The 45,343-nt window shown below is 70.8% G+C and carries 64 protein-coding genes; 2 read left to right on the top strand and 62 right to left on the bottom strand.

Annotated features, from left to right (window positions below):
• Positions 1–680: 680 nt before the first annotated feature.
• From FHX32_RS34330 to FHX32_RS34295, 9 genes are all read right to left on the bottom strand, one after another.
• Entirely contained in the window at positions 681–893 is a 213-nt protein-coding gene (locus tag FHX32_RS34330; protein WP_167189046.1) for an Acb2/Tad1 domain-containing protein, read from the bottom strand.
• A 282-nt stretch (positions 894–1,175) separates the two neighbouring features.
• On the bottom strand, positions 1,176–1,499 hold the full coding sequence (locus tag FHX32_RS34325) for a hypothetical protein (RefSeq protein ID WP_167189043.1): 324 nt from the start codon (positions 1,497–1,499) through the stop codon (positions 1,176–1,178).
• A 172-nt stretch (positions 1,500–1,671) separates the two neighbouring features.
• Positions 1,672–1,890, bottom strand: a complete 219-nt coding sequence (locus tag FHX32_RS35635; protein ID WP_486481336.1) for an FDXHR family putative zinc-binding protein — start codon at positions 1,888–1,890, stop codon at positions 1,672–1,674.
• A complete protein-coding gene (locus tag FHX32_RS34320) occupies positions 1,890–2,126 on the bottom strand; it encodes a hypothetical protein (protein ID WP_167189040.1) in 237 nt (78 codons plus the stop codon). Before FHX32_RS34320 ends, FHX32_RS35635 begins: the two co-directional genes overlap by 1 nt.
• Positions 2,123–2,596: a hypothetical protein gene (locus FHX32_RS34315; RefSeq protein WP_167189037.1), complete on the bottom strand. Its 474-nt coding sequence runs from the start codon at positions 2,594–2,596 to the stop codon at positions 2,123–2,125. The genes FHX32_RS34320 and FHX32_RS34315 overlap by 4 nt, the downstream gene beginning before the upstream one ends.
• A complete protein-coding gene (locus FHX32_RS34310; RefSeq protein WP_167189034.1) occupies positions 2,593–3,171 on the bottom strand; it encodes a hypothetical protein in 579 nt (192 codons plus the stop codon). Before FHX32_RS34310 ends, FHX32_RS34315 begins: the two co-directional genes overlap by 4 nt.
• Positions 3,171–3,482: a hypothetical protein gene (locus FHX32_RS34305; protein ID WP_167189031.1), complete on the bottom strand. Its 312-nt coding sequence runs from the start codon at positions 3,480–3,482 to the stop codon at positions 3,171–3,173. The genes FHX32_RS34310 and FHX32_RS34305 overlap by 1 nt, the downstream gene beginning before the upstream one ends.
• A complete protein-coding gene (locus FHX32_RS34300; protein WP_167189028.1) occupies positions 3,482–4,612 on the bottom strand; it encodes a hypothetical protein in 1,131 nt (376 codons plus the stop codon). Before FHX32_RS34300 ends, FHX32_RS34305 begins: the two co-directional genes overlap by 1 nt.
• A gap of 260 nt (positions 4,613–4,872) precedes the next feature.
• Positions 4,873–5,133, bottom strand: coding sequence for a hypothetical protein (locus FHX32_RS34295; RefSeq protein WP_167189025.1), 261 nt, complete (start codon positions 5,131–5,133; stop codon positions 4,873–4,875).
• Between the two features lie 123 nt (positions 5,134–5,256).
• On the opposite strand from FHX32_RS34295, the gene FHX32_RS34290 reads away from it, so the two are divergent.
• Positions 5,257–5,460 (top strand): helix-turn-helix transcriptional regulator, encoded by a 204-nt coding sequence (locus tag FHX32_RS34290; protein ID WP_486481335.1) that lies wholly within the window; start codon positions 5,257–5,259, stop codon positions 5,458–5,460.
• 4 nt (positions 5,461–5,464) lie between these two features.
• Here the strand turns inward: FHX32_RS34290 and FHX32_RS34285 are convergent, their stop codons facing one another.
• The 34 genes from FHX32_RS34285 to FHX32_RS34115 all read right to left on the bottom strand — a co-directional run bounded on the left by FHX32_RS34285 (position 5,465) and on the right by FHX32_RS34115 (position 27,946).
• Positions 5,465–6,964 (bottom strand): recombinase family protein, encoded by a 1,500-nt coding sequence (locus FHX32_RS34285; RefSeq protein WP_167189022.1) that lies wholly within the window; start codon positions 6,962–6,964, stop codon positions 5,465–5,467.
• Between the two features lie 105 nt (positions 6,965–7,069).
• Positions 7,070–7,651 carry a hypothetical protein gene (locus tag FHX32_RS34280; RefSeq protein ID WP_167181967.1) on the bottom strand — a complete coding sequence of 194 codons (582 nt, stop codon included), beginning with the start codon at positions 7,649–7,651 and terminating at the stop codon, positions 7,070–7,072.
• Positions 7,652–7,728: 77 nt separating this feature from the next.
• On the bottom strand, positions 7,729–8,670 hold the full coding sequence (locus FHX32_RS34275; protein ID WP_167181969.1) for a helix-turn-helix domain-containing protein: 942 nt from the start codon (positions 8,668–8,670) through the stop codon (positions 7,729–7,731).
• Entirely contained in the window at positions 8,667–8,930 is a 264-nt protein-coding gene (locus FHX32_RS34270) for a hypothetical protein (RefSeq protein ID WP_167181971.1), read from the bottom strand. Before FHX32_RS34270 ends, FHX32_RS34275 begins: the two co-directional genes overlap by 4 nt.
• Complete coding sequence (locus FHX32_RS34265; RefSeq protein ID WP_167181973.1) at positions 8,927–9,124, bottom strand: hypothetical protein; 198 nt, start codon at positions 9,122–9,124, stop codon at positions 8,927–8,929. Before FHX32_RS34265 ends, FHX32_RS34270 begins: the two co-directional genes overlap by 4 nt.
• 158 nt (positions 9,125–9,282) lie before the next feature.
• A complete protein-coding gene (locus FHX32_RS34260) occupies positions 9,283–9,465 on the bottom strand; it encodes a hypothetical protein (protein ID WP_167181975.1) in 183 nt (60 codons plus the stop codon).
• Between the two features lie 128 nt (positions 9,466–9,593).
• Positions 9,594–10,019 (bottom strand): hypothetical protein, encoded by a 426-nt coding sequence (locus tag FHX32_RS34255; RefSeq protein WP_167181977.1) that lies wholly within the window; start codon positions 10,017–10,019, stop codon positions 9,594–9,596.
• Positions 10,020–10,148: 129 nt separating this feature from the next.
• Positions 10,149–11,204, bottom strand: a complete 1,056-nt coding sequence (locus FHX32_RS34250; protein ID WP_208418096.1) for a DNA cytosine methyltransferase — start codon at positions 11,202–11,204, stop codon at positions 10,149–10,151.
• On the bottom strand, positions 11,201–11,716 hold the full coding sequence (locus FHX32_RS34245; RefSeq protein WP_167181979.1) for a hypothetical protein: 516 nt from the start codon (positions 11,714–11,716) through the stop codon (positions 11,201–11,203). The genes FHX32_RS34250 and FHX32_RS34245 overlap by 4 nt, the downstream gene beginning before the upstream one ends.
• A complete protein-coding gene (locus tag FHX32_RS34240) occupies positions 11,713–12,303 on the bottom strand; it encodes a sigma-70 family RNA polymerase sigma factor (protein ID WP_167181981.1) in 591 nt (196 codons plus the stop codon). The genes FHX32_RS34245 and FHX32_RS34240 overlap by 4 nt, the downstream gene beginning before the upstream one ends.
• A complete protein-coding gene (locus FHX32_RS34235) occupies positions 12,300–12,941 on the bottom strand; it encodes a hypothetical protein (RefSeq protein WP_167181983.1) in 642 nt (213 codons plus the stop codon). The genes FHX32_RS34240 and FHX32_RS34235 overlap by 4 nt, the downstream gene beginning before the upstream one ends.
• Before the next feature lie 2 nt (positions 12,942–12,943).
• The gene (locus FHX32_RS34230) at positions 12,944–13,084 is read right to left on the bottom strand and encodes a hypothetical protein (RefSeq protein ID WP_167181984.1); all 141 of its coding nucleotides are present in this window, start codon (positions 13,082–13,084) and stop codon (positions 12,944–12,946) included.
• Positions 13,085–13,191: 107 nt separating this feature from the next.
• The gene (locus tag FHX32_RS34225; protein WP_167181986.1) at positions 13,192–13,968 is read right to left on the bottom strand and encodes a sigma-70 family RNA polymerase sigma factor; all 777 of its coding nucleotides are present in this window, start codon (positions 13,966–13,968) and stop codon (positions 13,192–13,194) included.
• Between the two features lie 226 nt (positions 13,969–14,194).
• Positions 14,195–14,539 carry a hypothetical protein gene (locus FHX32_RS34220; protein WP_167181988.1) on the bottom strand — a complete coding sequence of 115 codons (345 nt, stop codon included), beginning with the start codon at positions 14,537–14,539 and terminating at the stop codon, positions 14,195–14,197.
• On the bottom strand, positions 14,536–14,883 hold the full coding sequence (locus FHX32_RS34215) for a DUF7169 domain-containing protein (RefSeq protein ID WP_167181990.1): 348 nt from the start codon (positions 14,881–14,883) through the stop codon (positions 14,536–14,538). The genes FHX32_RS34220 and FHX32_RS34215 overlap by 4 nt, the downstream gene beginning before the upstream one ends.
• Before the next feature lie 43 nt (positions 14,884–14,926).
• The gene (locus FHX32_RS34210; RefSeq protein ID WP_167181992.1) at positions 14,927–16,756 is read right to left on the bottom strand and encodes a DNA polymerase; all 1,830 of its coding nucleotides are present in this window, start codon (positions 16,754–16,756) and stop codon (positions 14,927–14,929) included.
• 22 nt (positions 16,757–16,778) lie between these two features.
• Positions 16,779–17,036, bottom strand: coding sequence for a thioredoxin family protein (locus FHX32_RS34205; protein ID WP_167181995.1), 258 nt, complete (start codon positions 17,034–17,036; stop codon positions 16,779–16,781).
• A 72-nt stretch (positions 17,037–17,108) separates the two neighbouring features.
• On the bottom strand, positions 17,109–17,414 hold the full coding sequence (locus tag FHX32_RS34200) for a hypothetical protein (RefSeq protein WP_167181998.1): 306 nt from the start codon (positions 17,412–17,414) through the stop codon (positions 17,109–17,111).
• Positions 17,411–17,557 (bottom strand): hypothetical protein, encoded by a 147-nt coding sequence (locus FHX32_RS34195; protein WP_167182001.1) that lies wholly within the window; start codon positions 17,555–17,557, stop codon positions 17,411–17,413. The genes FHX32_RS34200 and FHX32_RS34195 overlap by 4 nt, the downstream gene beginning before the upstream one ends.
• Positions 17,554–20,055 (bottom strand): phage/plasmid primase, P4 family, encoded by a 2,502-nt coding sequence (locus FHX32_RS34190; RefSeq protein ID WP_167182004.1) that lies wholly within the window; start codon positions 20,053–20,055, stop codon positions 17,554–17,556. Before FHX32_RS34190 ends, FHX32_RS34195 begins: the two co-directional genes overlap by 4 nt.
• A gap of 57 nt (positions 20,056–20,112) precedes the next feature.
• Entirely contained in the window at positions 20,113–20,568 is a 456-nt protein-coding gene (locus FHX32_RS34185; protein WP_167182007.1) for a hypothetical protein, read from the bottom strand.
• On the bottom strand, positions 20,565–20,786 hold the full coding sequence (locus tag FHX32_RS34180; RefSeq protein ID WP_167192356.1) for a hypothetical protein: 222 nt from the start codon (positions 20,784–20,786) through the stop codon (positions 20,565–20,567). Before FHX32_RS34180 ends, FHX32_RS34185 begins: the two co-directional genes overlap by 4 nt.
• Positions 20,787–21,082: 296 nt before the next feature.
• Positions 21,083–21,817 carry a recombination directionality factor gene (locus FHX32_RS34170; protein ID WP_167192352.1) on the bottom strand — a complete coding sequence of 245 codons (735 nt, stop codon included), beginning with the start codon at positions 21,815–21,817 and terminating at the stop codon, positions 21,083–21,085.
• A gap of 79 nt (positions 21,818–21,896) precedes the next feature.
• The gene (locus FHX32_RS34165) at positions 21,897–22,238 is read right to left on the bottom strand and encodes a hypothetical protein (protein WP_167192350.1); all 342 of its coding nucleotides are present in this window, start codon (positions 22,236–22,238) and stop codon (positions 21,897–21,899) included.
• Positions 22,235–22,600: a hypothetical protein gene (locus FHX32_RS34160; RefSeq protein ID WP_167192349.1), complete on the bottom strand. Its 366-nt coding sequence runs from the start codon at positions 22,598–22,600 to the stop codon at positions 22,235–22,237. The genes FHX32_RS34165 and FHX32_RS34160 overlap by 4 nt, the downstream gene beginning before the upstream one ends.
• A complete protein-coding gene (locus tag FHX32_RS34155; RefSeq protein ID WP_167192347.1) occupies positions 22,597–23,415 on the bottom strand; it encodes a PD-(D/E)XK nuclease family protein in 819 nt (272 codons plus the stop codon). The genes FHX32_RS34160 and FHX32_RS34155 overlap by 4 nt, the downstream gene beginning before the upstream one ends.
• A gap of 239 nt (positions 23,416–23,654) precedes the next feature.
• The gene (locus tag FHX32_RS34150) at positions 23,655–24,272 is read right to left on the bottom strand and encodes a hypothetical protein (protein ID WP_167192345.1); all 618 of its coding nucleotides are present in this window, start codon (positions 24,270–24,272) and stop codon (positions 23,655–23,657) included.
• A 196-nt stretch (positions 24,273–24,468) separates the two neighbouring features.
• The gene (locus tag FHX32_RS34145; RefSeq protein ID WP_208419812.1) at positions 24,469–25,107 is read right to left on the bottom strand and encodes a deoxynucleotide monophosphate kinase family protein; all 639 of its coding nucleotides are present in this window, start codon (positions 25,105–25,107) and stop codon (positions 24,469–24,471) included.
• The gene (locus tag FHX32_RS34140) at positions 25,104–25,385 is read right to left on the bottom strand and encodes a hypothetical protein (RefSeq protein ID WP_167192343.1); all 282 of its coding nucleotides are present in this window, start codon (positions 25,383–25,385) and stop codon (positions 25,104–25,106) included. Before FHX32_RS34140 ends, FHX32_RS34145 begins: the two co-directional genes overlap by 4 nt.
• Complete coding sequence (locus FHX32_RS34135) at positions 25,385–25,804, bottom strand: hypothetical protein (RefSeq protein ID WP_167192341.1); 420 nt, start codon at positions 25,802–25,804, stop codon at positions 25,385–25,387. The genes FHX32_RS34140 and FHX32_RS34135 overlap by 1 nt, the downstream gene beginning before the upstream one ends.
• A gap of 145 nt (positions 25,805–25,949) precedes the next feature.
• Positions 25,950–26,282: a hypothetical protein gene (locus FHX32_RS34130; RefSeq protein WP_167192339.1), complete on the bottom strand. Its 333-nt coding sequence runs from the start codon at positions 26,280–26,282 to the stop codon at positions 25,950–25,952.
• Positions 26,283–26,295: 13 nt separating this feature from the next.
• The gene (locus FHX32_RS34125; RefSeq protein WP_167192337.1) at positions 26,296–26,604 is read right to left on the bottom strand and encodes a hypothetical protein; all 309 of its coding nucleotides are present in this window, start codon (positions 26,602–26,604) and stop codon (positions 26,296–26,298) included.
• Positions 26,601–27,425 carry a hypothetical protein gene (locus tag FHX32_RS34120; protein WP_167192335.1) on the bottom strand — a complete coding sequence of 275 codons (825 nt, stop codon included), beginning with the start codon at positions 27,423–27,425 and terminating at the stop codon, positions 26,601–26,603. The genes FHX32_RS34125 and FHX32_RS34120 overlap by 4 nt, the downstream gene beginning before the upstream one ends.
• A gap of 2 nt (positions 27,426–27,427) precedes the next feature.
• Positions 27,428–27,946: a hypothetical protein gene (locus FHX32_RS34115; RefSeq protein ID WP_167192333.1), complete on the bottom strand. Its 519-nt coding sequence runs from the start codon at positions 27,944–27,946 to the stop codon at positions 27,428–27,430.
• A gap of 61 nt (positions 27,947–28,007) precedes the next feature.
• On the opposite strand from FHX32_RS34115, the gene FHX32_RS34110 reads away from it, so the two are divergent.
• On the top strand, positions 28,008–28,565 hold the full coding sequence (locus FHX32_RS34110; RefSeq protein ID WP_167192331.1) for a DUF3152 domain-containing protein: 558 nt from the start codon (positions 28,008–28,010) through the stop codon (positions 28,563–28,565).
• Here the strand turns inward: FHX32_RS34110 and FHX32_RS34105 are convergent.
• The 19 genes from FHX32_RS34105 to FHX32_RS34015 all read right to left on the bottom strand — a co-directional run bounded on the left by FHX32_RS34105 (position 28,558) and on the right by FHX32_RS34015 (position 45,234).
• On the bottom strand, positions 28,558–29,289 hold the full coding sequence (locus tag FHX32_RS34105) for a hypothetical protein (RefSeq protein WP_167192329.1): 732 nt from the start codon (positions 29,287–29,289) through the stop codon (positions 28,558–28,560). The genes FHX32_RS34110 and FHX32_RS34105 overlap by 8 nt on opposite strands.
• A gap of 1 nt (position 29,290) precedes the next feature.
• Positions 29,291–30,355: a DUF5047 domain-containing protein gene (locus FHX32_RS34100; RefSeq protein ID WP_486481480.1), complete on the bottom strand. Its 1,065-nt coding sequence runs from the start codon at positions 30,353–30,355 to the stop codon at positions 29,291–29,293.
• 47 nt (positions 30,356–30,402) lie between these two features.
• Positions 30,403–31,638 carry a carbohydrate binding domain-containing protein gene (locus FHX32_RS34095; RefSeq protein ID WP_167192325.1) on the bottom strand — a complete coding sequence of 412 codons (1,236 nt, stop codon included), beginning with the start codon at positions 31,636–31,638 and terminating at the stop codon, positions 30,403–30,405.
• An 81-nt stretch (positions 31,639–31,719) separates the two neighbouring features.
• Positions 31,720–33,090 carry a GDSL-type esterase/lipase family protein gene (locus FHX32_RS34090; protein ID WP_167192323.1) on the bottom strand — a complete coding sequence of 457 codons (1,371 nt, stop codon included), beginning with the start codon at positions 33,088–33,090 and terminating at the stop codon, positions 31,720–31,722.
• 3 nt (positions 33,091–33,093) lie between these two features.
• On the bottom strand, positions 33,094–35,244 hold the full coding sequence (locus FHX32_RS34085; RefSeq protein WP_167192321.1) for a phage tail tape measure protein: 2,151 nt from the start codon (positions 35,242–35,244) through the stop codon (positions 33,094–33,096).
• Between the two features lie 3 nt (positions 35,245–35,247).
• On the bottom strand, positions 35,248–35,502 hold the full coding sequence (locus FHX32_RS34080; protein WP_167192319.1) for a hypothetical protein: 255 nt from the start codon (positions 35,500–35,502) through the stop codon (positions 35,248–35,250).
• A 104-nt stretch (positions 35,503–35,606) separates the two neighbouring features.
• Entirely contained in the window at positions 35,607–36,155 is a 549-nt protein-coding gene (locus tag FHX32_RS34075) for a hypothetical protein (RefSeq protein ID WP_167192317.1), read from the bottom strand.
• A gap of 107 nt (positions 36,156–36,262) precedes the next feature.
• Positions 36,263–36,754, bottom strand: coding sequence for a phage tail tube protein (locus tag FHX32_RS34070; protein WP_167192315.1), 492 nt, complete (start codon positions 36,752–36,754; stop codon positions 36,263–36,265).
• A 28-nt stretch (positions 36,755–36,782) separates the two neighbouring features.
• Positions 36,783–37,193, bottom strand: coding sequence for a tail completion protein gp17 (gene gp17, locus FHX32_RS34065; protein ID WP_167192313.1), 411 nt, complete (start codon positions 37,191–37,193; stop codon positions 36,783–36,785).
• Complete coding sequence (locus FHX32_RS34060; protein ID WP_167192311.1) at positions 37,190–37,582, bottom strand: hypothetical protein; 393 nt, start codon at positions 37,580–37,582, stop codon at positions 37,190–37,192. The genes gp17 and FHX32_RS34060 overlap by 4 nt, the downstream gene beginning before the upstream one ends.
• Positions 37,579–37,971: a DUF6093 family protein gene (locus tag FHX32_RS34055; protein WP_167192309.1), complete on the bottom strand. Its 393-nt coding sequence runs from the start codon at positions 37,969–37,971 to the stop codon at positions 37,579–37,581. The genes FHX32_RS34060 and FHX32_RS34055 overlap by 4 nt, the downstream gene beginning before the upstream one ends.
• On the bottom strand, positions 37,968–38,534 hold the full coding sequence (locus FHX32_RS34050) for a hypothetical protein (protein ID WP_167192307.1): 567 nt from the start codon (positions 38,532–38,534) through the stop codon (positions 37,968–37,970). The genes FHX32_RS34055 and FHX32_RS34050 overlap by 4 nt, the downstream gene beginning before the upstream one ends.
• Before the next feature lie 9 nt (positions 38,535–38,543).
• The gene (locus FHX32_RS34750) at positions 38,544–38,951 is read right to left on the bottom strand and encodes a hypothetical protein (RefSeq protein WP_208419811.1); all 408 of its coding nucleotides are present in this window, start codon (positions 38,949–38,951) and stop codon (positions 38,544–38,546) included.
• Positions 38,952–39,011: 60 nt separating this feature from the next.
• A complete protein-coding gene (locus tag FHX32_RS34040) occupies positions 39,012–39,968 on the bottom strand; it encodes an SU10 major capsid protein (protein WP_167192305.1) in 957 nt (318 codons plus the stop codon).
• A gap of 39 nt (positions 39,969–40,007) precedes the next feature.
• On the bottom strand, positions 40,008–40,625 hold the full coding sequence (locus tag FHX32_RS34035; protein ID WP_167192303.1) for a hypothetical protein: 618 nt from the start codon (positions 40,623–40,625) through the stop codon (positions 40,008–40,010).
• A 47-nt stretch (positions 40,626–40,672) separates the two neighbouring features.
• A complete protein-coding gene (locus tag FHX32_RS34030; RefSeq protein ID WP_167192301.1) occupies positions 40,673–41,737 on the bottom strand; it encodes a VG15 protein in 1,065 nt (354 codons plus the stop codon).
• Positions 41,737–43,128, bottom strand: a complete 1,392-nt coding sequence (locus FHX32_RS34025; protein WP_167192299.1) for a phage portal protein — start codon at positions 43,126–43,128, stop codon at positions 41,737–41,739. Before FHX32_RS34025 ends, FHX32_RS34030 begins: the two co-directional genes overlap by 1 nt.
• Before the next feature lie 11 nt (positions 43,129–43,139).
• Positions 43,140–44,777 carry a hypothetical protein gene (locus FHX32_RS34020; RefSeq protein WP_167192297.1) on the bottom strand — a complete coding sequence of 546 codons (1,638 nt, stop codon included), beginning with the start codon at positions 44,775–44,777 and terminating at the stop codon, positions 43,140–43,142.
• Positions 44,767–45,234 carry a hypothetical protein gene (locus FHX32_RS34015; protein WP_208419810.1) on the bottom strand — a complete coding sequence of 156 codons (468 nt, stop codon included), beginning with the start codon at positions 45,232–45,234 and terminating at the stop codon, positions 44,767–44,769. The genes FHX32_RS34020 and FHX32_RS34015 overlap by 11 nt, the downstream gene beginning before the upstream one ends.
• Between the last annotated feature and the right edge of the window lie 109 nt (positions 45,235–45,343).

Genomic DNA, 45,343 nt, shown 5'->3' with positions numbered 1-45,343 from the left:
TGGGGCCGGAGGGGGGTCACTCCCCAGGGGTCGGGCGGTCGGGCGTCACACAGAGTGAGCAGTCACGGAGCGTGCCAGCCTCCGGGTTGGTGCTGCGCCGTCTCCGCCGAGTGACACGAGACGCACAGCGCACGTAGGTAGCCGTCGGCGTCCGGGTCAGGCACACCCACGGCTACGAGCTCGCGCCTGCTGTGCGGGTAGTGGTCTGCCACCCGAGACGGTGCGCTGCACAGCACGCAGAAGAGATGACGCGCGAGGAAGGCCGCACGCCTGCGTGCCCACCGTGCGTCGTAGCCACGCTCGGCCGCGGTGCCTCGGGCACGGTCAGCCGCACGCTTGCAGTCGTCGCAGCGTCGGTCCTTCTGCGCTGCGTCGACGAGCTCCGGGCAGCCGGGGCGTGAGCAGGGCCTTAGTCGGCGTGGGCGAGACATGCGGCGAGCAGCTCGTCAGGTCGGGCCGGATCGGCGACGGTGCGCGAGGCAGGCGCGCCGCACGGGCGACCGCCTCGGCGTACCTGGCAGCGATAGCACGCGGAGCGGATCGCGCGCAGTCGGAGCAGGGCGCTAGGCATTGGTCACCTCCGGCGGATACGAAGATGCCCCCGAGGGCGCTCGACCCGCGCTCGCCGTGAGGCAGCAGCAGGGGAGCGCACGCTCGGGGGCGTGCAGGGTGAGACAGGATCAGGAGTTGCGGGCGAGGGCAGCGTTCGCCCAAAACATGACCTCTTCGAGCTTCGTGATCGCCGTCGACTTCTCGCGACCCTCGGGGAGGCGCTCGTTCAGGTCGTCGGCGAGCCGGCGGCACGCCTGCCGCACGCTCGTGTGCGCGTCGCGCTTCTCCTCGGTCGTCGCCGCGTGGAAGGCGAAGCGGTGGGCGATGTCCTCGGGTGCCATAGGGCCTCCTGCTCGTCGGTCGGGGGAGCGTGGAGCGGTCGGGAATCGAACCCGGAGTCCGTCGACGGTCCGCGTGCGGCTTTCGTCGACGTCGAGACCTACCCGCCCCGAGGGGCGGCCGACCCTGCGGCCCGGTTCTCACGGCCCGAGGCAGGCCAGCCTTCGCAAGGGTCGGCCGCAGGCGCGACCCTACCGTTCGGTCCGTCCCATCGGGCTCACGGATCGCGCACGGCAGGGCCTCGTCGCGGTGCAGGGCGCAGCATGCTTCGCCCCGCTACTTTCCTAGTCGGCCGGGCCTTCGCCAGAAGATCGACTCGCGTAGCGTGCCCGCTCCTGCGCCGCCTTGCACACCTTGCACCTCGAGTCGAGGCCGTCGGCGGTGCGGGCGTCCTCGGCGAAGTCGCGCCCCGGCTTGCGCACGTCGCAGGCCGAGCACCGCTTCACCGGCTGCGCCGCCCGTAGCAGCCGACGGTCTCTCGCGGCGAGGGTGCGCCGCGCGAGCTCCTCGGGGTCGAGGCCGTAGCGCGGTGCCACCTCGCGGGCGGCCTGGGCGATGCGCTCGTCAGGGTCGATCTGCTCTTCGGTCTCTTCGAGCTCGTCGGTCATGGCACCGCCACGCCCAGGCCGACGAGGACGAGCACGACCGAGATACAGACCGCGCGCAGCCGGCGACGGATGGAACGGATCATGTGTGCTCCTTCAGACGGCACGGCTACGCCTCGCCCTCCTCGACGAGACGTAGCCGTGCAGGGGCCAGGACAGGACTTCTCGCGGGCTTTCAGGCGTCCGGGGTAGTACGGGGTACCCCCGGAGCGTCAGGCGTCCTGAAGACGCCGTGAGCGTTCTTCTCGAGTCCGACCGTCGCCGGGTCGAGGCACTGCCCCTTCGAGCGGTGCCGGTCGAAGGTCGAGACCGCCGAGAAGGTGTGGTGACACGCGCCGCAGTGCGACACGTTCGCCCCCGTCCATCGCGCCGGGCACCGGCCGCAGCGGTGCACTAACTCACCTCCTCGACCGTGACCGTGATCCGGTACTCGCGTCGGGCCTCCGGGTCGCGGGCCTCGTAGTAGTTGCGCCCGTAGGCGACGTGCAGGGTGCCGTCCTCGGTGCCCAGGAGCACGACGTAGAACTGCTCGCCGTCCTCGTTCGGATCGGTGTATCCGCCGAGCCAGCACTCGAGGGTGCCGACCGTGTCGTTGAGCACCTCCGGCGCGATCTCCGGCTGCCCCATCACGCCCCCGGCTTGATGAAGTGCAGGAGCGGCGAGCCGCCCTCCGCCTCGTCGCAGGCGTCGAGGATGCCCGCGGCGTACTTCCGGGCCTCGGCGACCGAGAGGAAGACCGAGGCGGAGTCGCCGTCGGCGTTGACCTCGACGTGCACGAAGGGCTTCCCGTCGGTCTTGCCCGTGCCGGGGCGCACGTAGGCGTAGTCGCCGGGCGAGACGGAGCACTGCACCTTGCGCGCCGGGCCGACGGTGACGGACTCGGCGATGTCGATCCGGCCCTCGGCCGGCGTCGAGCTCTCCGGCTCCTCCTCGGTCGCCTCCTCCTCGACGTACTCCTCGCCGAGGATGAAGCGGGCGATCTCGAGCGTCGCCTCGGCGCGCTCGATGGCCGACCCGCGCATCCTCGGGCCGACGCCCTCGGTCGCGTCGGTGAGGACGTCCATCGCGACGGAGAGGGCGTGCACACGGGCCTCGGTCACTTGCTGCTCCCTTCGAGCTTCTCGGCGAAGCGCCGGAAGGCGTGCTCGATCGCGTCGTGCGTGTCGGTGCCGGAGAGGCCGAACCAATCCGAGACCTCGCGCGCCGCCTGGGCGACGTCGGCGGCCGACGCCTTGCCCGTGAGCACCTCGGCGAGCGGCCGGGCGAGCGGGTCGAGCGGGGCGAGGTAGCACCGGTCGACGTGCGCGACGAGGCCGCTTTCGGTGCCGTCGAGCGCCGCACACATCACGTCGCCATCGGCGCGGACCTTCATCAGGCGCACGCGGGTCGTGCCCGCCTCGGTGAACATCGACTCGGGGCCGGCGACGTACTTCGAGTCGGGCAGCAGCCGGTACTCGCGGCCGACGACGAGCTCGACCGGCCGGTCGCCCGACGGCTGCGCGCCGTCGCCGAGGAGCGCGGTCAGGTGATCGCGCAGGCGCTCGACCTCCGACCGGCTCAGCCACGCGCGCTCGGTCTTCCGGCGGAAGCGCAGCTTCAACTCGTCGTCGCCGTCGAAGCGCTCCGCGACCTCGAGGTCGCCGCCGAGGAGCTCGAGCGGGAAGTCTTCGTCCATCAGAAAAGCCCTCCAGTCAGGAAGTGCGCGACGAGCCACGCGAGGCCCGCGAGCAGAAGGAAGCGGCGGAGTCGGACGGTGCCGGTCACCTCGCGGTGAGGCCGGCCGGGCAGGTTGATCGCGAAGAGCGCCCAGACGTGCTCGGAGAGCGTGTCGCCGGAGCGCGAGCGGAAGAGCGCGATGCCCTCCGCGATGACGAAGTAGAGCGCCCAGGCGGCCCAGACGAGCCACCAGAGGCCGAGGGCGAGGGCGACGCCCCCGACGGTGCCGATCAGGGCACCGCCGAGGGCGTACGGGGCGAGGCGCTCCATCAGGCGTCGGCCTCGTCGGCGTCGATCTCACCGGCGATGTAGGCGGCGACGGCGATGATCTCGCTCGCCGAGACGTCGTCGAAGTCGCTCGCGCCGAGCAGCTCGAGCGCCTTCTCGACCGCCCGCACGCGGAGGTCGTCGAGCTCCTCGGGCTCGGCGGCGTCGCTCGCCGCGAAGGCGTGCGTCTCGTCGACGATCGAGAAGGTCGGCGTCGCGCCCATGCGCGGGGCCGGCTCCGGGTCGCCCAGGTAGGCGCGGCCGACGTACTGCTTCTCGCCGAGCCGGCCGGTCGCCTTGCCGTGGCCGAGGTCGAGGCCCGAGCCGTCGACGTTGCTCACGCGGTAGTCGCCGCCGGGCTCCGGGTTGGTCTCGACCTTGACGCGGGTCACGTCGGCGGCGAAGTAGACGCCGCCCCCGAGGGCCGTCTTCGCGTTGGGCAGGATGGCGACGACGTCGCCGACCTTCAAGTCGGGGATCGGCGCGAGGTGCTCCGGGTGCACGTAGCGCCCGTTGCCCGGCTTGCCGGCCGTCCGGCCGTCGAGCGGCTCGACGAAGACGTCGCCGTCGATGTCCGGCTTCGCGCGCAGCACGCGGACGCGGGTCGTGCCCTCCTTGGGCATGTCCGAGCGCGTGCCGCCGCAGTAGGTCGCCGACGGCAGCAGGCGGTACTCCTTGTCGGCCTCGACCTCGGGCTTCGCCGGCAGCGGCGCGAGGAAGCTCCGGGCGACGATGTAGCGGCCGGGGTCGTGCGCGTTCCGACCGTCGAGGCCGGTCACGGAGCAGGTGTCGTCGCCGTGCACCGACTCGACGCGGACGCGGGTCACACGGTCGTGCACCGCCTCGGAGTGCGGCGCGGTCGGGTCGGCCTCGATCCGGGCACCGGGCAGCAGCCGGTACTCGAGGCCCGACACGATGACCGGCGTCGCCTCGGCCTTCTTCGCGGTCGGGTCGAGCGGCTCGAGGGCCGACCGCAGCTCGGTGATCTGCGCCGGGGCGAGGCGGACGTTCCCGAGGTCGCCGTCGGAGTTGTCGTACGCCTCGACGATGACCGCGCCAGGCACGACGTGATCGGACTTGCGGACGGTCAGGCGGTCGCCCTCGCGGTCGATGTGCTCGAAGATGCTCGTCACTGTGAAGCGCTCCTCGCGTGAGGTGGGGTGTTGCTCGGTCGAGGAGCAAGTCGGCCGGAGGCGCGCGAGGTGTTCACGGAAACTTCGAGGCGGTCGCAGACACGGGTCGGGGCCTCCCAGCGGAGCCGGCGGCGGGGAGCCGGCTCGGCCAGAAGGCCCCGAGCGTGACGAAGTGACGGAAAGAGCGTCACTCTATATAGAAGCTTTAAGGAGGAGGAGGAGGAGACATAGAAGCAGGATAGGGAGTGACGTAAGTACCGTCACTTCGTCACGGTCGCTCCCTCCGCGCTCCGCTCCTCGGCGACGACCCGCACGCGCTGCACGCGCACGCTCGCGTAGCGCTCCCTCGCGTCGAGCTTGCCGTCGTGGCGCACGTCGTGTCCCTTCAGCTCGGCCCAGCGGTCGCCGCCGAAGGTGTACTCGCCGAGGTGCTCGGTGATCTTCATCTTCAGCGTGCCGGTGCCGAAGGCGTAGTGCGGCTCGGCTACGTGAATGATCTGACCGGGCGCGAGCTCGATCATGTCGTCTCCTTGCGTGAGGCGGTCATCACTCGATGCTCACGTCGGGGCCGGCCCTTGTCAAGGTACAGGGTGCAATGCGACGGGCTGCGGTTTGACAAGGTCAACTCCGGCTAGCCTGCGGCCGTGCCGAGGCATCTCTACGGGCGAGGCGAGATCGCGCGTCGGCTCGGAGTGTCCCGGCAGAGGGCGGCCGAGATCATCGACCGGGCCGACTTCCCTGCGCCCTACGACGTGCTCGGCATGGGCGCGGTATGGCGGATCGCCGACGTCGAAGCGTGGATACGCGAGCACCGGCCGCACCTGGGCGAGGCGGACGAGGGCGTGTAAACGCTCAGTCGAAGGCGTGCGCCGGGTCGTGCGTCGGCTCCTCGATGATCACGCGGGCAGGGTCGAAGCGCCCGCTCTTGGCGGTCGCGCGCCGGATGCGGACGGCCGGGATCAGGTCGACGACGAGGGCGCGCCGGGCGTCGAGGTCGTCGCCGGCTTCGTCGAGGGCCTCGGCGTACGTCTGCCCGGTCTCGACGACGACGACGCGCCTCGACGGCCCCGCGTCGCGCAGCTCGGAGCGCCGGGCCTTCAGGCCCTCGAGCCGGGCGAGCAGCTTCGGCACGTCGGCGTCGTCGTGGCCGAGCGCGGCGGTCGTGTCCCGGATCGCCTGCTCTACCTCCGCGAGCGAGCTCTCGCCGGCTCCGGTCACCTGCACTTCCTCGCGGGTCACCGGCCAGTCGCCGAAGTAGCGCAGGAGATACCCGACGACGTGCTCCTCGAGGCTGCCCGCGGCGATGCGGACGTCAGGGCAGGCGTGCCCTCGAGACTTCGCCGGGCAGCGGTACATCGCGCCGCCCCGGCTCAGGCGGTCGGTCCGTACGTACATCTTGTGATCGCACTCGGCGCAGTAGACAAGGCCGGAGAGCAGCCGGGCGGCGCGGCGTCGCTGCGGCTTCGGCGTGCCGTCGGCCTGCGGCGCGAAGAGGTCGCGGAGCTGCGCGGCCTGGGCGTCGGTCAGGATCGGCTCCCAGACGCGGAGCGGCAGGCCGTCGTCGGTGCGCAGGAGGTCGCCTGCGTGCCGGTAGTAGCCGAGCACCGAGTCGCCCGCGAGCACCTTCTTCAGGCTCGTCACGTTCCATCGGCCGGGGTCGCCGCCCTCCTTGCCGAGGCGGGCGAGCCGGCGACGCTCCGACCTGCCCGTCGGCACGCCCCGCTCGTTGAGCTCGAGGGCGAGCCGCCACGCGCTCTCGCCGTCGATCACGCGCTCGGCCATCTCGCGGACGATGGCGGCCTCGGCCGGGTCGATGATGAGCACGCGGCCGGGGCCGTCGGGGCGCTCGGCCGGCACGTAGCCGTACGGCACCGCCCCGCCGGAGTAGCGCCGGGCGGAGCGGAGGGCGGCGATCGACGAGCGGACGCGGGCGGCGGTGTTCTCGCTCTCCATCCGGGCGACCTCGGCGAGCACTGCGGCGATGATGCGCCATGCGGGCTGCTCCGAGGAGAGGCCGTCGCGGTCGGCGATGAAGCGGGCGTAGCGCCGGTCGTCGAGCACCTCGATCAGGTCGGCGAGCGCCGAGAGGCCCTGCCTACTCCATCGGTCAAACTTCCACACGGCGAGCGTGTCGGCCTCGCCCCGGACGAGCATCGCGAGGGCCTCGTCGCCCTTCGCTCGGCGGCGTCGACCGGAGAGGCCGTCGTCGACGAGCACCGCGACGATGACGGCTCCTTCGCGCTCAGCTCGGGCGCGTAGGTCGGCCTCCTGCCGGCCGATGCCGGTCGAGGCGTCGTCCTGCTCGGACAGGCGGAGGTACAGTACCCATCGATTGCGCGTGTGAGACGTCATGCGCGAGAGCGTACACGGAACTAGCTCGACTCCGGCGGGCCGTAGGAGACCTAGTTACGACCGAGGCCCGCCCCTGAGCAGGGAGCGGGCCTCGGTCGTGGGCGGTCAGAACTCGTGGGGCGAGTGTCCCTTCGCGAGGTACGCGCCCACCTCGGCTTCCTCGCGGGCGGCCTCGACGCGAGGGTCGGTCGCGTCGTGGGTACGCACCGTCCGAGCCTTCCGCGCGAGCTTCCGCGCGGCCTGCATAGCCTCCTCGACGGCGTAGTGCGCGACGTTGTCGGGGACGACACGGCGCAGCGTCTCGAGCAGCGCCTCGGCGGCGTCGCGGATCGCCTCTTGATCGGGGGTCAGCTCGCGCGAGTACTCGGCCTGCTCGGCAATCTTCTGCTCGGCGACCTGCTTCGCGAGCGGGTAGTTCCCGGCGTTGAACGCCTGCCAGAGCTCCTCGCCCGCGTTGCCGGCCCAGACCTTGCCGATCGTCGCGAGGGCCTCCTCGCGGGTCACCTCCGGCACCTGCTCGACGGCGGGCCGGCGGACCTGCGCGGGGTGACCCTGCCAGCCGCCAGCGATCAGGCGATCCGGCCCGACGTAGGTAACCTTCTCGGTCCGCCATCCGCCGAAGGTCGGCACCTCGACGGTCTCGCCGACGGCGAAGGGGGCGTCGGGGGTCTTCGGGGTCTCGGTCATCTCTCGGTCTCCTTCATGAGGTCTTCAGGGTAGAGGGAAGAGGCCGGCCCCGGATCGCCCCGAGGCAGGCCGGAAGGTCACGCGACGAGCGCCGGGGCGACGTCGAGGTCGAGGGCGAGCGCGTCGCGCAGCGTCCATCGCGAGATGCCGAGCTCGGCGGCGAGCTCCTTCTGCGTCGGCTTCGGCCGGCCGGCGTCGACCGCCTCGCGGATGAGCTGCTCGGCGAGGCGCTTCGTCTCCGCGAGCGGGCGCTTGCCGGCGACCGGGCGGCGACCGCGAGCCGGGGCGGGCGTCGGGGCGGCCTTCGGGACGATCGCGAGCACCGTCGCGCCGGTCGCCGGGCGGACCCATCCGGCCGGGCGAGCCGGAGCGGGGCGGGCAGTCATCTTCGCCACGATCGGCAGGCGACGAGCTCCTCGCGGGGCGCTGACCCAACCCGAGACGTGCGGCTTGCGCGCCGGGCGGGCCGGAGCCGGGGCGGCCTTCGGGACGATCGGCAGGAGCCGGGCACCGGCCGGCACCGCCCAGGCGTACGGGCGGCGAGCGGCCGGGCGAGCCGGGGCGACGGTCGCCGGGCGCTTCGCGGTCGCGGTCAGCATGGCCGAGCACATGAGCATGAGGCCGTCGACGCCGAGCGGGCCGAGGTAGACGATCGCGTCGACCTCGCCGAGGTGTCGCAGCAGGCCGGACAGGTGCAGGTAGCTCGCGATGCCGGCGACGAGCGTCACCGGGCCGACGCCGAGGGCACGCAGGGCGACGCCCTTCCATCCGGCGGCGAAGTTGCTTCGCGCCATGACTTCGAGGCCGACGAAGAGCGCGATCGGCCAGAAGACGGCCGCGGCGAGGGCGTCGGCACCGGGTGCCCAGTCGGCCGGAGCGCCCTCGGGCGCGAGGTAGGTGTGCCGGACGTTCGCGGCGAGCGAGCCGGCCGCACCGAGCACGAGGCCGACGTAGGCCCAGAAGCGGCCGGTCGTGCCGTAGCGGGCGAGGCGGGCGGCGAGGGCGAAGGCGGTCTTCACTTCGAGGTCTCCTTCTCGATCTCGGTCAGGCGGGCGAAGAGGGCGGCGTCGGCGAGCTCACGCTCGAGCTCGCCGAAGGTGAAGCGGAGGGCGGCAACGCCCGCGGTCGAGAGCTCGCGGACGAGGCCGCGCGTGACGGCCTCGGCGAGGTAGACCCCGGCGCGGAGCTCGACGAGCGCGTCGGCCGCACGCTCCGGGGCGCGGTGCTCGAGCAGGGCGGCAGCGTGCCGCACCTGGGCGGCGAGCTCGCGGGCGCTCACCGGGCACCGCCCGCCCGCCGGGCGGCAGCGCGACCGGCGTCCGTCAGGGTGGCTACGGTGCCCGCCCCGGAGAGCGTCACGAGACCGCGCCGGGCGAGCGCGGCGAGGGTGGCCGGCCGGATGCTGCCGGCGTAGACAACGCCGCGCGGGTCGTACGACGCGGCGAGCAGCGCGTCACGCTGCGGGCGGCTCACCGGGCACCGCCCAGGCTGCGCAGGTAGGCGGCGAGGCCGGACGCGGGGCCGACGTAGGCGGCGATCAGGCGGGGCGAGGTCTGGGCGGTCATCGGAGCTCCTCTCACGGGTGAGTCGCCACACGGGGCCGGCCGGAGTGACCGGCCCCGTCGGGCGGGTCAGCCCTCGAAGGGCTCGACGAAGGACTCGCCGAACCAGCGCGGGCCGTAGCCCGGCAGGGCGACGAGGTAGCGCCAGCCGAGCACCTCGCCGAACTCGGCAGCCTTGACCTCGCCGGTCATGCCGGCGGCGAAGCCAGCAACGACGATGGCGGTCTTGCCGGTGGCGATCTTGGCGGTCATCTCGGCTCCTTCGTCGGTTGGGCGGTGCAAGGAGATTTAAACACGCGAGACGCCTCACGCGCAAGGCGACGCGCGTGCATCGCTGCGGAAAGGCCCCGCCCGCACTGTGCCGGACGGGGCCTAGCGAGCTACCAAGGGCCGTCACCGAAGGCGTCGCCGCAGGCGTCGAGCACCTCGAGCTGCGCTCGGTGAATGGCGATGTTGTCGTCGACCTCATCGCCGGAGACCTCGGCCTCTTCGGCGGCAGCTTGCAAACGGAGGCCGGCAGCCGAGATGGCGGGCTCTGCCGCGTCCGCGACATCCTGAGCAGTGACGATGTTGGCGACCGGGTCGAGATTCATACCCTCGGCGAGCTGCAACACGCCGTTGCACAAGACGCGCGAACTGATGACCGACGGCGTCGGCGACGGCAGGAAGGCCGGCGTCGAGACGGCAGCAGCCGGCGCGGGGGCGGCGGTATCGCCGCCGGGCCGAGCGATGAGCACGCCCAGCGCGACCCCTGCGACGAGAATTACAGCGCCGGCCACGTAGGCGACGAGGCGGGTGATCTTCACGGGTAAGACTCTCCTTCTGAGGCACACGCAAGACAGAGCTCAGGATGCACGAGGCGGGCAAGGGTCGGTGTCATGTGTACGACGAAGGCCCCGCCCCGGTCTCCCAGGTCGGGGCCTTCGTCTCATGCGTCAGGCGACACACGCGGCGAGCACCGCGCGAGCGAGCAGGGGCGGCACGGCGTTACCGACCTGCAAGAACTGCTTCGACCGCGACCCTTGGAACGGGTAGCCCTCCGGGAAGGTCTGAAGCGTCGCGGCCTCCGCGAGTGTGACCGGCCTCGTCTCACCCTCCGGCAAGTCCCACTCCGGACGCGCCTTGCCGAAGGCGAGGGTCGGAGCCGGCGCGCTCGCCGGCCGGTGAGCGGTGTTCGGCCGGGCGTTCGTCGTCCGCAGCACCCACGACCGCGCTTTGCTCGTGACCGTCGGCGCGGGCTGCCCGGCCTCCTTCCATACCGACGCCTCGCGTCCGGGGTAGTCGTACCGCGGCTTACCGAACGTGCGGCGCACCTCGGTCCCGCGCTCCCACCCGAGCGCCTCGGCCATGCTGACCCACGGGCGCACGCCCTCGTCGAGCCGCTCAGGCGTGCGCGGGTAGTACCGCGAGTGCGCCGGCGTCGGCAGCTCGACCGTCGCGCCGTCGCGCCGCGCGACCAGGAGAGCACGCTTCCGGGTCTGCGGCACGCCGTACTGCTCGGCGTTCAGGTTGCCCGTTGCGACGGAGTAGCCGACCTGCCGCAGCACGTCGGCGCATGCTTCCCAGACCGGCAGGACGGTCGGCACCTGCTCCCATGCGATGAACGTCGGCCGGGCGGCGAGAGCCACGCGGAGCGGCTCGAGGACGAGGGCCGTCCGGTCGTCGCCGGTCAGCGCCGCGAGGTCGGCGAAGCGCGGAGTCGCTCCGTTGCGGTACGCCGCGACGCCGAGCAGCACCGCGTCGAGCGCCGCGCGACCCGCGCCGTTGCCGGCAGGGCTGAAGGTTTGGCAGGGCGGCGAGGCGATCTCGGCGTCGTACTCGCCCGGCACCGGGTCGACGTCGCGCACGTCGTCGGCAACGGTCTTCAGGCCGGCGGCCGAGCGCGTGAGCTTCGCCTCCGGCATGATCTCGACGCCGTCGACGTCCCAGCCGAGCTCGGTCGCGGCGACGTCCCAGCCACCAGCGCCCGAGAAGAGGTCGAGGGCCTTCACTTCGTCTCCTTCCACGCTCGGCCGTGCGCGTCGAGCGTCTTCTTCGCCGCCCGCTTCAGGTCGGTGACGGTGACCTTCGCGTCGCTGCGGAGCTCCTCGAGGGCGTGTGGTAGGGCGAGCAGTGCGACGCGCCCGCGGTCGTTGCGCTCGGCGCGCCGGTCGGCGTGGTCGAGCTGCTTCTCGAGCTCGGCGATCTGCTCGCCGTGTGCCGTGCAGTCGAGCGCCCGACGCGACGCCTCGCGCACCTGCCGGTCGGCGTCGACGCGGACGGCCGCGACCTGCTCGCGGAGCCGCAGGATCTCGCGGGCGAGCTCGACGATCTCGGGCACCGGAGCGCCCGCCTCCTTCAGGGCGTACGCGGCTCGCCGGCAGTTGTGCGGCAGAGCGCCGAAGGTGAGGGCGGGGCCGTCGTAGCGGGGCGAGCGCGGGTCGATGTGCTCGCCGCCCTTGTGTGCAGGCTCGTCGGCGCACGCCGTACGGGCGCAGGGCTGCTCGGGGCCGTAGGCCGTCACGCCGCCTCCTTCAGGTGCCCGAGCTGCTCGCGCAGCCGGCCGTGCGCCCGCGTCCGCAGCGCCCGCACGCGGGACGCCGTGACGCCGAGGGAGGGCGCGGCCTCGTAGCTCGAGAGGCCGCAGAGGTCGACGGCCACGACGGCGCGCCGCTCCTTCTCCGGCAGGGCGTCGATCGCCGCGCGGACGGTCGCGACGACCTCGGCGGCCGAGATGTCGGCCGGCTCCTCCGTGAGCTCGCGCGGCATCCGGCGAAGGCCCATGTCGACGAGCTCGAGCTCGCGCTCGACGCTGCGGTGCCAGGCTCCGGCGTCGCGACTGCCGTGCGCCCGCGTGCGGTCGCCCTCGCCCAGGGCCGGCCGGCCCCGGTAGACGAGCTCGGCCATGCGCCGACGGGCGGCAGCCGTGACGTAGGTCGCGTGCGAGGCGCGGCCGTCGTTCGCCCATTTCGGCGCGGCCTGCCAGATCGCGACGAGCGCCTCTTGCACGAGGTCGTCGATCTCCCAGCGCGAAGCCGGGGCTGAGGCGAGCATGTCGCGGGCGACGCCGTACGCCCAGCGCCGGAAGTTGTTCGGGTTGATGGCGGTCACCGGAGGATGCCTTCCTGCATGAAAGCCATCGGCACGGCGACGTAGCCACGCTCGACGGCGTCGATCTCGGTCTGCGGTGCGCCGGTCGCGCGGAGGGCGGCGAGGCGCTCGGCCTTCTCCTCGCGGGCCTGGGCGGCACGCTCGGCGAGGGTCATCGGCTTGTGCGTGCCGGCGCGGAGCTCAGCGAGCAGGGCGCGGCAGGCAGCGAGGCTCCGGGCGGAGCCGGGGCCGTCGAGTACGGAGCTCGAGGCGTAGGCGATCTCGCGGCAGGTCAGGCAGTGGCAGTCGGCGATCTCGGCCCGGTACGGCGCGAAGTCGGCCGGGCCGATCTCCTCGACGAGCCGCGCGGGCACCGCGAGGCCCTTCGCTCTGATGAGCTTCCGGGCGATACGCCGGACGTCCGGCGAGTCAGGCAGCGTCACGCGCTCCGGGTCGCCGGTCGGCGAGAGCATCGCCCAGGCGAGCGAGTAGCCCTCGAAGGCGTCCTGCGTGGCGCGGCCGGTCTGATAGAGGAGGCCGACCTCGCCGAGGCTCAGCCGGGCGAGCCGGGCGACGTCGCAGTCTTCACAGCGCCGCGCCTCGAGGTGGAAGTCGCCCGCGAGCCGGATCGGGCAGGTCGTCGTCTCCTCGGTGTGCACGGTCACCGCCGCGTGCCCGGACGGGCCGGCAGGTCGTAGACGAGCTCGCGCAGGCCCTCGGCGGCAGCCTCGTCGCGGGCGTCGCGCTCCTCGAAGTCGACGAGGTCGTAGTCGCGACGGGTGATCAGGTCGGCGTCGTACATGGTCGGAGCTCCTCGGCTGTCTCGGTTGTGGGAGGTGTTGTTTGTTGGCGATGAGCAAGTCGGCCGGTCGGGGCGAAGGTGTTCACGCCCCGACCGACGGAGATCGGTCAGCCGTCGAGAGCGCCGATGGCGGCGCGCATCTTCGAGAGGGCGCGCTCGCGGGTGCGGAGGGTCTTGATCCGGCCCAGGCCGAGGCGGTGACCGACCTCGCCGTCGGGCACCTCGTCGTAGTCGTCGAAGCCGTAGCGGATGCGGCAGACCTTCTCCTCGAGGTCGTCGACGGCCTCGAAGGCGACCGTGCAGAGGAGGGCGTCCTCTACGTGGGACGTCTCACGCGACGACCGCGGATCGTCGAGCAGGGCGACGCCCGTGTCGCCGTTCGTCTCGAGCTCGACGTCGAGCGAGCCGACCTTCAGGCGGGCGGCGATGGCGCGGAAGGTCTCCTCGGACATCTCGCGCGAGTCCGACGCGGCCGCGAGGAGAGCGCCCGCCTCGATGTTGCCGTCGGCCTTCCGAAGCAGCGCGTAAAACTTGCGCAGCGTCCGGGCGGGCACGGTGAAGCCGTCGGAGCCGTCGGAGGCGGCCTCGGAGAGAGCATCCTGCACCTTCGAGCGGAGCTTGCCGGCGAGGCGCGACGCCCGGTGCGGGTCGTGGTCGCGGATCGCCTGAAGGAAGCCGAGGTAGGCGGTCTGCCGGGCGTCGTCGAGCGGCAGCGTCGCGGCGTACTGCCTGACGACGTCGAGCAGCGCGGGCACGTACGCGGCGAAGAGCCGCGCGAGGGCCTTCTCGTCGCCGGTCTTCGCCCTGATGATGAGCGCGGTCTCCTCGTCGGCGTCGACGATCGGCTGCTTCGGAACGGACCAAAGGATGTCAAAGGTGGACATAGCAGGGCCTCCTCGGGCGTAGGGGGTCCGGCCGGCGCGACCGGCCCCTTCGTACGGGCGTTTCAATCCGCAGGCCAGACGGCGTGCGTGCGATCAACTATCCACGCGTAAGGCGACACACGCAAGTACCGCGATCATGTGTGGCCTAGATCACTATGTCGAGGTATAGACATACGACTACGGCCCTCGGGTTGTAGTCCCGAGGGCCGTAGCGAGGAGGGCCGATCTAGGCGGCGATGAGCTCCGCGAAGTCGGCGAGGTGCAGCACCGGCAGGCCGAGAGCCGGGGCGAGGAGGGTCTCGAGGAGGTGCTCGCCGCCGGGGGCGACGACGACGTAGTCGCTATGCCGGAGCGTGTCGAGGTCGAGGTCGACGGCCGCGAGGAGGTCGTCGACACATCCGGTGTTCTCGTGCACGGCCGCAGTCACGACGACGTCGTAGCCGAGCTCGACGAGCGCGTCGAAGGTCGGCCCGTGCGTCGCGACCCTGATGCACTGCTCGCCGGTCGAGGGCGCGACGAGGTAGACGCGCGCCCTCCGCTTCAGTCCCGCAAGCGGGACTCCTTTCGTCATGCCCCCGTCACTCCTTGCCACGGTTCCAGTGATTGTGCAAGGCCCGATCGCGCGTCTCGGAGGGCAACTCCGGCGGCCCTGACCACGCGCACAGTGTGAAGTATGTGAGTACGCAACGACAAGCGATCCGGGTCGGTAACGATGTCTGCGGTCGGATCGGACCGCAGGCCCTTCGCCCGTTCGGAGGTATCTTCCCTCGGACGGGCGACCGGCGCAGCCGACCATTGCGCATCGATGGCCGCAGGGATGAGCTCCGCGACGCCGTCGACGGCCTGCCGCAGCTCGTCGAGCAGGTCGCGGAGTCGGAGCTCGTCGGGGTCGACGTCGAGGTCGGCCGGCTTCACAGTGCCTCCTTCGTACAGGTGTTCGATAGTAGCGGAGGGGCGCTCACTCGGTCGCCCCGTAGCCGTGTCCCCAGCTCGGCCCGTACACCTCGGGGTCGCTCTCGATGCGGACGCCGTAGAAGGTGCTCTCCATCAGGCGGCCGATCTCGCGGATCACCTCCTCGGCGTCGCCGGCCGGGGCCTGGGCGATGAGCTCGTCGTGCACTGGCAAGAGCAGGTGATCGCCGAGGCCGGCGTCGAAGATGTCGACGATTGCCTGCGCGAGCAGGTCGCGCGAGGTGCTCTGTACGACGTAGTTAGTCGCCGCGTAGAGCCGGTCGCGGTCGAGCGGCAGGTGCCGGCCGGAGGCGGTGACGACCTCCTTCTTGCCGTACTCGGCCCGGTTCATCAGGCGGCGCGAGTAGCGCTTGATGCCCGGGAAGGTCGAGTCGTACGCGGCGAGCGCGCTCTTCACGCTCTCGAGGTCGGCCCCGGTCTGCCGCGTGATCGTCGCCGCGCCGCCCCCGTACACCTTGCCGAAGCCGACCGCCTTCGCGATCTTCCGGTGCTGCTTCGTGAAGTCAGGGCCGAAGACCCGCTCGGCCGTGAAGCTGTGCAGGTCGACGCCGTCGGCGATGGCCTTCTTCATCGTCTCGTCGCCGGAGAGCGCCGCGAGCACGCGCATCTCGACCGCCTGATAGTCCGCGGCGATGACGACCTGCCCCGGGTCGGCGATGAACGACCGGCGGATCGTCCAGTCCGAGGAGGGTAGCTGCTGAAGCGGCGGGCGCGAGACGCTCATCCGCGCCGTGCGGGCCTGCAAGCCGCCGATCATCGGGTGCAGGCGGTCGCCCGCGTCCTTCAGGTCGAGGAAGGCGTCGGCGTAGGACGTCGCCCACTTCTCCGAGCGCTTCGACCGCAGCGCCGCGTCGGCGAGCGGGTTCGGCGTCCGGGCCTCGATCCGCTCCCACTGAAGGTTGAGATCGGCGAGCGGTAGGAGCACGTTCTTGTCGACCTTCAGCGCGCCCGACGGCGTGCGCTCGGTGAGCTTCTCGCCCATCGCTTCGAGCGCCTCGGCGAGCTGGGCGGTCGAGTTGACGTTGCTCACGCCGTACCGGGCGGCGACGGCCCGGTAGTGCTCGGCCTCCTCGCGGAGTCGCGTGCTGAGCTTCTCGACGTAGGGGACGTCGAGGAGCATTCCCTTGCGCTGAAGCAGGCAGAGCAGCACTTGCAGGTGATGCTCGAATTTGCTCAGCCGGTCGAGGCCGACCTCGTGCACGATCGCGCCGATCTCGTCGAACAGCCGGCGAGTCAGGAGCACGTCGAGGCCGGCATAGCGCACGTAGGTCTCGTGATCGATCGGGATTCCGCGCCAGCCGGTCTCCTTCGTGAAGCCGAGCGACCGGAAGACCGACGTCAGGCCGGCTTGCGTGTCCGGGGCGTCCGGGTCGACGTAGACCGCCGAGAGCGGCTTCAGGCCCAGGCCGATGCCACCCTCGCTCTCGGCGCGCGGGTCGAGCAGGTGAGCCAAGATGCGCGTGTCGAAGACGCGACCGCCGAGCTCTTCGACAGTGACGCCGAGGTGCCGGTCGGCGACGAGCAGGTCATAGGCGGCGTTGTGGACTACGAAGGCGCGCGGCTGCCGCAGGGCGCGGGCGACCGCGTCGCCGAAGAGATCGGTGCGCAGTACCCACGCTTCGTGCGCGTTGCCGAACTGCGCGAGCCGCAGCCCGTGGCGGGGCGTGTAAACGTCGAGGCCGGTCGTCTCCGTGTCGAAGGCGAGCACCTTGTCGCCCTGGGCGAGGAACGCCTCGAAGTGCCGCAGCTCCTCGCGGCGCTCGAGGAAGTGAATCGCGCAGGGCGTGCCGGCGACGGCGTGTGTCAGGGTCAGCACCGCGAGGCGCTCCTCTCTCAGGTCAGGCGGTCAGGGCGTCGAGGCGCTCGCGTAGCTGCGGCGCGGAGAGCGCGGCGAAGCGGTCGACGATCTCTCCGTCGCGGAGGGCGATCACGGTCGGTACCGACTGCACGCCGTACGCCTGCGCGGTGCTCGCCGAGTCGTCGACGTCGAGGCGCTGCACGCGCAGCCCTCGGGCTTCGGCCTCCGCCTTCAGGAGCGGACCGAAGCGTCGGCAGGGCGCACACCAATCGGCGGTGAAGTAGACGAGGCGGGTCAAGATGAGCTCCTTCGGACAGAGGAAGGGCCGACCCTCCTCGCGGGAGAGCCGGCCCTTCGCGGGTCGGGTCGCTCAGTTGGTGAGCACCGGGTCGCCCTCGTCGGTGATGACAACCTCGAGGCCGGAGCCGCAGCGACCGCCGCAGCAGCCAGCACCCTCGGGCGTCGGCTCGGCCGGGTCGACGTCCGGCATGTCGGCGACCTCGCGACCGATCCGGGCGAGCGCCTCGTCGACGTACGCGTCGGCTGCCTCGGCGAGCGCGCCCTCGATGGTGAGCTGTACGCCGCCGGGCACCGGGTCGCCGCAGACGCCCGCCCGCCCGAGCGGGCACGCGCCGCAGCCGGCGGCGACGCCGCAGTCGTCGGCCGGGGCGGTCACGGGGCCTCCTCGATCGAGGCGACCGGCAGGCCGTCGTTCGCCTCCTCGAGCACCTCGAAGAGGTAGCGGTAGTTGTCGGCCTGCTCGGCGGTCAGCGTCAGGCGCGCCCCGACGTCTCCGATCTCGATCAGGTAGTGCTTCACTGTGCCTCCTCGAAGATGCTCTCGAGCGACGGTCCGCTCGTCGGGGTCTCGCTCTCCCTCTTCAAGTCGGCCGGAGCGCGCTCGGGTGTACGGTCGCCGGCCGGGGCGTCGTCGCCCTGGGCGTCGCTCTGCTTCGCCCGCCGGATGCCGAGGAAGTAGACGCCCGTGTTGCTCTTCTTCTTCTCGGCTCCGCGCTCCTCGAGCGCGCCGAAGAACGTCCGGCGCGTCCATCGCTCCTTCGGCGGGAGGTTCTCCTCGTCCGCCCACGCGAGATAGGCGTCGTAGGCTAGCTTCCCGGTGATCCGACCCTCGGCGTCGTAGGTGAGCACGCCCGGCAGGAGGCCGGCGAGGGCGTCGGAGGTCTGCCGGTATTCCTTCGTCGCGTCGACGATCGGCGTCGGGTCGGCGAGGCCGTCCCGATACCACTCGACCGCGCCCCGGACGGCCCAGGCGAGGATGCCTTGCGCCTCGGCCTTGAGCTTCTCGCCGAGCCGGTGATCGCGCTCCTCGGGTGCGAAGTAGCGCTCGAAGGGGATCAGCTTCACGCGCCGCCAGAGGCCCTCGTCCTGCCCTCGGAACTGCGGCCGGAAGTTAGTCGCCAGCATCAGGAGGAAGGTCGGCCGAAACTCGAAAAACTCCTTGCGCATGAAGCGCGCGGAGATCAGGTCGCGCCCGGTTACCCGCTTCAGGATCGCTTCGGCCATCGGCCGGCCCTGCTCGCCCTCCGCGGCGAAGACGAGCCGGGCACCCTTCAGGCTCGCGAGGTCGTTCGGAATGCCGCCGGACGGGCGCTCCTCGAAGGTCGAGAAGGGCGTCGTAACGGAGTGTTCCCGGAAGACCTCCGTCAGAGTGTCGGTGAAGATGCTCTTTCCGTTCGCGCCCTTGCCCCAGAGCACCGCGAAACACTGCTCGTCGGTCTGCCCGGTGATGCCGTAGCCGACGAGCCGACGCATGTAGTCGGGCAAGCCGGCGTGCTTCGTCGGGCTCGGGAAGACCTCGCGGAGGAATTGCTCCCAGCGCGGGGCGGTCGCCTCGGGGTCGTAGTCGAGCTCGACGCGGCGGGTCAGGAGAAGCGCCGGGTCGTGCTCGAGCAGCTCGCCCGTCCGCAGGTCGATAACTCCGTTCCGGCACGCGAGCAGGTGATGGTGCCGGTCGAAGTCGCCCAGGTCGGCCGCGACGCCCTGAAGGGCGCGGAGCTCCTTCGTCATCGCGTCGATGCCCTTCGTTGAGTTGGCGTGCTTCGCGAAGGAGCGGAGCTGCCCGATCCGACGCTTCAGCTTCGCCGCCTCGCCGTCCGGGTCGCCGGCCTGCTCGAGGGCCTCGAGGGCGTCGACGAGCTCGCCGATCTCGTCCCAGATCGAGCGGGCGACGATCTGCGCGTGCGTGCGCACGTCGTCGAGTCGGTCGGGTCGCCATACGCCGTCGCGGAGCAGGAAGAAGCCAGCCTCGGGCGAGTAGCGCACGCCCGAGCCGGCGTCCTCGAAGTGCCGCTTCAGCCGGCGCGCCGCGGCGACGTCGGTCAGGTCGGCGTCGGTCCACGCCGCCATCCGGGTACGCAGACCGCCGGGGTCTTGCGCATTGGTCACCGCCCGGATGAAGGCGGTAGCGAAGCCTTCCGGGTCGTGGGCGCGCCAGTCGGTCAGGTCGTCGCCGTCGGCCGGCGGGCGCACCTTGCGGACGGACAGACCGCGCTTCGCGAGCTCCGCGCCGAGCGTCCGGGCGAAGCCGTCGCCGGCCGCGTCCGCGTCACCGCAGATCACGACCGGGCGGCCGTCGGCGAGCTCGACGACCTCGTCGGCGACCGACGCGGCGAGGCCAGCTCCGCGGACGAAGGCGACGTCATAGCCGACCGCGCAGGCGGTCAGGCCGTCGCCGGGGCCTTCGGTGACGATGAGCTCGGCCCAGCCGGACTCGCCCGGCAGATAGCCGACCTTCGCCCAGCTCGCACCGTCGGGCGACTTCGGCCCGAGCCATCGCACCTTCGCCTTTGGGTCGAGGGCGCGGGCTTGGAAGCCGCGGGGCACACCGGCCCGGTCGCGGAAGGGCACGACGAGGCGCGGGCCTCCGCCGAGGTCGCGGGCGAGGCCCAGGCCGAGGCGGCGCGCGTCTTCGAGCGTGACGCCGAAGCGGTCGTGTGCGTAGCGGATGCCCTCGGTCGGCTCGACCGGGTCGTCGCCGACGAGATGCGCTGCGTACTTGTCGAGCTGCGCCGCGAGCCGGGCGACCTCCGCAGGGCCGGCCGGCTTGTCGGTCGAGCGGGCGCGGGCCTGCACCTCGCCGAGCTCGATCGCGCCCAGGTCGGCGAAGGTCATGTCGAGGGCCTCGAGCACCTTCGGCGTCGCGCAGCCGGCGCGGCACTTCAGCAGGAGCGAGCCGCTCTCGCCGACTGCGACGCGGAGCGACGGCCGCGAGTCCGCGTGCGCCGGGCAGGGAACGACCCAGCCGTCGGGCTCGTCGACGACCTCGGCGAAGCGGCCGAGGAAGCTATCGAGGGTCACAGATCATGTCCTTTCGGGACGGAGACACGGGCACGGGTCGAGTCGGCCGGGCCGGCGTCACTTGTTCGCCTCGCGAGCGAGGGCATCGAAGTCGGTCTCGAGGTCGCGCTCGACCTGGGCGAGGTGCCCCTCGTAGAGGTCGGACGGGCCGGCGATCTCGGCGAGGATCGCCTCAGCGCGCCGCAGTCGGCGCAGCACGCGGGCGAACGTCGCGACCCGCATCACCGCGTACCCGTCGCCGGTCGAGCGGCGGGCGCGCTTCACGAAGGTGACGCCGTAGTGCTCGCCCGCGTGCACGCGCTGCTTTTCCGCGCCGTCGAGGCCGAGCCGGATCGCGTCTTCCCACGACCGCCAGTCCTTCGCCTGACCGATGAAGGGCGAGAGGCCGTGCAGGTCGCCGACGTCGTGCCGGCCCTCGGCGTAGGGCTTGAATGCCTTGATCGAGGCGGCGCGGAAGAAGACGCGCAGCGCCCGCTCCCACCGGCTGCCTTTCGCGCCGTTCGGGTTGCTCACGCCTCGATCTCCGTTCCCTGCAACGGAATCCAGTTGGGGTATGCCTGCTCAACACGGACGACGAGGCCCCGCCGGGTCAGGCTGCGGCGTGCCGCCATCGCCGGCCTGCGCGTCGCGTATGGACCGATCGACCGGACGGCGTTGCCCTCGGCGTCGTAGGCGACGGCCCGGTACATCGGAGCGCTGGGGCCGACGTAGCCCCGGGTTCGGCTGCTCACCCGGTCACCTCTTCCCAGCTCGGCAACGCGCAGAAGATGCGCGCCGAGTAGCCACGCGCACGCTGACTTGCGGCGTAGTCCCGCGCGCCTGTCTCGCTCGTGTAGTTGCGGCTCGCGGGCGTCGTCTGATAGCCGGATCGGCCCGACACGACGACTCGCCAGATGACCGGCGGAAGGTAGGGGTCTCGCATAGCTCCTCCTGAAACGTCGAAAGGCCCCGATGCCGGCGGACGGATGTCAGCACCGGCACCGGGGCCTGCTTCTAACGGGAGTGACGACTCACGCGTTTACACGCGTCAGTAGGGCGGCTCGTCGGTCGCGCGCCGGGCGGACGCCTGGGCCTTCGCCGGCAGCATCTCGAAGACCGGCTTGATGAAGCGCTTCTTGTCGCGGCCCTCGCCGTACTCGACGACCTCGAGGCTCAGCCACGCGCGCACCGGGCCGTCGGCCTTCGCGAGATGCTCCTCGAAGGAGACGATGTCCTTCACGAGCGACCACGAGCCGGAGGTGAACCGGAAGCGGCCGAGCTCCGGGTCGTCGGCGAGCCGGAAGTAGGCCGTGATCGAGGGCTGACAGCCGGTGCCCTTCTTCGCCGCGTCCTTCCGGTCGGCGAACGACTGCGGGCACACGCAGCCCGTGCCCTTCGCCTGATCGTCCTTGTCGACGCCCTTCTGCTCGATGCCGTCGCAGCGCCGGATCGCGCCCGCGCGGCCCCAGAGGACCATCTCCTGCCGGATCGCGTCGGGGCCGTCGAGGATGATCGTCACGCGCTCGGAGGTCGTGAAGACCTCGAGGTTGTCCTCGGTCTGCGTGTCCCAGCTCTGCGGCTCCTGCCCGTTCTCGCTACCGAAGAGCTCGACGATCCGGTCGGCGACCTCCGGGTCGCCGGTGGTGACGCGCCACTTCTCGAGCGCCGCGGGTCGGTTGTTGATCTGATAGCCGGAGCGGAAGCGCCCGACGATGTCGTCGGCGAAGCGCGTGCGCTCCTTCGGCGCGGCCTCCGGGTCGGTCTCGAAGATGCGGAGTCCCAATGGTGTCTCCTGATGTGTCGTCGCGCCGAAGCGCGCAGGGTCGGTCGAAGGGCAAGTCGGCCGGAGGCCGGTCAGGTGTTCACGCGACCTTCGGGGCCGACTTGTCCGTCGCCGGGGCGTGGCCGAGCACCGAGGCGATGCGGGCCGAGCGCCGCGTGTGCATGAGCGGCAGGAGCGCCCGCATGACGGCCTCGGCCTTCGGCCCGCTCAGCTCGGCGTGCCAAGTCGCGGTGTTGGGCGCGGCGTTGAGCGCGACTCGGACGTGCGCCCCCATCAGGCGGGCGGCGTGCTCGACGGTGTCGCGGTCGGTCATCGCGAGTCGGATGCGCGGGTAGCGCCCCCGGTGCAGGTCGAAGGCACCCTCGCCCTCGAGCAGGCCGGCGAGCCATGCGACCTCGAGGGCCGGGGCGTCCTCGATCACGAGCGCTCCTCCTCGGCGAGCTTCGTCCGCAGGTACTCGACGAAGCGGCCGACGCCGTTCGCGTTGTTGACGTAGCGCCGACGCTTCATCAGGCCCCGGAAGGTCTCGGCCTCCTCGAGCACGCGGCGCAGCATGTCGGCGCGGCCGGCGTCGAAGAGCGCCTTCGTCTCGCTGCTCGGGTCGTCCGGCTCCGCGAGCTCGACGAGCACCGCCCGGAAGCGCCGGGTCGGCTGTCCGACGACGCCGACGCGGAAGACGATTGAGTCACCCTCGGCGCTCGCGTCTAGGTTTGCCTCGAGGCCGTCGGCGTACTCGCCGTCAACCCAAAAGGCGATCTCCTCGGCGAGCTGCTCCGGCGTCATCGGGTCACCCGACCCGAGTAGGTCGCGTGCCGCGACGGGGGCGCGACGTCCGAGCCGGCCATCGGCTCACCGAAGACAGTCTCCTTGAGCTCGCGCTCCCATCGGAACGTCTCGCGCAGGTGCAGGAAGTGCTCGAAGACGATGTCGTCGTGCCGCACCGGGTAGAGCGCCCAGCCCTCCGGCCGGACGTGCAGTACGCCGGCCGCCTGGGCCTGCGGCAGCGGCACGCGCGAGCCGTCGGGGCGCACGATGTAGTCGGCCTTCCCGTACGCCTTGAGCTGAAGGGCGACCTCCTCGTGCACGCCGCTCCGCGTGGTCTTCCAGTCGAGCCACGCGAGCTCGCCCTCGATCTCGGCGAGGGCGTCGAAGCTACCGGCGTAGTCGTGCGTCTCCGACCAGACGGTTTCCTCCATGAAGACGAAGCGCGGTTGCACCTTCTGAAGGAAGGCATCGAAGTGCTCGATGAAGGGCTTCATCTCAGGGTGCACGCGGCCGACGGTCTCGCCCTTCGCCATCGTCTCGAAGTAGTCGTGCGCCTCCGTGCCGATGTCGGCGGCCTTGCGCGTGTCGCGGTCGGGGGCGCGCTTCAGGTAGTCGATCGCGCCCTGCGGGTCACCCTTCAGGGCGAGGCCGACCATCTCGCCGAGGTTGCCGATCGCGTACTCGGCGACGACCCTCGACGCCCAGGGCTTCAGGAAGGGCTTCGGGAGCATGTCGAGGATGCTCGTCACGCCCGGCACTTTGGTCTTCTTCTCGGGGTGCACGTAGAAGCGGGAGCCGCCCCGCTTGATGGTGCTTACCTTTGGACTCGTCACAGCAGGCTTCCGGCCTTTCGTGAGATGTACGGGACATCTCCCAAGTCGGCCGGAGCGGGTCTAAGTGTTCACACGCGAAAAGCGCCCGCGGCGGAAGGGCGGCGGGCGCTGCGCGGGGCAGGCGGGCGGCCTCGAGTGACGAAGTGACGGAAGTACCGTCACTCTCTATTAGTTGTTATAGGGAGGAGGAGGAGGAGACATAGAACTAGATATGGAGTGACGTTTGTTTCGTCACTTCGTCACTCGCCGGCCGTCGCCGCCGCGTCGCCGAGCTGCTCCGCCCGCGACGCGATCCGCGCGAGCACCGCTTGCGCCTGCACGCGGTCTGTCTCCGTCATCTCGGCGAGCGCCGCAGCCTCGACGTGCTGAAGGACGAGCAGCGCTCCGGCGATGGCGCGGAGCACGTCGGCACCCCCCGGCCCGCCCGACGATGACGGCGCTATCTGATGTTTCGCGGCGTTGAGCAGCGCTCGCCGCGTGTTGCGCTGCTCGCGTGATCGGTCGACTGACGATTCGGTGCGCAGGCCCAGGTCGGAGACCTCCTCGGGCGTGAGCTTCTCGCGGACGTACTTCGAGACGTGGTAGCGCACTGCGGCCTGCGTGGCGCGCGACTCGTCGGGCGAGTAGCCGGCGTCGGCGTAGCGATCGATGATGAAGTGCCGGTAATCCCACGTACGCGCCGCCCAGTCAGGTTGCCCGCTCGGAGTGAGGAAGTGCTCGCGGAGGTCGACGCTCAGCTCGGCCACCCTGCGGAGCGCCTCGGTACGCTCGGGCGAGCTAGGGTCGAGGGCCTTCAGGCGGCGCAGCTCGCGCACGAGGTCGCGCGCTAGCTCCTGCCGCGTGCGTGTTCGTTCCATGATTGCCCGTCCTTTCCGTGCGCTGCCGCGGGTCGGCTAGGCCGTCAGTGATCATACGAAGCGTGAGTCGCCTTTCGCACCGGGCCTGTCTTAATTCTGTCTTAGGTTTGCTATACCTACGCCCAAACGCCGAAAGGCCCCGGCGAGGCATGGCCGATACCATGCGCCGCCGGGGCCTTGTCGTTTGGCAGGGTGTTTACACGCTCTGCAATCGCTGCGCGACTGCGTCGGCCTTCCGGTGCAGGTCGCCGACCGTTCCGTCGTTCATCACGAGGACGTCGGTCGGGTAGCCGTCGAGGCCGGTCTCGCTCTCGTGCCGGTCGGTCTCGTCGACCGCGCTCGGTCGGCAGACGCGGACGAGGTAGCCGCCTCGGTTGCGGATCGCCCGCGCTTCGTTCGCGTAGCGCACATCGGTGATGACGGCCGGCGTCGGGTGATCGGCCTCGACCTGGGCGAGGACGTGCCTCAGCCAGAAGCCGGGGTCGACCGTGCGGATCGCCGCGCCGTAGCGCTGAAGGGTGCGGCGCACCTCGGCGTACTCCTTCGCGCCCTCCCAGCCGATGAGCTCGACGACCTCGGAGAGACGGTGCGAGCTCTGCACGGTGTCGAGCGGCGTCACGATCGGGTCGAGCTCGAGCGCCGCCTGCTTCAGGGCGTCGGCGAAGGCGTAGCGCCGGAAGCCGCACGCCTCGACGAGCCGGGCGGCGAAGGTGTCCTTACCCGCTCGCTTGCGCCCGATGATGCCGACGATCGGCCGGCGAGGGTAGAAGGGCTGGCGCACCTCCGCGGCCGTGCCCTGGGCGTCGACGGCGAAGTGCTCGCGGACGGTGATCACTTGGCCTCCTTCTTCGGCAGCCATCCGAGCTGCTCGGCGGTGACGTGCGTCAGGCCGCAGAAGCACTCGAAGCGAGGCTTCGGGCAGACGGTCTCGCCGACGACGGCGAGCTTCAGGCAGAAGTCGGGCGAGAAGGTCGGGTAGCCGGTCGTCGAGCCGGGGTCGCCGGTCGACGAGACGACCCACGCGCCCTCGGCTCCGGCGTGCTTCCCGACGCGGGTCACGCGGCCCAGGCCGCGGCCGGCGACGACGAGGTCGTCGACCTTGACGCGCGCCATCAGAGACGGCCCTTGTCGAAGGGCTCGCCGCCCGACTGCAAGACCGGCTTGAGCCGGCCGCGGAGGTAGAGGCGGTCCATGAAGGCGTCCGTCTTCCGCCCGCCCCGGTCGCCGGGCCAGTCGGTCAGTCCGCGGACGTAGGTGAAGGACACGCCAGAGGTGCTCGGGAACGTCACGACGACGACGTCGCCCGGACGCCACTGCGGCGCGGCGACCGCGAGAGCGTCCTCGGAGACGACGAGGACGCGCGCCCCGACCTTGATCTCCCAGAGGGCGGGTCCGTAGGAGCCGACGACCTCGCCGGTCGCGCCACCGAGCTCGGCCGGCAGCTTGACCTTCTGCCGCGGGCGAAAGCGCGAGGTGTAGGCCCGGTCGGTGCCGTAGGTAGTGATGATGTCGTAGAGCGAGCGGGGCGGCACGGTGCCTCCTCGTGTCGGTGAATCGGTCACAGAGCGAGTCGGCCGGAGCGAGCGCAGGTGTACAGACACGAAAAGGCCCCGCCCTCGGCATGGCGGCCGAAGGGCGGGGCGATGGCGGTGCGTGGCGTCAGGCGATGGCGTCGCCCTACTCACCCGAGGGCGGCAGGGGCGACGGCAGGGCGGTGCCAGTCGAGGCGCGGGCGTTGTCGCCCTCGGCGATGGCGGCCGGGTCGGAGGGCGTCGCCTCGGCCGGCGCGGTGACCGGCGGGGCGTCGCCCTCGGTAGGGCGGGCGGCAGCCTGCTTCGCCTTCCGGGCGTACCACGCGCCGAGGGCGATAGGCAGTGCGAAGGCGGCGACCTCGACGAGGTTGTCGGCGACGACGTCGGGCATGTCGACGCCGAAGACCTTCAGCAGGGCGACGAGCAGGGCGACGGCTGCGGCGATGGTCGCCCGCGTGATGGCGGCGCGTGGCGTCATGGGCGATGACCTCTCAGGAGTACAGGCGGTCGAGGAATGGCGTTAGGGCGGCGACGATGGCGGCGAAGGCGGCGAGGGCGGCGAGCATCGCCCGCGGCGTCACGGTCGCCTTCTGCTCGACCGCCCGAAGGCGGGCGTCGATGGCGTCGTGATCGCCCTCGATGGCGTCGATGCGCCGGGCGTGCTCGTCGACCTTCGCGCCCTGCTGGGCGAGGGCGGCGTCGACCTTGCCCTCGAGGCGCGCCATCATGATCAGGAGTGACGCCGTGCCGTCGACCGCCGGGGGCGGAGCGTCGCCCCCGTACGGCGACGGGGCGGTCATTCCGCCATCCTCCGGGCCTCCTCGTCGGCGACCGCCTTCGCGATGGCGGCGACGAAGTCGGCGTCGGCGGCTAGCGCGCGGGCGACGGCCGCGGCGTCGACGGCGACCGGGGCGGGCGTGGCGACCTTGCCCTCGAGCCGGGCGACGGCCGCCTTCGTCTCCTCGATGCTCCGCGCCGTGTTGCGGATGTAGGTCGAGAAGGCGATGGTCGGGTTCGTGTCCGCGTCGCTGTACGGGTTCGGCACGAGGTCGCGGCCGAAGAGGAAGCGGTGGTCGTCGTCGGTCATCGGCATGTCGAGAAGTCCAATCTCTGCGAAGTAGCGCCGGAAGACGGGCGTCAGGCCGCGACCGTCCTTCGTGGCGTCGCGGTAGAAGGAGATGTGCGTGTGCCAGAGGTGCGAGGAGTCGCCGGAGCTGCGCACGCCGAGGTCGTCCCAGCGCCGGACGGTGCGGCCGTCGGGCGAGTAGATGACCTCGCGGATGTTGCGGGTATCGGCGGTGCCGGCCTTGCACTGCGCGACGAGCCAGACTGAGAAGGTGTGCAGGTTGTGCGTCCGGCCGTTTACACGCGCGGAGAAGGAGCCGACGTCGAGGGCCGAGGCGTAGTCGCTCAGGCCGTCGCGGTCGCGCTTCGACTCGTCGACGGAGTAATCGTCGATCCGGCCGCTCCGCCAGATCACGCGGTCTCGGCCGCAGTGATACCCGCCGCGGTGAGCGGAGTCTCCGACGATGCCGACCTCGGCGGAGCTCAGGCCGTACGGCTTGAGCAGCTCGAGCAGCAGCTCGCGGACGGCGAGCAGGTTCTTCGGGGCGGTCGTCATCGTCAGGCCCCGATCTTGTAGACGACGAGCGTCGACGGGCGGAGCGTCGTCGCGGTCGCGCAGAAGAGCTCGACCTTGATGATCGCGTTCGCGGCGAGCCGGCGCGTGCCGGTGACGCCGAAGGCGTTCTCGGAGAAGCCGCCGAAGGGGGCGCGGTAGCGGCGCGTGTCGAGGAGGAGGTCGACGTAGGCGCGGCCGGTCTGCCCGTTGTTCACCTCGCCCTGAATCGACGCGGCGTAGACGCCCGCGGTCGGCACCGTCCACTCGAAGGCGCTCGGCTTGCCGAAGCCGCCTACATTCGAGCTCGCGGGCTGCCATCGGACGGCGATCACAGTCGACGCGGCCACTGACTGCGGCGTGGTCTCGGTCGTCGCCTCGAAGCCGACCGTCGTCTCGAAGGCGAGGTCGATACGCTCGATCTCGGCCTCGGTCGCCTCGGCGAGAGCCTGCGTTGCTCCGGCGATGTCGGGGGCGTCCTCGGGGTCGAGGAACGGCAGGCCATATACGTTCGTGAGTCCCAAGTCATACCCCTTGCGTGAGTCGAGGCCGTACAATCGGCCCGACGTCGGGAAGGAAGAAGCGATGAAGCGAGTTGCGGCCCTCGGGGCGCTCGTCACCGCGCTAGTCGTGGCTGCGGTCGCGGCGTTGGTAGTCGTGCTGACCGAGCCGGAGGCACCGGCCGCCGCGAAGCCGGCGGCGACGCTCGACTTCGCGCCGCCGGTCGTAGAGGTGCTGCCCGGAGCCGACGTCAGCCGCGCCGAGGTCGCCGCCTTCATCGATGCGCTCGTCGACGACCCGCGCGGGTGGCGCGCCGACCTTGGGGCGTTCACAGTGCGTGTCGTGCCGGCCGGGACGTACGGCACTGAGAAGATGCCGGGGACGATCGGCCGTGCGTACGTCGACGAGGGCTTCGTCGTCATCAGCGACGAGGCATGGACGACGCTCGGGCCGAAATTCGAGGCCCGAGGCGGCACGCTCGACGATCAGCGGGCGTGGATTGTGCTGCACGAGCTCGGGCATATGCTCGGGCACGATCACACGGAATGCACTAAGGAGGGGCCGGCCCCGCTCATGCGGGCGCACAATTTCGACCTGCGCTCGTGCACGCTAAACGTATGGCCGGAGCCGGCCCTCACATAGCGAAGACGGCGATCTCTCGGGTGGAGAAGCTGACCGGGTCGACGTTCTCCTTATTCCGATACTTCAGCGTAAAAGTCGTCTCGCCGGGATTCAGGCCGGTGAATAGGTGCATCATGCTTGCTTGCATGATCTGATGTATGCGCGAAGCGTCCGCCGGCCCTGGCGTGTAGAGGCTTTCGAGCGAGAAGCCCAGCGCCCAATTCTCATTCGCGGCGGTGGTCGTCGCGCCGGAGACCGCTACCGACACGCTACTTTCCTGATACGTCTCCCAGTCGCCCGTACCGCCCCACTGTGCCGACCACAGCACGAGGGCCTTCCCTGATGGCGAGATGTTGACCGTTACGGACGGGCCGACGGCCGAGCCGGTCAGGTCGCCGTACTCCTGGGATGAGCGCGTGCCAGCGGTGTCGTCGCGGGCGGCGACAATCCGCGAGAAGATCGCCGTCAGGGCCGACGCCGCGGCCGGCGTGCCCGGCACGGTGACGCGGCCGAGGATGAACCATGACGGCCCCGAGGTGAGCACGCCGACGACGTCGCCGGCCTTGAGCGACTGTGCCTCGGAGGTGTTGAGAATCGGCAGATTCACGAGCACCGCGCCCCCGACGTCGACGGTGTTCTCGGCAGTCGTCTGATCCCATGACAGGACAACGCCCTGCCGGAAGCCGAGGCCCGGTGCCTGCTCCTGCGTGAGTAGCGGGGCGAGGTCGTCGGTCGCGTAGGTCACCTTAGATGTCTCCGATCAAGACGGTGGTCTGCTCGCGCGTCGACGCGGTCATCGCCGCTTCGGCGTTGAGCGGGACGAGCAGGCGGTCGAGCACGTGCGTCTCGGAGCGCCCCGGATACCGGATGCGGATACGGTCGAAGGGCTCGAGCGCCGGGTTAGGCACCGTGGCGAAGTCGACCGCGTAGGGCAGGCCCAGGGAACGGGTCAGCATCGCCGCGGCAGCCGAGCGCGCCTGATCGGCGGTCGTGATGAACGGCGACGCGTACTCGCGCGGCACCTTGCCGAAAGCGCCGTGCCAGTAGGTAGGGCTCCTCGGGTTGGCGTCGACGACGACGGCCCGCGCGGGAGTCGTCGTGTCGGCACCCTCGCCGAGCGCTACAACGCCGTTGTAGACGCCCTCGCGGGTCAGTCGCCGACCGACGCGGACGAGCACGCCGCCCTCGCCGTGCGAGACGTCCCATACCGGGTCGCCGTCCGGCGGGGTGCAGACGACGAGCACGCCCCGGTGATCCCAGAAGAAGATCCGGCCGACGCTCGTCACGAGCTCGTGACAGGCGGCGTAACGGTCGCGCTCGACGATGATCTGCCGGCCGATCGCACTGTCGCGCACGGTCGCGCTGTCCCATTCGATCGTCGCCCAGGGGTAAATCTCGGTGATCAGGGCGGACAGCATCGCGCCCTTCGTCGTCCCGGCAGGGAAGGCACGGGGCGAAGTCAGCTTGCCGTCGACGATCTTCGCCATCCGGTCGCGCGCCGAGATGCGGATTGGCCCGCGCGGCGCGTCGGGCTGCTCGGGCGTATAGATCGGGTGGTAGCCGAGGCTTACCCATTCCGTCGTGCCGTTGCCGTAGCGGATGCCGCGCCGGATGTGTAGCTCGTTCCCGTACGGGGCGAGGAGGTCGCTCGCGCGGGTCGGCCATAGCTGATCGGAGATCACGACCTCGGCGGTCGAGCGGACGTCCGCCGAGCCGTCGAGCATGACGTCGCCGCGGGTGACAGACAGGAGGGTGCCGGCCGGGTTGACTCCGGTCAGGCCCGGCGCGACGACCCGCACCTCGGCGACCATGCGGTGCGGGCCTCGGACGGTGCGGAGGAAGGCTTCGCTGACTGGTCTCATTCGACAATCACGTCCGTCGGGTCGCCGATGAGCTCGAGCAGGTCGAGGCACGTCGGGTGCGCCGCGAGCATCTCGGCGCACGTCGCATAGGTGTTGAGCACGCCCTGACAGGTGACCGTCGCGCCGACGACGTCAGGCCCAGGCGCGGCGACCTCCGTGCACGGCAGGGCGAAGACGCGAAGCTTCAGGTCGTGAGTCGGGAGCAGCGTCTCGCGGGCGTCGCCGACTGCGACGTAGCCGGACGGTACGACGGAGAGCCGGCCGGTCGCCGGAACGTGCAGGAAGAGCACGTCGCCCGAGGCGAGCGCGAAGCCCAGGTCGCGGGCCTCGTCGGCGTCGTTCGCGTTAAGCTCGAGCGTCCATCGCCGCGAGGAGCGGACGTCGGTCACTGCGACCGGGAATGTCCGGTTCACGACCTCGAAGACGCCCGCCCGGCTCGGGCGCGTGATGTCCGAGAAGTCGCGGACGTTTACACGCCTATTCAGGAAGGGGCGCGCTACCGACTTCAGCCATACGCCGTCGAGCTGCGGCGTGATCGAGGCAGAGTACGCAGGGGTACCACCGATCACGACGAAGTACGCCTCGTCGACGTGCAGGGTGTGCGAGATCGGAGGAGTGCCGCTCATCGACGCCGCTACGAAGGTCGCTTGCGTCGCCCCGACCGGGGCCTCGCCGGTCACCTCGAGGTATGTCCAGACGTCTGCCGACAGAGCCACGGTCGGCCCGATCGTCTGAGACAGGATCGCGCCGCCTGCGTCCCTCCAAATGATGCTGACTCCGGCGGTGCGGTCGACCGCCGACCGCACCCACGACGACGCGACGTAGAAGTTTCCGGCGGTGACTGGCACGTTTGTCGCGCGGGCCTGCACGACGGAGGAGACGCCGTCCGGTGTCAGGAGAAGCGAAGCCGCGCCCTCGTGTGCCTGGGCGGTCGACCGGACGACCGTGCCGCCGTTACCTGTCCATCCGGCCGCGTCCGCTTCAAGGGTCGGGTTCGCGTTCTTCGCCGGCCCGATCTCCCAGCCGTTCGCGAGGAAGGCCCGTATCCGGTAATGGTTGACGGTGTCGGCCGCAAACTCGTAGTCGCTGATCGATACCCGCCCGCCCGTGGCGGGGGCGACCGCAGTCGCGCCCCGCACGGTCGACCATCGCACCTGATCGGCGGAGCGCTCGATCTGGGCGTAGGCGGCCGACGACGGAATCTGAGCCGACAGTCGTACCCGAGAGAGCACCGGGTCGTACGACAGGCCGGCCGGGGCAGGGCTTGAGCCACTACCGGCAGGGATAGGCATTGCGCACCTTCGTCTTCCCGGTCATCGGGGCATGATCGCCGAGGCGACGTGCCCGGCGATAAGCCCTTGTCCCTTGTCGCTGTGATGGGCCTCGTCGACGTACAGGCCGAGCGCGGTCGCCTCGGCGGTGCCCTGATCAGGGATACGCGAGCGCAGGTCGAGCGTCGCGACGTCGGGGTCGGAGGCGGCGATAGCGTCCATCTCTGCCAGGTAGGCCGCCCAGGTTGTCTCGCTCGCGGAGCCACGCTTCGGCATCTTGAGCAGCAGCACACTTCCGTCCCAGCCGGCGGCGCGGGCGTTCGCGATGAGCGTCTCGAGCTCTGCGCGGAACGCCGTCGGCGAGGTGCCTGCCGTGGCGTCGTTCGCACCCCAGGCCATCACGAGCAGGCCCTTACCTTCGACTGCCGAGAATGCGTCCTGCCACGCCGTCGAGGCGGTGAACGAGCTAAGGGTCGTACCTGACTTACTGGCGTCGATCACGCGGACCCCAGCGGACTCGTCGCCGTCGTAAGTCATCAGGCCCTCTAGGACGACGTTGCCCGGCGACGCGGTAGTCGTCGGCGACCGCTGTACCCGCACCGTATGCTCGCCGGACGTGAGCGGGCCGGAGTCCCAGATCAGCACGCCGCTCGTGAGCGACGCTGCGAAGCCGTCGACTACTACTTCGGCGGCTCCGTCCAAGATGATGCCGAACTTCCCTGCGCTTGAGCTCTTCGTGCCGAGCAGCTTCGCTCGGGTGCCAGTGAACGTGAAGCTGACGTTCTCGCCGGCCGGGATGATCGCCGCCCTCAGCCCGAGGCCGTTCCCCGATGCCGTGACCCCGGCGGTTGCCGTGCGCGGGTAGTCCGCGGGGATCGGCACCACACGCGGCGACGCGCAGATGTACGGCACTGCCGCGCCTGCCACGCCGCCCGGCTGGAACCGGGACCGGAGCTCCGCTTGTAGAACGTGCTGCCAGCGTCGCAGTACCGATGTCGCGCCGTACCCCTCGGAGATCGAGTCGCCGAAGACGACGACGGACGTAACCGAGCCGTAGCGACCGCCGAGGGTCGCAAACCACTTCCGCAGCGCCGGGTCGTGCCCGAGGCGATCGATCCGCCGGTTATTGTCCGCGTCGATCGGGAACAACGGGCCGTTGCCAACCTTGACGTAAAGCCGGTCCGCGTCCTCGGGAAACCACACGAGCGGCAGTTGCCCGTAGGCGTCGGTTGTCACGAGCGCCCCGGCGATCGTCGCGCCGGGCGTCTCCGTTCCGTCGTAGGTGCGGATGTCCGCGGGCACCGTCCCGGCACTGTCGGCGTACACCACCGCCTGCCGGCCCTTCGCCGGAGCACCCGAGTCTCTGTCGTAGCAGTAGCGAGAGCCGGCGTCCGGGCCGAGCAGCCGAGTCATGTATTACCTCCTTACGCCGGCCGTAGCGCGGCGCTTCAGGTCGCGGGAATGGTCGGAGAGCTCGACGCGCACGATGTCTGTCAGCTCGCGGTCGCCGATGAAGACACGCACCTCGGGCGGCGCGGACGGCGTCTCGGCCGCGACGGGCACGAGCTGCGGCGGGGCGAAGTTGCGCCAGCCACCCCACCAGTTCTCGACGGCGTAGCTCACGAGCGCCCGCGTGCGGTTCATATCGCCGTACTTCGGCGCGAAGAGCTCGCCGCCGGTCGCCGGCTCGGCCCAGCCGTAGCGGGCCGGTCCCATCGGCGAGGCGATCTGCGCGTCGCGGAGCTTGCCCGTCTGGGCGTACTCCGTGATGCCGCCCCATCGCTTCAGGAGCGTGCCCTGACCGGGTATGTAGAGGTCGCCATCGGGCTGGAATCGGGCCGTTACGGTGATCACGCGGCCGTCGATCGTGTTGATCTTCTTTACGAAGCCTGCGATGCGGCGATTGCCCTCGGAGTCTTCGACGACGATCACGGTCGAAACCTCGTCCGGGATCGTTTCGTACTTCGCGACGAGCGCGTCGATCTCGGTCTGCGTGAAACCCATCTCGCGCATGGTCTTCTTCAGCGCAGCGATCTCGTCCTCGTACTTGCCGTTCGCGACGTCGACCGCCTCGCCGTTTCTGATCCGCGCGTCGCGGAGCTCCTTGATCCGGCCGATCTGGTCGAGCACCGCCTCGCGGTTGTCGCGGCCTGCTTGCGTGTTCTCGTCGAGCGTCCGCTTACCGTTTCCGAGCTCCTCGCGCAGCTCGACGAGGCCGTTCTTGTAGGCGATGATCGCCTCGTCGTAACCCATGTGCGCGCCGAAGATTTCATCGAAGATGGTCTTCAGGTCGACGAGGCTCTCTTCGGTCTCCTCGGCCTCGCGGCCGACGTCGCCCAGGCGGCCACGGAGACCGCCGAGCGCGCGGTCGGCAACGCCGGCCGACTCCGCGGTCGCGCCCTGCGACGAGACGATCAGGCCGTAAGCCTTCGTCATGTCGCCGGAGAGGAAAGCGCCCAGGATCTCGGCGATGCCGTAGAGCCGCGCGAGCTGCTCCGTGAGCTCGAAGACTCCGCGCACTCCGTACTCGACGATGAAGAAGAGGATGTCGAGCGCCCGCGCGCCCTCGTCGGCGTACGGGGCGAGGTCGGAGAGACCGTCGCCGAGCGCGTCGCCAATGTCGCCGAGACCGTTCGCGATGACGTGAATCACCGGCTCGGCGTGCTCCATCGCGTCGATGAAGCCGGGCATCGCGTTGTCGGTCGCGTCGAGCAGGCCGTCGACGAGCGGGTCGACGTAGTGCGACGAGGCATTGAAGAGGCGACGGAAGTCGGGCTCCATCGCGAGCATCCGGTCGCGTACGGTGTCGATCGCGTCGAGGGTCTCTGGCACGAAGGCCGACGCGGAGCTACCGAGCATCCGGCCCAGGTCGGTGCCGAGGGCGGTCGCCTTCGCCTTGACGAGCGGGCTCCGTGACGCGAGGGCGATACCGCCGACCACGCCACCCGTGCCGACCGCACCGACGATCGCGCCTCCGACGGCCGTACCGACGAGGGTCACGAGGCCGGCGGCGAGCGGCGCGCCGATCGCCGCTACGGCCGGGTTCATGAGCGCGCCGGACATCGGCACGCGAGCGACGAGCGGGCCGAAGCGCTGTACGAAGGAGACCGACGCCTGCTCGGCGATCGCCTCGCCGATACCCGAGCCGGAGCCGCCCGTGTCGACGTCGATCGTCTTCCGCAGGTCGACGAGCTCGCGGAGCTCGCGGCGCTGCGCGGTGAGGTCGCCGAGCAGCTTCGCGCGTGCGGCCTTGTCGGAGGTCGAGACGATCTCGCGGGCGAGGTTGCGCACGCTGAGCGCAGTCTCGGTTATCTGTCCGTCGAGCTGCTCGGCCTTCCGGCGCAGATCGGCGAGCTCGTCGCCTGCCTCGTCGGCGGCGTCGCCCAGGTCGTCGAGCGCCTCTTCGGCCTTCTTCGCGCCGTGCACGATGGCGGACGCGCTCGCGTCGCCCTTCTTCGCGGCGTCGACGAGCTCGTCGGAGAAGCTCTTCGTCTCGGCCTTCGACGTCCGCATCTCGCGCACGTACTCGGATATCTGGGCCTTCAGGCGTACGCCGACCGTCCGCACGAGCTACCCCCTCTGTTTCACGCGCCAGAGCAGCGCGCCCGGCTGCGGCGTCTCGGCGTAATTGGACTGTGCGATCTCGATCGCCGTCTTCGCGTGGCACCGCGTCGGAGGCGGCACCTCGAAGTCGCCGTCGGCGTCGGGCGAGGTGCACAGCTCGATATCGCCTCCGCAGGCCGGGCACCGGCTGTCGCGGTACGCGGCGAGGGCGAGCAGCCATGCGACGTCTTCCTCGGACCATTCCGGGTCGCGGGTCGTCACGGAGCGGACGAGTCGCCCGCTCTTGCTGTAGAAGTGCTGCGTGCGCTCGGCCGGCTCCCAGCCGTCGAGGCGGCGCGGCGAGATGCCGAGGCGCTCTGCCGCCTCTACTCGGTGCCGGAGCTCCGGAGAATCCGCGAGGCGGCGTGCGAGAAAGGGACGTCGACGTCCCTCCTGTTGAGCGCCCAGGCGGCCGAGCTCAGCTCGTCGAATTGCCGGTCGGTCAGCTTCTCGTCGAGCAGCAGCGTCCAGTCTTCGGCGTCGAGCTCGGGCGAGACGACCGAGCGCCGCACGAGGTCAGGAAAGAAGGTCTCGGCGTTCACGCCGAGGTGCGCGTCGTCCTCGTGCACCTTTCCGCCCTCGACCTTGCGGGGCGGGTGCGCGGCGACGAAGGCGCGCCACTCGGGCCGCGGCATCGCGCGCAGCCGGAAGTCGACGGTCGACTCGGCCATCTCCTGCCGGGTCGCCTCGATCTGCTCGGCGACATCGCGCGCCCGGCTGCCCCCGGCGAGCGAGGAGCCGGCCTCGCGCCGGGCCTCGGCGAGCTCGCGCTCGAGCTGCTCGAAGGCGGCGACGAGGTCGGCCGCGAGGCAGATCGGCACGGTCTTCTCGGGCAGCTTTGCGCCCCGGATGAGCGCCTTGACGTCCTTTGCCACTGGTCAGCCCTTCGTGAGGTCAGCCCGAGCAGGTGCGTAAACGGGGGCGAGGCGGGCTGAAGACCTCGCCCCCGTCGGTCGTCTCACGAGGCGTACGCCTCACGCGATCAGACCCCGGCAGCCACGACCGCGCGGAGCTCCGGCTCGTCGGTGATCATCGTCGGCACCTCGTAGCGCCGGACGGTGTTCGCCTCCGGCGGTAGGAGCCGGGTCTGACCGCAGGTGATCGGGTAGACCTCGACCTCGTCGGACGCCGCCCAGGCGTCGCCCTCCGGCTTGTCGCGCCGGATCACGAGGTAGCCGGCGGTGCCCTTGACGAGGGTCGTGTAGGCCGTGTCGGTCGCGCCGCTCTGCTTCTTCAGGCGCAGCGCGGTGCCGGAGAAGGAGTCGCGGCCGATCGTCTTCGTGTCGAAGGTGCTCGCGAGGGAGTCGTTCGGCACCTCGGCCGTCGACGCCTCGAAGCCGATCAGACCGTCTGGGGTGATGAAGCGCTGAAGCTCCGTACCGGCGTCGAGCTCGGCCACGGTCGGCGCTGCGATGTCGGCGATGGTGTCTACGAAGGTGACCTTCGTGCGGCCATCGGAGATCACGTCGGGCATGTGTGCTCCTGTCAGGTGAAGAGGAGGCTCAGGCCGGAAGGCTCTCGAGCCGGTAGACGTCGACCTTGTCGACGGTTAGCGAGAGGGTCGCCTCGTCGCGCTCGGCCTCTCGCCCCTCCTCGCGCCGGATCGGGAAGCACTGCCGGCCGGCGACCGTCGGTACGGCGTCGAGCAGCCGCGCCCGCACGCGCCGAGCGACCGCCCGCGCCCCGGCTGCGTTCTCGGCGACACAGTGCGCGATGGCGCGCACGACGTAGCGGGCCGACTCATTCGCGAGCGAGCTACCGTCGGCGTTGGGCGGGTCGGAGTCAGCGAAGTAGAAGAGGACGTACGGAGGCTTGACGCCGTCGGGCACCTTGCCGTCGAGCACAACGAGCGCGGGCGGAGTGTCGTCGGCGTCGGCGAGGTCGAGGATCGCCCTCGCGTGTTCATCGATCATCGACCCTCCAATAGGCGGGCGCAGAGCTCCTCGAGCTGCTTCTCGAAGCGAGGGCTCTCCTCGTCGGCCGCGGGGGCGAGGTGCGGCCTGGGCGGCGTGTTCTGCTCCGGCGCGCCGTACTCGAGGATGTTCCCGAGCGCGCCTTGCCGGCGGTCCTTGTCGGGGCCGATCTCGGCGGCAGGGCCGTCGGCCTCGTCGAGCTCGTCGTAGGTGATCGCCTTCGGGTAGTGCGGGGCGTGCGCGAGGCCGTCGATCCGCTCGGCCGCGCCGGTCTTGACGTTGAGCGCGCCCTTCGCGACGACCTTCTTCGCCTCGTCGTGTGCCGACTCGGCGGCATCGCCGAGCAGCTCGGCCCAGGCGTCGACGTCGCCGTGCTCGATCTCGATCACGAGGTCGCCTCCTCGACGCCGACGCGGCGCATCGTCGCGTGCGTCTTGTGGAAGAGGTCGCGCACGAGGAAGTCGCGGCCGGCGAGGTCGGGGTCGAGCGGCGAGGCGTCGAGCCGCACCTCGTCGGCGACCTTAAGGCCGGCGACCGACATCGGTAGCTGAAGCTCGAGCCGCAACATCAGGAGGTACGCCTCGCCCGGCTGCGCGGGCGTCGCCGAGCCGACGCGCTGCACGCGGCACTTGCCGGCGTAGAGGGTCGTGTAAACGGGCGTCACGACGCCGGAGAAGGGGTCGGTCGTCTCGCCGGTCTTGCGCCGGATCACACAGGCGTCCGTCATCAGTCGCTCTGCGGCAGCGCGCCCGCGAGCGAGCAGGCGGTCGACGGTCACGGCCCGCCTCCGATCCGCGCGAGGCCGGCGCGGCTGCCGTACTGCTTGCGCAGCGCCGAGCGCAGGAAGGGCGACGCCTCGAGCTGCGCGGCGACCTCGTCGTAGACGGCCTGGTAGTCGTCGATCCGCTCGCTCTTCAGACCTCCGGTGTTGTCGGCCCACCCTCGGACGAGGGCGAGCACCGCGCCGCGTGCGAGCTGTAGCTCTTGCGCACCCGTGGCGTAGCCGTGCGTGTAAACGACCTCGACCTCGGAGGGCTCGTCGTTGCACTCGGCCCAGCCGCAGCGCCGCCAGAGCGCGGAGCCGAAGTGCTTGTAGTCAGTCACGGCCTCGCCGTCGATGCTGATCGAGGCGACCGCCGTTACGGGACGCTGCGGCAGCCGGAGCCACGACCGGACGGAGCCGGCGAGCGTCACGGAGTCGTTGACGACCTCGACGATGCGCTGCCGTACGTGCGCCTGCACGACCGCCGTACCGATCTCGACGAGGAGCGTCACGCGGTCGTCGACCCCGACGCCGAGCAGCGTCGCAAGGTCGGCAGGCGTCGCGAGCTGATCGGCCATCGGTGCTCCTTACTTCGCGCGGGAACGAGCGCGGGTACGCGGCTTCGGCTGCTCGGCCTCCGGCTCGGCCTCGGCCTGCGGCTCCGGCTCGGCCTCGGCCTGCGGCTCCGGCTCGGTCTCGGCCTGCGGCTCCGGCTCGGTCTCGGCCTCGGGCTCCGGCTGCGGCTCCGGTTCGGCCTGCGGCTCGGGCTCCGGCTCCTGCTCGGGCTCCGGCTCCTGCTCGCCGACCTCGGCGAGGTGCGGGTCGGCCTCCGTTGCGGCGCGCAGTCGGCGCACGAGGTCGGCGTCGTCGGTCTCGAGCACGCCGTAGCGCTCCTCGCGGCCGTCGACCATGCGCTCGGCCGGAGTGAAGCGCGCCCAGACTCCGGCGTTGTCCTGAAGGGTCAGGGCGGCGTATCGGTGCTCGAAGGTTGCCAAGGTTGGCTCTCCTTACGGCTAGGCGGGGCGGCCGGACGTCAGCCCGACCGCCCCGGTAGGTCAGCTCAGCTCGGTGATCCGGGCGTGGAAGTTCTCCGGGCCGTACTCGAGGCCGATCTCGCCGTAGAGCTGCCACTTCTCCGACGCGCCGGTCTTCGCGAGCGGCTCGGCGAAGAGCATGCCCTTGCCCGGAATCTCGAGGAAGCGCGCCCGGCAGACGCTCAGGTCGACGATCGCGATCTCGCCGGCCGGCATGTGGCGGTTGAGCATCACGCCGAAGACTCCGAAGTCGGTCACGAGCGTGTCGATCGCGACGCCGCCGACGTTCCGGGTCATGGTCGGCTGGTTGAGACCTGCGGCCGAGTAGACCTCGGTCAGGTTCACCTTCTGGTCGGGGCCGACCATGAAGACGGTAGACGCCTGCGGCAGCTTCGCGCCGTTGGTGAACATGGTGCTCAGGGTCGCGTCGACGATCGCCTTCGACAGAGCGCGCGGGGTGCCGCCCCCGGAGTTGACGTTGGTGGTGATGGCGGTCAGGATGCCGCGGGTCTGCCGGGCGGTCGAGTTGTTCGCCGGGTTGGCGAAGACGCCGCTCAGGAAGGACTTCTCGACGTCGACGGCCATCGACTCCAGCTCGGCGGCGATCTGCCACGCGAGCTCGTCGGAGATCGGGTTGTCGTCGAGTCCCAGGTTCACGCCCGCGTATTCGCCGCCCGCGGCCTGCTTCGTGTAGCTCACCTCGACGGCGCTGTGGTGGATCTCGACGACGTTGGTCACGTTGCTCCGCGACCGGGCGACGCCGGCCGGGGCGGTCGCGCCCTCGGTCGCGACGTTGTTCGCGCTCGAGCTGCGCCGGTCGACGGTCTGCCACTCGAAGACCTTCGCCTTCGTCGAGACCGCGCCGGACAGACCGCCGATGGCGGACAGGAAGGGGGTCTCGGTCGGGGTGACGGTGAAGAGCTCGCCGTGGTAGTTCGGCAGGTTGTAGGTAGTGCCCTGCCCAGCGACAGCGCCCATGTGTTTCCTCCTGATGTGTGGGCAGGGTGCCCTACCCGGTTACTTGGCCTTGGTCAGCTTTCGCGTCTTGAGCAAGATCGCGGCGCGCGTGTCGCCCTTCGCCTCGGCCTCGGCGATCAGTGCGTCGAGGTCGGCCGGCCCCGAGCCGCGCCGTCCCTGCGTCGGGTCGGGCGCGGGCGTGCGCTTCGGGGGCGAGGCGGCGAGATGCGGCTTCTTCTCGAGCAGCTCGGCGAGCGCCTCGGTGATGGCGTCGACGTCGACCTTCCCACCGTCGACGTACTCGTCGACGTTGCCGGCGAGGAGCGCGCGGGCGTCCTCGGGGTCGGCGAAGAGCTTCGCCGCCTTCGCCTCGATCTTGTCGAGGGCGCGCTCGCGCAGGGCCTCGGCCTGGGCCTCGGCTCGCGCCTGGGCGCGGATGGTGTCGGCGTCGGGGGTCTCGTCGGTGCCGGCCTTGCCCTTGCCCTCGAGCTCGGCGATCCGCGCCTCGAGGGCCTTCCTCTGGTCGCGCTCGGTCTTCCACTTGCTCTTCATGGAGTCGAGCGCCTTCTTGCCGGGGTCGTCGAGGTGCTCGGCACCCTCCGGTGCGCCCTCGGTGTCGTCGTCGACCCGATCGGTGTCGACGTCGGTCTCGGGCAGGTTGTCGTCCTTCTCGGACACTTGCGCCTCCGTTGCGGAGTCGGCCTCGCGCCTTGCGCGCGAGGAGGTCAGCGGATGTAGCCGTAGCGCCGGAGGAGGCGGATCGCCTCGTCTCGGTCGCCTCCGGCGATCTGATAGATCGACTCGGGCATGAGTCGCACGCCGCGAGCCGAGCGGTAGCGAGCGCCCTCGGCCTTCACGCCGTCGCGCTTCGCGCCCAGGCGGACGCCCGCGAGACCGCGCGAGGTGACGCCCTCGGTTGTCACGAAGAGGTCATGGCCGAAGACGTTCACGGTCTCGAGCCGGCCCCGCTCGCGGCCTCCGCGCAGGGTGCGGAGCTCCTCGGCGGTGAGCCGGGCTCCGGCCGGGGCGAGGCCGCGTGCGCCCTTGCGGGCGTTGACGACCTGGGCGATGTCGGCCCCGTCGCGGATCGCCTCCGCGCCCGCCTTCGTGAAGATGCGATCCTGCTCCTCGGGCGAGAGGCTCTCGAAGTACGCCTTCGGGTCGGTGCGCAGGTCGTCGGCCGTGTCCTCGGCCGCCGGAATGTGCCGGCAGTCGCAGCGCGGGTGCCGCTCAAATCCGGCGTTCCATCGGTAGACGCGGCCGGCGAGCACGACGCAGCGCGAGCAGCTCGGCAGGGACAGGAGCCGGACGTAGCCGGAGACCTTCGGCCGGGCGACGACCGCGACGCCGTCGGCCACGCGGCCGGCGTCGGCGATCTGCGTACGCGTGATCATGTCGAGGTGAAGCCGGCCGACTGCCATCGCGCGACGCGAGCTCTCGCCCTGCCTGACCGCCGAGAGGCTCGTCACGACCGGGCGGAAGAGCAGCGTCGCGAGCGGCCGGCCGTCCGACGCGGTGCCGGCGAAGCCCTCGGGCAGGAGCTCGCCCTCGGCGTCGGCATCGACGTCCTGCTCGCCGAGCACGCGGGCGACGTAGTCGTCGCTCGTCTGCGCGGCGCGGAGTTGCCCGGCTCCGACCGTCGAGGTCGCCCGAGGCAGCATCTCGGCCCAGGATCGGGCGATGTTGTTCGGGTCGACCTGCGCCCAGAGCCGGGCGACTGCTCTCGCCGTGCGTGCGGCGATCGTCTTCTGCCGCCGGTAGTGCGCGTGCGCGACCTCGGCGGCGCTCATCACTCGGCCTCGAGCGGCGGTGCGCCCTGCCCGACGCTGCGCGAGAGCGCGCCGACCGGGTCGAGCGCCGCCTCGTCGACGTCTTCGCGCTCCATGCGGGCGATCTGCGCCTGCGTGTAGCGGAGGTCTTCGCGCGCCTGCCGCTTCGTGATCGCGCCCTTCTCGAGGAGCTTCACGACCGCGTCGGCAGACTGAGCGCGGGTCGGCGTCGACGCGTCGCGCCATACCGTCTCGAGGCGGCGCAGGCGCGGATCGACCGGCTCGCCGCCGGTCTGGAATCGACGGACGAGGCGCATCGTCTGCTCGTAGGTGCCGCCGAAGGCAGTCTGCTTACGCTCGGCGCGCTTCACGAGGCGCGACTCGGCCGAGCGGATCGCGTCGGCGCTCGCCGGGTTGTCCGTCGTGAAGCCGAGGTAATGCGGCGGGATACCTGAGATCGACGCGACGAGCTTCGCAAGCTGATTGATCGAGTCGTGAAAGTTGCTCAGGCTCGCCGGATCCCATTGGAACGGCTTGACCTCGGAGCCGGGGTCGCCCTGCGGCACCGTCAACAGCTTGCCCATGATGACCTGCGTTGCGCTCAGGGCGTTGCCGTTCTCGTCGACGAGGTCGTCGGGGCCGATGCCGAGCAGCCCTCGCAGAGGCAGCGCGACAAACTCGGCCGCGAGCATCATGTCGGTCGCGATCTTGTTCGCCGAATCGGAGAGCGAGAGCATCGACCGCGAGAGCTCGGAGCGGCCGTAGCGGTCGGCGAGCCGTGAACGGTTCGTGAGCGGCACGACCGGCACCTCGCCGAGGTTGTGCTCGTCGCGGCCGGTCTCCTTCCATGCGCCCTTCTGCCACTCATACCAAACGGTGCGCTCGGGCAGGTAGAGCGTCGCGTAGCGGCCGGTGACGCGGGCGAAGGAGTCCTGATCCTGCGTCCGGCGCAGCGCGGCGCGGGCGCGGCGGGTACGCGGGTCGATCGCCGCGAACATCTCGAGCGGCGACTCGACGGTGACGAGCGGCGTGTCGGTGTCGTCTTCGTTCGTGCCGACGGCCAGATACGACCGCTTCATCACGAGCGCGTCGACGCGGCCGAGCTGCGATTCCTCGTCGAGGTCGTTCGCCTGCCACACGCGCCAGAAGTCATCGTCGGCGGCGTCCTCGTCCGGCAGCCGGAAGCCCTCCGGGTCGAGGCGCTCTTCGACGGCGTCGACGACGAGCTGTGGCCACGCGATGATGACCGGGCGGATGCGGTCTTCTACCTCGCGCAGGATCTCGGGCTGCATGTAGGAGAGCGGCTGCGTGCCTTCGTAGTAGGCGTCGAGCGCCTTCAGGCCGGGCAACTCGCGGTCGTGAAGCTGGGAGAGGCTCGCAAGCCATTCGGCGTCGGTGGTAGGGGTCGTCAAGGCTGCTCCTCCTACCTCATGACGACTAGCTTTCGGGTGCGGTGCTTCGGCCAGAGCGACGCCGCGGTGACGTCGCCTGCCGCTTCGTGGCAGATGATCGAGGTCACGCAGGCGTCGATCTTTTGGTGCTGGGCGGGCTTGCCGAGCACGTATCGGCCGTTCGGACGGGCGAGCTTCCGCGCGTTGCGGACGTGCGTCGCGACCGTCGGGCAGCCGTCGTGCGTGAAGGTCGAGTCGGCCTTCAGGGCGTCGGTGCGGAGCCGCTCGCAGGCGGCGTGCATTTGCACCGGCCGGTAGGTCTCGAAGCGCAGCACGCGCTTCTCGCCGTACTTCGCCGCCCACTGGTCGTGTTCGGTCTCCCAGCCGGGCGGGTCGCCGTACCAACGCACGACGCGGAAGCGCGTAAACAGTTCGTCGACGGCTGCGTCGACCTCGAGGCGCGGCACCTGCCCGCCCCACTCGGCCGGATTCCATACCGTCGGCCGCTTGTCGGGGCCATAGACGGGCGTGAATTGATAGCCGTCTTCGGTCTCGGCCCGGATCACTGTCCAGTCGTCGACGTCGGAGCCGTCGAAGCCGAGGACGATCGCCGTCCCGGTGGGCACCTCGCGGGGTGCGCCGTGCCGCTTCGCCCAGGCGCGATCGTCCCAGGAGTCGCCCTCGATGAAGGCGTCGGCACCGTAGACGATGCGGTTACCGAAGAAGCGCTCGGCCTGCGCCGGGTCCTTCTCCATCAGTTCCGCGGCCTCGGCCTCGATGCCGTCGAGGTCGACGTGCGTCGAGCCGGCGTAGACGTAGCGGTGAATCTTCCGGCGGTCGGCCTTGTTCCGATAGCTCAGGTGAGCCGGCGGCACGCGGTGAAAGCGGAAGATGTCGGTTACGCGCGACTCTGCGGTGCGCTGCGCGACCGAGTCTTCGCTCGGGTCCCACGCGTTCGTCGTCTCGAAGGTGCGACCGCCCATGCCGGCCGCGCCGCGGCGCTGCGTCGTGGCGACCTTGTCCATCTTGTTCGCGACGGTCCAAATGCCGGTCTCGTCCTGAAGGACGAAGGTCACCGGGTTACCGAGTCGGCTCTGCGCCGAGCTCGTCACGACGTCGATGCGGCCGTCGTTCGGTAGGCGGATGAACGCTTCGCCGACGCGCATCGTCTCGCCGAGCGGGCCGTAGCGGATCATGTTTTGCAGCGGCCGGTAGACGTTGTCGGTCTGCTCCTCGGAGAAGGCCGTTATCTGAATCAGAGGCGTCGGGCGCGGGATCGCCATCGGCTCACCGGGCGCATACTCGTAGGCCCAGCCGCAGCCGCAGCCGTGCTCGCGGCAGTCGTAGAGCTCGCCGCCCTGGGCGAAGCCGACGAAGACGCTCGGGCCGACGCCCTCGCACGCGCACAGAGCGGCCGTCCAAGGCCCTTTGCCCGTCTTCTGCGGCGCGACGACCTGACCGCGCCGGTAGTGGAAGGCGGTCGCGAGCTGCCCGGCACGGGCGGCCTTCTTGACGCGGTAGAAGTTGACGGTCGCCCAAAGCTGCCAGTCGTACATCTCGAAGGGGTCGCCCTTGCGGAAGCCGTCGGGCACGACGCAGTGCGACTCGATCCAATCGGCGGCGACCCAAAGCGTCGGGAAGTCGACGCGGTACTCAGGGTTATGCGCCACCGTCGATCACCTCGAGGCGGCCTCGCACCGAGGAGCGAGCCGGGGCTCGACCGGGCGCGGCGCTCTCGCGCTTCTCCGCGGCTTCGTCGCGGGCGATGCGCCAGCGGTTCGCGCGCATTCCGGCGACGCTCAGGCCGAGCGAGTCGCGGAGCTGCTTGACGAGCGTCGAGAGCGTCACGGGCGCTCCGGGTATCTCGGCGAGGGCGAGGTTACGCACGTAGAGCGCGACCTCGTGCTCGAGGCCGAGGCGCTCCCAGGCGAGGGCCTGCGGGCGCTTCCATTCGCCGGCCCAGAGCTCGAGCTCGCGGTCGTCGGGGTTGAGTAGAGGGAAGGCCGGGGCGTTGCCCGGTCGGCCTTCAGCAGGTAGCACCGTCCACTCGCCCGCGTCCCGGTCGCGGCGCAGGGCGGCAGGGTCGGGCGCAGGGCCGGAGCGGGCGCGTGCGCCGCCCTTCGGCATGGTCGATCATCCTCTCGGGCTGCGTTGCGCAGGCCGGTCGGCCGTCACATTGCGTGACGGAAACGGGGTTACAGGGGGTCACGCAGAGTCTTTGAACCTGACGGCCCTT

The sequence above is a fragment of the Micromonospora sp. CNZ280 genome (genome assembly GCF_011759515.1).
The sequence above is the reverse complement of the archived record's forward strand: the minus strand, read 5'-3'. Positions and strand labels throughout refer to the sequence as shown.

Coding starts and splice junctions, on each gene's coding strand:
- FHX32_RS34330 (WP_167189046.1), bottom strand. CDS start 893: ATGGCACCCGAGGACATCGCCCACCGCTTCGCCTTCCACGCGGCGACG.
- FHX32_RS34325 (WP_167189043.1), bottom strand. CDS start 1,499: ATGACCGACGAGCTCGAAGAGACCGAAGAGCAGATCGACCCTGACGAG.
- FHX32_RS34310 (WP_167189034.1), bottom strand. CDS start 3,171: ATGGACGAAGACTTCCCGCTCGAGCTCCTCGGCGGCGACCTCGAGGTC.
- FHX32_RS34305 (WP_167189031.1), bottom strand. CDS start 3,482: ATGGAGCGCCTCGCCCCGTACGCCCTCGGCGGTGCCCTGATCGGCACC.
- FHX32_RS34295 (WP_167189025.1), bottom strand. CDS start 5,133: ATGATCGAGCTCGCGCCCGGTCAGATCATTCACGTAGCCGAGCCGCAC.
- FHX32_RS34285 (WP_167189022.1), bottom strand. CDS start 6,964: ATGACGTCTCACACGCGCAATCGATGGGTACTGTACCTCCGCCTGTCC.
- FHX32_RS34280 (WP_167181967.1), bottom strand. CDS start 7,651: ATGACCGAGACCCCGAAGACCCCCGACGCCCCCTTCGCCGTCGGCGAG.
- FHX32_RS34260 (WP_167181975.1), bottom strand. CDS start 9,465: ATGACCGCCAAGATCGCCACCGGCAAGACCGCCATCGTCGTTGCTGGC.
- FHX32_RS34230 (WP_167181984.1), bottom strand. CDS start 13,084: ATGTACGACGCCGACCTGATCACCCGTCGCGACTACGACCTCGTCGAC.
- FHX32_RS34225 (WP_167181986.1), bottom strand. CDS start 13,968: ATGTCCACCTTTGACATCCTTTGGTCCGTTCCGAAGCAGCCGATCGTC.
- FHX32_RS34220 (WP_167181988.1), bottom strand. CDS start 14,539: ATGACGAAAGGAGTCCCGCTTGCGGGACTGAAGCGGAGGGCGCGCGTC.
- FHX32_RS34160 (WP_167192349.1), bottom strand. CDS start 22,600: ATGACGCCGGAGCAGCTCGCCGAGGAGATCGCCTTTTGGGTTGACGGC.
- FHX32_RS34150 (WP_167192345.1), bottom strand. CDS start 24,272: ATGGAACGAACACGCACGCGGCAGGAGCTAGCGCGCGACCTCGTGCGC.
- FHX32_RS34140 (WP_167192343.1), bottom strand. CDS start 25,385: ATGGCGCGCGTCAAGGTCGACGACCTCGTCGTCGCCGGCCGCGGCCTG.
- FHX32_RS34130 (WP_167192339.1), bottom strand. CDS start 26,282: ATGACGCCACGCGCCGCCATCACGCGGGCGACCATCGCCGCAGCCGTC.
- FHX32_RS34125 (WP_167192337.1), bottom strand. CDS start 26,604: ATGACCGCCCCGTCGCCGTACGGGGGCGACGCTCCGCCCCCGGCGGTC.
- FHX32_RS34120 (WP_167192335.1), bottom strand. CDS start 27,425: ATGACGACCGCCCCGAAGAACCTGCTCGCCGTCCGCGAGCTGCTGCTC.
- FHX32_RS34110 (WP_167192331.1), top strand. CDS start 28,008: ATGAAGCGAGTTGCGGCCCTCGGGGCGCTCGTCACCGCGCTAGTCGTG.
- FHX32_RS34100 (WP_486481480.1), bottom strand. CDS start 30,355: ATGGTCGCCGAGGTGCGGGTCGTCGCGCCGGGCCTGACCGGAGTCAAC.
- FHX32_RS34090 (WP_167192323.1), bottom strand. CDS start 33,090: ATGACTCGGCTGCTCGGCCCGGACGCCGGCTCTCGCTACTGCTACGAC.
- FHX32_RS34070 (WP_167192315.1), bottom strand. CDS start 36,754: ATGCCCGACGTGATCTCCGATGGCCGCACGAAGGTCACCTTCGTAGAC.
- gp17 (WP_167192313.1), bottom strand. CDS start 37,193: ATGATCGATGAACACGCGAGGGCGATCCTCGACCTCGCCGACGCCGAC.
- FHX32_RS34050 (WP_167192307.1), bottom strand. CDS start 38,534: ATGGCCGATCAGCTCGCGACGCCTGCCGACCTTGCGACGCTGCTCGGC.
- FHX32_RS34040 (WP_167192305.1), bottom strand. CDS start 39,968: ATGGGCGCTGTCGCTGGGCAGGGCACTACCTACAACCTGCCGAACTAC.
- FHX32_RS34030 (WP_167192301.1), bottom strand. CDS start 41,737: ATGAGCGCCGCCGAGGTCGCGCACGCGCACTACCGGCGGCAGAAGACG.
- FHX32_RS34015 (WP_208419810.1), bottom strand. CDS start 45,234: ATGCCGAAGGGCGGCGCACGCGCCCGCTCCGGCCCTGCGCCCGACCCT.